We start from the raw sequence: 54,701 nt of genomic DNA on the forward strand, positions 1-54,701 counted from the left end.
CCGAGACGGAGCGAGCGCAGCGAGTGCGGTGCACCTGACACCTCCCCGCCCGCCCCAAGGGGCGGACGACGCTACTTCGGAATGACTCGTCCAGACACGTAAGTCCCGTACGGGGCCTACAGCGCCTGTGGGAAGTCGAAGAGCCGGTCCGGGTCGTAGCGGCTCTTCAGCCGGGTCAGCCGGTCCGCCGCCGTTCCGTAGTACGCCGAGCGCCAGTCGGTCAGCGTCGGGTCGGCGTAGTTCTGGTAGGCCGCGCCCGACGCGTGGCGGCGCATCGCTCCGCGGGCGTTCTTCAGCCAGGCGCGCTGCTCCGTACCCGGAGTTCCGGGGCGCCACGCGCCGATGTACTGCGCCAGCAGCCGCGAGCGCCGGTGGACGAAGGCCGTCGCCGCCGGATCGACGCGGTTGACCGCCCCGCCGAGCGCGGTGAGCGCGATCGTCCCGCCGCCGGCCTGCGAGACCGGGAGCCGTGTGAACCCCTCGACCGCGCCGGTCAGGGCGCGCCGGCCCGCGGCGGAGAGCGAGCGGTCGAAGAAGTCGGAGGCCCCGGCGTATGTCTCGCGCCCGAGCGCGCCCCCGGGGTCGCGGCCGGGGAGCGTACCGGGCAGGCCGCACTGTTCCTCGGTGTAGCCGGCGCAGCCCGCGTACCCGAGCATGGCCTCCTCGTAGCCGCGGCGGCGTACGGAGACGGAGCGCGCCGAGCCGGGGCCGCCGGGGCCGTCGGCGAGCCGGTCGATGGCGTTCTTGAGGTCCTGCTCGGTGCCGAGGGAGAGGACGGAGAGGGAGACGGTGGGCGTCACGCCGCCGGGGCCCGCCGAGAGATGGAGGGCGGACCAGATCTCGTCCGGCTGCTCGGGCCCCCATGTCTGCCAGGCGGCGAGCAGCGTGTCCGCCTTCGCCCATGGCCAGCTCGCGTTCGCGACGACGACGCCGGGCGCCGGGTGGGTACGGAAGCGCAGCTCGGTGACGATGCCGAAGTTGCCGTTCCCGGCGCCGCGCAGCGCCCAGAAGAGGTCTTCGTTCCGCTGGGCGTCGGCGGTCAGGCGCTTGCCGTCGGCCGTGAGGAGGGTCGCGGAGAGGAGACTGTCGCAGGTGAGGCCGTAGGCGCGGGAGGTGACGCCGTGGCCGCCGCCCAGGGTGAGCCCGGCGACGCCGACCGTGGGACAGGATCCGGCGGGGATCGTCCGGCCGTGGGCGGCGAGCGCGCGGTAGACGCCGGAGAGCCGGGCGCCCGCGCCGATCGTGGTCTCCGTGGCCGCGTATGTGAGCGAGTCGAGCCGGCTCACGTCGATGACGAGCCGGCCGTCGCCGCTGGAGAAGCCCGCGTACGAGTGGCCGCCGCCGCGGATCGAGACGGGCGTACGGTGCGTCCGCGCGAAGGCGAGGCATTCGCGGATGTCGTCCTCGCCGGAGACATAGGCGACGGCGGCGGGCCTCAGGTCGTCGTAGCGGGTGTTGTAGAGCTGCCGGGCCGTGGCGTACGAGGCGTCCCCGGGCCGTACGAGACCGCCGTCGAGCCCCCGCGCGAGCGCGGCCCAGCTCGGGCCGGCCGCGGTGGCGGCCACGGAAGCGGGCCGGGACGGTGACGGCTCGGAGCGGCCCGGCGTCTTCCCGGACCCGGCCCCGGCGTCGTCCGTACCGCTTCCGGTACCGCCTTCCGTACCGCTTCCAGTGCCCGAACAGCCCGTCGTCATGGCCGCCAGGCCGGCCGCGGCGGTGAGCAGTGTGCGCCGTTCCATGTACGCCCCCTCCCGATGACCGCGTCCCCATGGCGATCCGTCGGAGTACAGGACGGGGCACGGGGTGTGGCGGGTTCCACCGGGTGGCGGGAGTCTCAGCGCGGGGCGTCCGCGGGGTGGCCGCCGGCTCAGGGGTGGCCGCTGTCCCCGGCGTGGGCGGCGGCGTCCGTACGGGCACGGTCGCGGGCTCTTCGGGCCGGGCCCGACCAGCCGCAGGTGCAGCGGGCCAGACAGAACGACCCGCGTTCGACGGTCGACGCCGTATGCACCGCGGTGGGGGACGCGGAGGGTGGGGCGGAGAGGGCGGTGGGGGGTTCGGAGACGTCGTGCTCGCTCACCTCTCCACCGTACCGGTGAGTCCGCGCTCCGTGACCCGGTGCGGCGTGACGGGGAACGGGGCACGTCGTTAATCCGGAACGGGTGGGCTTCGGAACAATCGGCGGTCACGCGTTGGGGGTTGGCAGGCGATGGTGGTGCGGCAGCACGGACACAGAGGAGCGGCGTTCGCCGCGCTGGCCGTGGCGGGGGTCGTGGCCGGCGGCGGCTGTTCCGCGAGCGGTGGCGTGGCGGCCGACGACCGGCCGGGCAGCGACCCGGGAGCGGTGCGGAAGGCGGCCGACGCGCTGCGGGTCGCGGGCAGTTCGAAGGCCCGTACGTCCATGGAGATGGCGGCCGGCGGGACCCGTGTGACCATCAGGGGCGAGGGCGGCTACGACTTCGGCCGCAGGAGGGGGCGGCTCCAGGTCGTCCTGCCCCGGGACCCCGCGGGCGCGAGCGAGCACCGACCGATCACCGAACTGCTCTCGCCGGGCGTCCTCTACATGAAGAACCGCGGCGCCGGGGTGCCTTCCGACAAGTGGGTCAGGGTCGATGCGACGGCCCTGGAGGACGGGAATCTCGTCACCGGCGGGGTGACGGATCCCCTCACCTCGGCGGAACTGCTGCGAGCTGCCCGGGACATCACCTTTGTCGGGGAGCAGGATCTGGCCGGGGTGCGGGTCTGGCACTACCGGGGGGTCTCCGATCTGGGCCGTGCCGCGAAGGCGGCGTCGGCGGACGCGCGCGGGGCGCTGGCCGCCGCGGCGAGAGGGTTCGGCGCGGACGCGGTGCCGTTCGACGCGTATCTCGACGAGGCGGGGCGGCTGCGCAAGGTGCGGCACCGCTTCAGCTATCTCAACCAGGGGCAGCCGGTCGAGGTCGCCTCGACGACGCTGCTGTACGCGTTCGGGGAGCGGGTCACGGTCACGCTGCCCCCGGAGGACGACATCTTCAGCGGAGAGATCAAGACCTGAGCGGTGCGGGGGCGGCAAGATCAGATCAAGCCGTAACCGAGGAGGACCAAGACGGAAATGGTCCGGACGTGCCATGCGCGGTGTGTATCACCCTCCCTACGCTAGGAAGCCGAGACCGGCGGGACCGGACGGACCGGCAGGAAGAGGTGAGAGCACGTGGCTCTGGTGCGTACGCCGACCGTTCACGACCATGTGGCCCTCGCCGAGATCGAGTGGTGCGGCGAGCTGATGATCGCGGCGTCCGCGACGGACGGGGAGCGGCTCAGCCCGGACCGGATCGACGAGGTGCTGAACGTACGGGCCGAGCGCCCGGCGCCGCCGCGCCACCCGCAGCCGGCGCGGGGCCCCCGCCGGCGGGAGCCCTGCTCCGAGTGAGCCGCGTACCCGGCCGGGAGGTACGTGACCGGGAGGTGCCTGGCCAGGAGGTGCCTGACCAGGGCGTTCCTGATCAGGGCGTATCCGTAACCCCCGCGCGTATCCGACCAGGGTCTGTGTCGGGCCAGGGCCAGGGCGCCGGTCAGGTGCGGAGCAGCCGGGCGATCGCCTTCGTCGCCTCCTCCACCTTCGCGTCGATCTCGTCGCCGCCCTTGACCGCGGCGTCGGCCACACAGTGCCGCAGATGCTCCTCCAGGAGCTGGAGGGCGAAGGACTGGAGCGCCTTCGTCGACGCGGAGACCTGGGTGAGTATGTCGATGCAGTAGACGTCCTCGTCGACCAGGCGCTGGAGGCCGCGGATCTGGCCCTCGATCCGGCGCAGTCGTTTGAGGTGCTCGCCCTTCTGGTGGTGGTAGCCGTGCACCCCGCGGTCGTGATCGGTTTCGGTCACCGGCGTCGCGTCCGGGGCGCTCGCCGCGGACGTCGTGTTCGTCACGGAGGGCGCGCCGCCCGTCGCCGCGCCGGCCGCCTCTGTGGTCGTCATCGCGTCCTCCTGCTGGTGTTCTGTGCGCTCCGTGTGCGCCGCCCGAAAAGGGTGATATACCCCACGTGGGTATATGGTACCCGTCTGTGAGCCTTGGGGCAGGGCCCTGTGCTCATCTCCTTGACCCATGAGTGACACTGGGGTGCCGGTTAGCTGTGGCCGGATGATGCGCCTAGCATCACCTCTGACCGAATCCATGTAACCCGAGGACCCCACGTGCGATTTCGTCTGACCCCCAGGGAGACGAGCTTCTACGACATGTTCGCCGCGTCCGCGGACAACATCGTCACGGGCTCCAAGCTCCTGATGGAACTCCTCGGTGCGGATTCCTCCGCCCGGGCCGAGATCGCGGAGCGGATGAGGGCAGCGGAGCACGCGGGCGACGACGCCACTCACGCGATCTTCCATCAGCTCAACTCCTCCTTCATCACGCCGTTCGACCGCGAGGACATCTACAACCTGGCGTCCCAGCTCGACGACATCATGGATTACATGGAGGAGGCCGTCGACCTGGTCGTCCTCTACAACGTCGAAGAGCTTCCCAAGGGTGTCGAGCAGCAGATCGAGGTCCTCGCGCGCGCCGCCGAGCTGACCGCCGAGGCCATGCCGCACCTGCGGACGATGAACAACCTCACCGAGTACTGGATCGAGGTCAACCGGTTGGAGAACCAGGCCGACCAGATCCACCGCAAGCTGCTCGCCCATCTCTTCAACGGCAAGTACGACGCGATGGAAGTACTCAAGCTCAAGCAGATCGTCGACGTGCTCGAAGAGGCCGCCGACGCGTTCGAGCACGTCGCGAACACGGTGGAGACCATCGCCGTCAAGGAGTCCTGAACCACGTGGACACCTTTGCGCTGATCGTGACCATCGGTGTCGCGCTCGGCTTCACGTACACCAACGGCTTCCACGACTCCGCGAACGCGATCGCGACCTCGGTCTCCACCCGGGCCCTGACACCGCGTGCCGCGCTCGCGATGGCCGCCGTCATGAACCTCGCGGGCGCGTTCCTGGGGCAGGGCGTCGCCAAGACCGTCAGTGAAGGGCTGATCGCCACCCCGCACGGCTCGCGGGGGATGGGCATCCTCTTCGCGGCGCTGGTCGGCGCGATCGTCTGGAACCTGGTCACCTGGTACTTCGGGCTGCCGTCCTCCTCCTCGCACGCGCTGTTCGGCGGCATGGTGGGCGCGGCGCTCGCCGGCGGTACGGAGGTGATCTGGAGCGGTGTCCTGGAGAAGATCGTCATCCCGATGTTCGTCTCGCCGGTCATCGGTCTGGTCGTGGGCTACCTGGTGATGGTCGGGATCATGTGGATGTTCCGCAGGACCAACCCGCACAAGGCCAAGCGCGGCTTCCGGATAGCCCAGACCGTCTCGGCGGCGGGCATGGCGCTCGGGCACGGCCTCCAGGACGCGCAGAAGACGATGGGCATCGTGGTGATGGCCCTGGTCATCGCCGATGTCGAGGGCTCCGGCGACGAGATCCCGGTCTGGGTGAAGATCGTCTGCGCGCTGATGCTCTCCCTCGGTACGTACGCGGGCGGCTGGCGCATCATGCGGACGCTCGGCCGGAAGATCATCGAGCTGGACCCGCCGCAGGGCTTCGCGGCGGAGACGACGGGGGCGTCGATCATGTTCGGCTCGGCGTTCCTGTTCCACGCGCCGATCTCGACGACGCATGTCATCACCTCGGCGATCATGGGTGTGGGGGCGACGAAGCGGGTGAACGCGGTCCGCTGGGGTGTCGCCAAGAACATCATCCTTGGCTGGTTCATCACGATGCCCGCGGCGGCGCTGGTGGCGGCCGTCAGCTTCTGGCTGGTCAACCTCGCCTTCGGCTGACGCCCGGTCCGTACCGCCGCCGCGGTTCCGTACGGTCGGTGCGCGGCGCGGTCGCGTACCACGTGATGGGGCCCGCCCCCTGGGAGAGGGGGCGGGCCCTTCGTCTTGCGGTGGCACCGCCATGCAGCACCGCAGGACGTCTGTGTCGCCAGGCCGGTCCGTCCGGAACGTGTCCGTCCGGAACGTTCCGGAACGTGTCCGTCCGGAACGGCCGTCCGGGGCCTATCCGAAGCGGCCGGAGATGTAGTCCTCCGTCGCCTGCACGGACGGGTTGGCGAAGATCCGCTCGGTCTCGTCTATCTCGATGAGCTTGCCGGGCTGGCCGACGGCCGCCAGGTTGAAGAAGGCCGTACGGTCCGAGACCCGCGCCGCCTGCTGCATGTTGTGCGTCACGATGACGATCGTGAAGCGCTCCTTCAGCTCACCGATCAGGTCCTCGATCGCGAGCGTCGAGATCGGGTCCAGCGCCGAGCACGGCTCGTCCATCAGCAGCACCTCCGGCTCGACCGCGATCGCGCGGGCGATGCACAGCCGCTGCTGCTGGCCGCCGGAGAGTCCGGAGCCGGGCTTGTTCAGGCGGTCCTTGACCTCGTTCCAGAGGTTCGCGCCCTTGAGGGACTTCTCCACGACGTCCGCCAGCTCGTTCTTGCGGACGGTGCCGTTCAGCCGGAGCCCGGCCGCGACATTGTCGAAGATCGACATGGTCGGGAAGGGGTTCGGGCGCTGGAAGACCATGCCGACGGTACGGCGTACCGCGACCGGGTCGACGTTGGTCCCGTACAGGTTCTCGTCGTCCAGGAGCACCTTGCCCTCGACGCGGCCACCCGGGGTGACCTCGTGCATCCGGTTCAGGGTGCGCAGGAAGGTGGACTTGCCGCAGCCGGACGGGCCGATGAAGGCCGTCACGGAGCGGGGCTCGACGGTCATCGAGATGTCGTCGATGGCCCGGTGGGAGCCGTAGAAGGCGGTCAGTCCGCTGACGTCGATGCGCTTGGCCATTACAACCACTGCTTCTTTCGTGGCTCCGCGCGGCGGAGCCGGGTCTCGGGCCTCAGCGGCCGGTCTTCGGGGCCTTCCAGCGGGCGATACCGCGCGCCACCAGGTTGAGGATCATCACGAACGCGATCAGCACCAGCGCTGCCGCCCACGCACGGTCGACCGACGCCACTTCACCGAGCTTGTACTGCTCGTAGATGTAGAAGGGCAGCGACGACTGGGCACCCTCGAAGGGGTTGTTGTTGATGAGCTGGCTGCCGAAGACGAGAAGGATGATCGGCGCGGTCTCACCCGCGATACGCGCGATCGCGAGCATCACACCGGTGGTGATGCCGCCGATCGCGGTCGGCAGGACCACCTTGAGGATCACCCGCCACTTCGGTACGCCGAGGGCGAGCGCGGCCTCGCGCAGCTCGTTCGGTACGAGCTTGAGCATCTCCTCGGTGGAGCGGACCACGACGGGGAGCATCAGGATCGTCAGCGCGAACGAGCCCATCAGGCCGGACGGCTCGGTCTTGGTCATCAGCATCAGCGAGAGGATGAACAGACCGGCGACGATCGACGGGATGCCGGTCATGACGTCCACGAAGAACGTCACCGCCTTGGCGAGCCCTCCCTTGCCGTACTCCACCAGGTAGACGGCGGTGAGCAGGCCGATCGGGGTGGCGATCACCGTGGCGATGCCGACCTGCTCCAGCGTGCCGATCAGCGCGTGGTAGACGCCGCCGTTCGCCTCGGAGCCCAGGACCCCGGCCATGGAGTGCGTCAGGAAGTTGATGTCGAGGACCTTCGCGCCGCGCACGATCGTGGTCCACAGCAGCGAGAACAGCGGGATGATCGCGAGGACGAAGCACACCCAGACGACGCTGGTGGCGAGCCGGTCCTTGGCCTGGCGCTGGTTCTCGACGGCCGTCGTGACGGTGTACGAGATGACGAGGAAGGCGACGACGGCGATCAGGCCCCACTGGACCTTGCTGTTCAGGCCCGCGCCCGCGCCGATGCCGGCGCCGATGAGCACGCCGATCGCGGCGAAGCCGGCCGGGGCCCAGCGCGGCAGGCTCCGCTGGCTGAGGCTGCCGCGCCGGCCGCCGGACGGCGGCAGCGGGGTCGGCGTGTCCTGGATGGTCGCGTGGCTCATGCGTTGGCCCCCGAGTACTCCTTGCGGCGCGCGATGATCAGCCGGGCCGCACCGTTCACCAGCAGGGTGAGGACGAAGAGGACCAGACCGGAGGCGATCAGGGCGTCGCGCCCCAGCTCGTCGGCCTCGTCGAACTTCGCCGCGATGTTCTGGGCGAACGTGCCGCCGCCCGGGTCGAGCAGGTGGAGCGAGATCAGGTAGTTCGGGGAGAGGACCGTGGCGACGGCCATCGTCTCGCCGAGCGCGCGGCCGAGCCCCAGCATGGAGGCGGAGATGACACCGGAGCGCCCGAAGGGCAGCACCGAGAGCCGGATGACCTCCCAGCGGGTGGCGCCGAGCGCGAGCGCGGCCTCCTCGTTCATCCGCGGGACCTGGAGGAAGACCTCCCGGCTGACGCTGGTCACGATCGGCAGGATCATGATCGCCAGCAGGATGCCGACGGTGAGCATGTTCCTGGCGACGCCGGGCTGCGTCTGGTCGAAGATGTACGTCCACGCGAAGTACTCGTCGAGCCAGCTGTTGAGGCCGCCGAGATACGGCACGAGCACCACGGCACCCCAGATGCCGTAGATGATGCTCGGCACGGCGGCCAGCAGGTCCACCACGTACGCGAGGGGAGAGGCCACCTTGCGCGGCGCGTAGTGCGAGATGAACAGGGCGATGCCGACAGCGATCGGAACCGCGATGACCATCGCGATGATCGAGCTGACGATCGTGCCGAAGAGCAGGACCGCGATACCGAAGACCGGCGGGCTCGCGGAGGGGTTCCAGTCGAAGGTGGTGAGGAAGTTGCCCTCGTCCTGCGAGATGGCGATGACCGAGCGGTAGGTGAGGAACCCGGCGATCGACGCCATGAGGACGAGCAGCAGAATGCCCGAGCCCCTGGAGAGGCCCGAGAAGATCTTGTCGCCCGCACGGCCCGTGGAGGGGCGGGACGGGGGGTCGGCCGGCGGGGCCGGCGGAACGTCTATCGGTGTGGTGGAAGCCATGTCTTTCCGGTCTGTGTGGGGGAGCGCCGGCTCCCCTGGCGGCGGTGCACCGGATGGGGTGGGCGACGGCCACCGGCCCGGAGGAGTGCGCCGGGCCGGCTGCCGTCACCGTGGAGCTGAGGTACGTGGCCCTCCCGCACGAGGTACGGGGAGGCCGGTCCGGCTAGGAGAGCGAGGCGACGGTCTCGCGGACCTTGGCGTTGATCTCGGCCGGGATCGGGGCGTAACCCGCCTCGGAGAGCAGCTTCTGGCCGTCCTCGCTGGAGGTGTAGGTCAGGAAGGACTTCATCGTGGCGAGCGTGGCCGGCTTGTTGCCCTTGTCGCAGGCGATCTCGTACGTCACCAGGACGATCGGGTAGGCGCCGTCGGCCTTGGTGGCGTAGTCGAGGTCGAGTGCCAGGTCCTTGCCGGTGCCCTTGACCTTGGCGGCGGCGATGGCCTTGGAGGCGTTCTCCGAGGTCGCCTCGACGGGGGCGCTGGCGCCCGTGTCGATCTTGACCGTGGAGATCTTCTGCGAGGTGGCGTACGAGAGCTCGAAGTAACCGATCGCGCCGTCCACCTGCTTCACCTGAGTGGCGACACCGGCGGAGCCGGAAGCGGCCTGGCCACCGGGGGCGGGCCACTTCTTCTCGGCCTCGTACTTCCAGTCGGAGGAGGCCGTGGCGCCGAGGTACTTGCCGAGGTTCTGCGTGGTGCCGGAGTCCTCGGAGCGGTGGAACGCCTGGATCGGCTTGTTCGGCAGCTTGGCGTCCGGGTTGAGCGCCTTGATCGCCGGGTCGTTCCAGGTCTTTATCTTGCTGTCGAAGATCTTGGCGAGGGTGGGCGCGTCGAGGACGAGGCTGTCCACACCCTCCAGGTGGTAACCGATCGCGATCGGTCCGCCGACCATCGGCAGGTTGATGCCCTGGCCGCCGTCCGTGCACATCTTCTTCGAGTCGGCGACCTCTTCGGGCTTGAGCGCGGAGTCGGAACCGGCGAAGCCGACCGAGCCCTGGTTGAACGCGACGATGCCCTCGCCGGAGGAGGAGGACTTGTAGTTGACCTCCACACCGGAGCAGGTCGCCATGTAGTTCTTCACCCAGAGGTCCATGGCGTTCTTCTGCGCGCTGGAGCCGGACGCGAGCAACTGGCCCTTGGCGTCCTTGCACACCGCGCTGGAGGCGGCGCTGGACTTCGTGCCGCTGCCGCCGGTGGTGCTCTCGCTGTTGTTGTCCGAACCGCACGCCGTGAGAACCAGGGCGCCGGAGACGGCGAGGGCACCGAGCGCGGTGGCGCGCAGCCCGTTCTTGCGCTGAAGCTTCACTTTTCGGGTGTTCCTTCCAGAAGCCGCCGGTCTGACCTGTTGTACGGCGGCGTGCGACGAGGTGGCCGGTGCGGCGCTTGAACCGTCACCGTGTAAGGCCGAAATTAGGCAGATCAGGTGAAGCCGCCGACGGAAGGGAGTGAACGGAAGGTGAACCTCGTCGGACACCCTGGGGTGCGATTTCCGGCCGACTTGTGCGGAGGTGGGGGCCCGTCCGTTCTCGGTGTCCGAATGCCGCCGGCGTGCCGGGAAAGGGGGTGCACGTACGGGCCGTGGAGTACGGCTGCTTCCACTTCGAGGTGCGGCGGCCGTAGCGGCCTCCGGGTCAGGTCGCGTGCAGGGCGTCGAGCAGCGCGTCCACCAGGGCTCGGTCGCGTGGCTGGGTCAGCCGCGTGCGGGCGGCCTCCGGGGTCAGCCAGAGCACCTGGTCCACCTCGCTGTTGGGCACGAAGACGCCGGCCGTCGCCTCGGCCGCCCAGTAGCTGACCTCCTTGGGGCGCCCCTGGGCCAGGTAGTGGACGGTGTCCAGGCGGACGCCCGGCGCGCAGTGGTGGCCCGTCTCCTCCAGGACCTCGCGGACCGCACCGGCCAGGGCGCTCTCGCCGCGCTTGAGCTTGCCCTTGGGGTGCGACCAGTCGTCGTACTTGGGCCGGTGCACGAGGCAGATCTCGACGCCGTCGTCCTTGGACGGGGCGCGGCGCCACAGCACGCACCCCGCCGCCAGGACCGTTCCCCGGCCCTTCGGCCCGCCAGTTCCGCTCGTCCCGCCAGTCCTGCTCGTCCCGCCCGTCCCGCCCGTCCCGTTCGTACCGTCGGTCGCCTGGGTCATCGGGTCCCCCCGGTCATCGTGTCACCGCCGCCTTCTGCCAGAGCTGCTGGAACGCGAAGCGCGCCGCCTCGACCTCGTGGCGCTGGTCGGCGTGGAGCACGCCCAGCGCGTACGCCGTCGTCGGGGCGATCCGGGGAGTACGGGCCGCGTTCGCCGCCGCCGCTGCCGCCTCGGCCGCGTCGCGGTGCCGGTCCAGGGCCTGGCCCGCCGCGAGCAGCGCCGGATCGGGGGCGCCGCCCGCGCACCACACCTCCTGGGTGTAGCGGTGCAGCCGCAGCAGCCGCCGTACCTGGTGCCAGGGCGCGTCCTGCGTCTCCCCCTCGGACGTGGTGGCCAGGCCATGGACCAGGGCCTCCGCGTTGTACGGATGGGCCGCCCGGGCCAGGGGCAGCGCGGCCACGGCGTCGAGGAGCTGGGCCTCGGTCGCCTCGCCGGGGCCCGCCAGCACCTCGACGGCGGGCGCGCCCGCCAGCGGCACCAGCGGCACCTCGGAGGCGAGTACGGCCACCGCGTCCGCCACCGCGTGGAAGCGGGACGAGCCCAGTGCCTGGAGCGCCGACGAGTGGGCGCGTGTCCTGGCCAGGGTGAGCTGGCGCTCCAGCAGCGCGCCCGCCCGGGACGCCCCGACCGTCAGCGTGCCCACGGCCAAGGTGCCGGTCCTCCCCGCGCCCGCAGTGACCGGGCCCGCCGATGACGGGCCGGCCTGCGGCACCACCGCACCCGAGAGCCGGGCCAGCGCCCCCAGCAGCCGGTGCAGCCGGCTCGTGCAGGCGTGCTCCTGGGCGAGGGTGCCGGAGAGCCAGCCCAGTTCCGTACGGAGCTGATCCGCCGAGGCCTGGTCGAGCAGCGGCCGGTAGGTGTGCAGCGCGCCGCTGATCCGGCGCGCCGCGCCGCGCAGCGTCCGGGCCGCCTCCTCGGCGGCGGCCGTGTCCGCGCCGCTCTCGCCGTACAGCCGCAGCCCGCGCAGGAAGTCACCCGCGCGTGCGTGCAGATACCCGGCCAGGATCTCGCCCGCCGTCAGCCGCGCGGAGTCGGCGGGATGGGAGGGATGGGCGGGATCGGCGGGGGCTCCGGTCCCGGCCGGAGCGACACGGCCGGCCGGTGCCGCCGGGTCCGGTGGTGCGGCCGGGTCCAGTGGTGCGGATGGCACCGTTCCGGATGCCGTGCCCCGGTCGGTGTCCACTTCATGGTGCTGCACGCCGGCGCCTCCGGGCGTCTATGAGCATTTCCTGTACGTGCCGCAGCGGCTGGCCCTCCGCGTCCGTGGAGTGCCGGGTCCAGTTGCCGTCCGCGCCCAGGTGCCAGGAGGACGTCGTGTCGGACATCCCGGTCTCCAGGAGCCGGGTGATCGCCGCGCGGTGGGCCGGGTCGGTGATCCGGACCAGCGCCTCGATGCGGCGGTCGAGGTTGCGGTGCATCATGTCGGCGCTGCCGAGCCAGACCTCCGGCTCGCCGCCGTTGCCGAACGCGAAGATCCGGGAGTGCTCCAGGAAGCGCCCCAGGATCGACCGCACCCGGATGTTCTCCGACAGGCCCGCCACTCCGGGCCGTACGGCACAGATCCCGCGCACCCAGATGTCCACCGGGACACCCGCCTGCGCCGCCCGGTAACAGGCGTCGATGGTCGCTTCGTCCACCATCGAGTTGACCTTGATACGGACGTACGCGGGCCGCCCGGCGCGGTGGTGCGCCACTTCCTTGTTGATCCGGGAGATGAGCCCGTCGCGCAGGGACTTCGGGGCGACCAGCAGCCGCCGGTAGGTCTCCCGGCGCGAGTAGCCGGACAGCCGGTTGAAGAGGTCGGAGAGGTCCGCGCCGACCTGCGGGTCCGCGGTGAGCAGCCCCAGATCCTCGTAGAGCCTGGCCGTCTTCGGGTGGTAGTTGCCCGTGCCGACATGGCTGTAGCGGCGCAGGGTCTCGCCCTCCTGCCGTACCACCAGCGAGAGCTTGCAGTGCGTCTTCAGCCCGACCAGCCCGTACACCACATGGCAGCCGGACTCCTCCAGCTTCCGCGCCCACTTGATGTTGGCCTGTTCGTCGAAGCGCGCCTTGATCTCGACGAGGACGAGGACCTGCTTGCCCGACTCCGCCGCGTCTATCAGCGCGTCCACGATCGGGGAGTCGCCGGACGTCCGGTACAGCGTCTGCTTGATGGCCAGCACATCGGGGTCGGCCGCCGCCTGCTCCAGGAACGCCTGGACGGAGGTGGAGAACGAGTCGTACGGGTGGTGCAGCAGGACGTCACGCTCGCGCAGCGCCGCGAATATGTCGGGCGCGGAGGCGGACTCCACCTCGGCGAGATCGCGGTGCGTGCCCGCGATGAACTTGGGGAACTTCAGCTCCGGCCGGTCCAGCGACGAGATCCGGAAGAGCGCCGTCAGATCCAGCGGCCCCGGCAGCGGATAGACCTCGGCGTCGGACACCTTCAGCTCGCGGACCAGCAGGTCGAGGACGTACGGGTCGATGGACTCCTCGACCTCCAGGCGCACCGGCGGCCCGAAGCGGCGCCGCATCAGCTCCTTCTCCAGCGCCTTGAGGAGGTTCTCGGCGTCGTCCTCCTCGACCTCCAGGTCCTCGTTGCGCGTGACCCGGAACATGTGGTGCGCGAGCACCTCCATGCCGGGGAACAGCTCCTCCAGATGTGCGGCGATCACGTCTTCGAGGGGGACGTAGCGCTGCGGCGACGCCTCCAGGAAGCGGGCCAGCAGCGGCGGCACCTTCACCCGCGCGAAGTGGCGGTGGCCGCTGACCGGGTTGCGTACGACGACCGCCAGGTTGAGCGAGAGCCCCGAGATGTACGGGAACGGGTGGGCCGGGTCCACCGCGAGCGGTGTGAGGACCGGGAAGATCTGCTGGCGGAAGAGGGTGAAGAGGCGCGCCTGCTCCTTCTCGGTCAGCTCGGGCCAGCGGATGATGTGGATGCCCTCGTCGGCCAGCGCGGGGGCGATGTCCTGCTGGTAGCAGGCGGCGTGCCGGGCCATGAGCTCGCGCGAGCGGGTCCAGATCAGGTCCAGCACCTCGCGCGGCTGGAGGCCGGAGGCGGAGCGGGTGGCGACCCCGGTCGCGATGCGCCGCTTCAGGCCCGCGACCCTGACCATGAAGAACTCGTCCAGGTTGGACGCGAAGATCGCGAGGAAGTTCGCCCGTTCGAGGAGCGGCGTCGCCGGGTCCTCGGCCAGCTCCAGCACCCGCTCGTTGAACGCGAGCCAGCTTCGCTCACGGTCCAGGAACCGGCCCTGCGGCAGCTCGGCGCCGCCGTGGTCGCGGTCTTCCTCGTACGCGTCGAGGTCGGAGTCGAGATCGGGTTCGAGATCGCCCGCCGACCCGGTCGTGGCGACCGTATGGGGCCGGTGCGCGGCTATGAAGCCCACGGACGGCTGCTGAGGGGGCTGGGAATGCTGGACCGGAACCTCGGCGGGCTGGTGGTTCATGTCCCTATTCTTCCGCGCGGAGGCTACGACAGGCGCGTCGGAGAGAGCGGGGGTGAGGCGGATCCTGCCGTTCGCGGCGGTCCTGGCGTCGGGAGTGCCGTTCGGGGTGCGGTTCGGGGTGCCGTTCGGAGTGGGGGGTACAGCGGGCTCGGGCTGCATTCACCGAGGGTCGCAAGGGCTTCTGAATGGCCGGTAACGGCGACATGACATGCAGGGAAGCGCGGCGGGTCTCCCCGGGGCCGACGGGTACGGTACGCCGTTCGGGTGGCCCGGGGAGCCCCGGGGGTGGCCCGCCGCGCGCTCAGGTCTCCGTGCGGTACATCAGGTCCACCTCGTGGGTGGCGAAGCCCAGCCGTTCGTACACCGTCACCGCCGCCGTGTTGTCCGCGTCCACGTACAGCATCGCGGTCGGCAGCGCCTGCGACGCGAGGTGCCGCAGCCCGATCGCGGTGAGCGCCTTGCCGAGGCCGCCGCCCTGCGCGTCCGGCCTGATGCCGACGACGTACACCTCACCGAGCTGCTCCTCGGCGTGCACCTTCGTCCAGTGGAACCCGATCAGCTCCCCGTCCCGCTCGGCCAGGAAGAAACCCTTCGCGTCGAACCACGGCTCCGCGATCCGGTCGTCCAGGTCCCGCTGGGTCAGCGCGCCCTGCTCCGGGTGGTGGGCGAACGCGGCGGCGTTGACCGCGAGCCAGGCCGCGTCGTCCTGCCCGGGGACGAAGGTACGGACGGTGACCCCGGACGGCAGCGCCGGCTCCGCGATGTCCGGCGGGGCCAGCGGGCGGCGGAGCTGGCGCAGCTCGCGGAAGAGTGTCAGCCCGAGCACCTGCGCGAGATGGCGGGCGGCCGACTTCCCGCCGTGCGCCCAGGCCCGCAGCCGCTTCCCGGAGGCGCCCAGCAGCGCGTTGCCCAGCGCCCGGCCGTGGCCCCGGCCGCGCCGCCCGGGACGTACGACCAGTTCGACGGCGGGCGCCTCGACGGGGTCGGTGTCCTCCAACTGCCCGTATCCGACCAGCTCCCGCGTTCCGCCGTCTCCCTCACCGCCTCCCGTGTCGCCGCCCTCCCGGTCCGCGGTGACCAGGAAGTGCCGTACGCCCTCGCGGTGTCCGCCGCGCAACTGGAGCCGCCCCTGTTCCGAGACGGCCTGCACCCCGTCCGTGGCGGCTGCTTCGGCGAGCAGGCCGAGGACGTCCTCGGCCTGCTCGGGGGTGAGCGCGTCGAGGGTCTGGATCTGCCGGCCGGACTCGCGGGCTACTGCGTCTGTCATGCGTCGAGGGTACGGCGGCGGCGCGGCCCGGGAGAGGTGCGGGAGGGGCATGGGGCGGAGTGGTGCGCGCGGTACCGACCGGTGACGTACGCGCAAAGGCAACCCACTCGTAACCCGCCGACCCTGTCCGAGCTACGCGCGTTGACTCTAGGCTGCCGCTCGCAGGCTCCAGACTTTTGAGTTCATAAGGGGATCGATGTCAGCGACACCGCAGAAGAACCGCGCGGCACGGCGGGTGCTCGCCGCTGCCGCCGGTCTGGCCACCGCAGGCGCCCTCGTCGCCGCGATGCCGGCCACCGCACAGACCCCCGCCCACGGCGGCGGGCACGGCTTCAGCCACTCCAAGCCGAAGCCCACCACGGTCGATGTACAACTCCTCTCCTTCAACGACCTCCACGGCAACCTGGAGCCGCCGGCCGGTTCCGCCGGAACCGTCACCGAGCAGCAGGCCGACGGTACGACCAAGGCGATCCCCGCCGGTGGTGTCGAGTACCTGGCGACCTCGCTGCGCACCGCGCGCAAGGGCAACCCGTACTCCATCACCGCCGCGGGCGGCGACATGGTCGGCGCGAGCCCGCTGCTGTCCGGTCTCTTCCACGACGAGCCGACCATCGAGGCGCTCAACAAGATCGACCTCGATGTGACGGCCGTCGGCAACCACGAGTTCGACGAGGGCGCCATCGAGCTGGCCCGTCTCCAGAACGGCGGTTGCCACCCGACCGGGGGCTGTTACGAGAAGGGCAAGAAGTTCAAGGGTGCCGACTTCCCGTACCTCGCCGCCAATGTGACGTCGGAGAAGACCGGCAAGCCGGTCCTCAAGCCGTACACGGTGTGGAAGAAGAACGGCGTCAAGATCGGCTTCATCGGGGTGACCCTGGAGGGCACGCCGAACATCGTGACCTCCGAGGGCGTCAAGGGCCTCAAGTTCCACGACGAGATCGAGACGGTCAACAAGTACGCCAAGGAGCTGGACAAGCAGGGCGTCAAGTCGATCGTCGCGCTGATCCACGAGGGCGGGGCGCCGGCCTCCACCGCGTACAACTACGACTGCGACAGCCCCGGCGCCGGTGACGGTATCTCCGGGCCGATCGTCGACATCGCCAAGGGCATCTCGCCGAAGGTCGACGCGCTGGTGACGGGTCACACGCACCAGGCGTACGCGTGCACGATCCCGGACCCGTCGGGCAACCCTCGCCTGGTCACGTCCGCTTCGTCGTTCGGCAAGCTCTACACGGACACCACGCTCACCTACGACCTCCGTACGAAGGACATCGTGCGGGCGGGCGTGAAGTCGGCCAACCACATCGTCAGCCGTGACCAGGCCAAGGCCAAGGACATGACCGACCTGATCACGCGCTGGAACAAGCTGGCCGCGCCGATCGCGGGCACCCCGCAGGGCTACATCTCGGCGGACATCAACGGGCGCGGCGCCACGACGCCCGAGTCCCCGCTCGGCGATGTGATCGCGGACGCGCAGCTCGCGGGCATGGCCCCGGCGGACAAGGGCGGTGCGCAGATCGCCTTCATGAACCCGGGCGGGATCCGCTCCGACCTGGTGTACAAGGCGTCGGGCAGTGAGGGCGACGGGGTCGTCACCTACGGCGAGGCGTTCACCGTGCAGCCGTTCACCAACATGATGAACGCCGTCGACCTGACCGGTGCGCAGCTCATCACCGCGCTCCAGCAGCAGGTCAGCGGCTCGAACGAGGCGTCGCCGAAGATCCTTCAGGTCTCGAAGGGCCTTACGTACACCCTGGACATGACGAAGTCGGGCGCGGCCCGGGTCGTCACGGACACGGTGAAGCTGAACGGTGCGGCGATCGACCCGGCGAAGACGTACCGCGTCGCGATGAACGAATTCCTCGCGGGCGGCGGCGACGGCTTCGCGGTCCTGGGCCAGGGGAAGAACAAGCTGGTCGGCGCGTCGGACCTGGACATGTTCAACGCGTACCTGGCGGCGAACTCCACGGCGCAGGCGCCGCTGACGCCTCCGGCGGCGGACCGCGTCACGATCATCAAGTAGCAGCGGTAGCGGTCGACACCGACCGCAGTCCCACGAAGGGCGGCGGGCCCCTGGCCCGCCGCCCTTCGGCGGGTACGGACACGGTGGCCCGCCCGGCCCGTACGGCCCGGCCCGTACGGCAGCGGTCACGCGACCCGGAAGATCCGGTCCAGATGGTGGTGCAGCACGGCGGTGGCGGACTCCGGGGTGCGGTGCCCGGCCAGGATGCTCGTACCGAGCCCGGCGGTCAGAGCGAGCAGGGTGATCGCCTCCGTGCGCGGCTCCGTACCCGGCCGGGTGAGCCCGGCCTCCCGCGCCTGCCGGAGCAGGCCCGCCACGGCGTCCTCGGCGGCGGCCGGGTTGGCGGTGAAGGGCTGGGCGGCGAGCGTCCGGTCGGTCATGGCCAGCACGGCGTACGAGGTGTAGACGAGGTGGAAGACCCGGCTCTCCTCGTCGGTCGGCAGGGACACCAGCAGGACCGCCTCGACGGTCGCGCGCGGCCCGGGGGCGTCCCCGGCGGCGGCGAGCCGGGCGGTGACGCGCTCGGTGAACCGCCCGGCCAGCCGCTCCAGCCCGTAGAGCAGCAGCTTCTCCTTGGTCTGGAAGTAGTACTGCACCAGGCGCAGCGACACCCTGGCCTCCGCCGCCACGTCACGCATCCCCACGGCGTGCAGGCCCTGCCGCCCGGCCACCCGGACGAGCGCGTCGGCGATCTCGGTACGCCGTTCCTCGTGATCCACCCGCTTGGGCATCGGCCGCGTCTCCACTCGCTGGTTCGTCATCGGTTGTCCGGCCGTCGTCCCGGGCCGCCGACCGCTTTGATGGTACAGCCGTACCATCATCGTGGTACGTTCGTACCATAAAGAAGCTTGCCTCCGGAGGTGTCCCGCCGTGCCCGAGACGACGACCCGCGCCCGCCCCGACGTCGGCCGCTATGTGAACGACGCCCTGCGGGACCGCTACTTCGCGGCCTGCGACGCGCTCTACGCGCTGGGGGCGCCGGCCGTTGCCGAGACCGACCTGGAGACCGGCTTCGGCACCACCCACGTCTACCGGTACGGCCCCACGGATCCCGCCGCCGAATCCCGCACCCCGGTCGTCCTGGTGCACGGGGCGGGCAGTTGCTCCGCCATGTGGTACCCCAACACCCCCGCGCTCAGCGCCGAGCGCCCGGTCTACGCGATCGACACCCCGGGCGACCCCGGCCGCAGCGTGCACCGGGAACCCCTACACCAGCCCGAACGGGCCGCACAGTGGCTGGACCAGACGCTCGCGGGGCTCGGCCTCGACCGCGTTCACCTCGTCGGCAGTTCGTACGGAGGATGGCTCACCCTCAACCAGGCGCACCGCAGCCCCGGCCGCCTCGCCTCGGCCACCCTCCTCGACCCCGGCGGACTGGAGAAGGTGGGCCTGCGCTTCTTCGCCTGGATCTTCGCCGGCCTCATCGCGACCTCGGCCCCGAAGCGGCTGCGCCCCCGCCTGGCCGCCTGGCTGGAACAGCCGGTCCTCGTCGTGCCGGAGCTGCGCGCCATGATCAGGGCCAGTGTCCGCGCGTACCGTATCCGCCGCCCGGCCCCGCTCCCCCTGGCCGAGGACGAACTGCGCACGATCCGCACCCCGCTCCACCTCGTCCTCGGCAGGCGAAGCCTCCTGGTCCACCCCGAACGCCAGGCGGAACGCGTCCCACGCCTGATCCCAGGAGCCCGCGCCGACATCGTCTTGGGTACGGGCCACGGCCCCCAGATCGACCACGCGGACGAGGTCAACAAGCGGATGCTGAACTTCCTGGCCACCCACGACTGAGGGCGGTCACTGTCGGGTGGTGGGTGCGGGTTCGGGCGGGGGCCTGTCGGGGCGGGCCGGGGGTGTGTTGTGTCGGACGGCCGGAGGGACGGGCACCCTGGGGAACAGCTCTGTTCCGTCGGTGGGTTGCAGCCTGGCGGGCCGGTTCGCCCTGCGGGGCGCGCGGCAGTGGAGTGGGGTGGTGACGGCTTTCGTCAAGCGGCTCCCCACCGGATGGGGGTTGGGCTTCATGCCCCGCTGGTCACTGTCCGGTGTTGGCTGCGGGTTCGGGCGGTGCCTGTCGGGGCGGGCCGGGGGTGTTTCATGGCGGGCGGCCCGCCCCCTCCAGCTCCGATGATCGCGGCTCCAGGGTGCGCGTCAAGGGCGCTCCTCCGTCGCGTCGGCTTCGCCGATGTCGCTGCGCTCCACCCTTGACCCGCCCCCTTGCGCCGCTGGGAGAGCTTTTTCGGGAGGGGGCGGGGGGGGAAGGGTCCACTGGGAAACACCGGTGCACTTGCGGTGGGTTGCAGGCTGGCGGGCCGGTTCGCCCTGCGGGGCACGCGGTCGTGGAGTGGTGCGGTGACGGCTTTCGTCAAGCGTCCGTCGACCGGATGGGGGTTGGGCTTCATGCCCCGCTGGTCACTGTTCGTGGGTGGGGCCGGTGGTGAATGCAGCTTGGCCGGGACCGGCTCGACCTGACCTGATGGAGCTGGGTGCCTTGACGGAGCTCGGGCCGTGGGACGCCGCGAGGCCCGATCAGACGCTCCCCCACCCAAAAGCATGCCCTATGCCCCACTTTGCCCCACCTGGCAGGGGGTTGGGCGCCCGTCGTTCCACTCGTGCGGACCGAAAGCTCCCCTATCCGGGACTCTCGGTCCACGCACCCCCCTCTGAGCACCACCCCCGCCCCACATGCCACACCCGCCCCGAAGTCACCTGGCCCCTCCACCCACGGCGAGTGACCAGCGGGGCATGAGCCCCGGCCAGCATCCGGTCGCCGGACGCTTGACGAAAGCCGGGCCACCCCACACCACTGCCGCGTGCCCCGCAGGGCGAACCGGCCCGCAGCCTGCAATCCACCGACGGAACAGACGTGTTTCCCAGTGGACCCTTCCCCCCCGCCCCCTCCCCCCTGCCTTTTCCAGCGGTGCAGGGACGGGGGTCAAGGGTGGAGCGCAGCGGAATCGGCGAAGCCGACGCGACGGAGGAGCGCCCTTGACGCCCGGCCCGGAACCGCGACCATCGGATCAGGGAGGGGGCGGACCGCCCGCCATAACGCACCCCCGGCCCGCCCCGACAGGCACCGCCCGAACCCGCACCCGCCCCCCCATCAGTGGTCCTCGCGCCGGGGTTCCCTCGGTGCGGGAGCGAAGACCAGTGCTCCTGCCGCCAGGGCCAGCGCGATCCCGGCCACCACGAAGTCCCATAGCGGAGCGCCGGTCGCGGGCTGCGTCACGTCCCCGTGGCCGCGCTTCTGGCGAGCGTGAACCAGACCGCTTTCGCCCGGGGTGAGCAGGCTCCGTAGATCGTCGCGCCCCACGCGTGGGCGAGCGTGTTCACGAGGTGCAGCCCCTGACCGTCCTCGAACTCCTGGCCCGCGCAACGGCTCTGCGGCATCGGCAGGGCCCAGGGTTTGTCGTCCGTGACGGAGACGGTGACCTGCTTCCTGTTGACGGTCACGTCGATACGGATCTGCCGTGTGCGGGTGTGCCGATGCGCGTTGGTGACGATCTCGGTGACGCACAGGCGGGCGTCGTCCACGAGCGTGGAGTGCCTGCCGACACGCAGAAGTGATCCGACGAAATCCCTTGCGATTCTGGGGGCGTTCACCGTGTTCGGTACGGCGAGCCGAAAGATCTCGCCGCCCTGCGGCGCCGGTGGTGGCGCCGGAAGGGCGGGAGGTGCGGGAAAGGCGGTAACGGTGGTCATGTCGTCGTCTCCCAACGCGGTCTGAGCTGGTTGCGCTGCTCGCCATGCGTGGCATCGGCCGTACCTGCGCAGGGGTCAGGGCGCGCTGGGGCGGCTGCACTTCGGTCTTACTGACGTGCGACGCGGTGCGTTGAGTACGTTAGCGGCTAAGTATCAGTTTTGGTACCTGAATGGATACGCTCTGCGACAACGAGTCGTCGATGACGCACGAGCCGCACTGAGATCTGACGAAGGAGAAGGCGATGCCACCCAGGAAGTCACCCACGGCACGGCAGCGCAGGCTGGGCACCGAACTGCGCAAGATGCGTGAGCATGCCGGCCTCGCGCCTGCCGCAGCCGCAGCGTTGCTCGGCACGGATCGCACCACCATCAGCAACACCGAATCAGGGCGGTTCGGTGTGAGTGGCGAGCGGGTACGTACGTGGGCCGGACACTACGAGTGTCCCGACGCGGCATACATCGAAGCGCTCGCGGGAATGGCTTCGGAGCGCATAAACGGGTGGTGGGAGGACTATCGGGGCGACCTCTCCACAGACGCAATCGACCTGGCCGAGTTGGAGCACCACGCCGCAGGCTTCCGTTCGGTGCAGATCATGTATATGCCGGGCCTGTTGCAAACCGAGGACTATGCCCGTGCGGTCTTCGCGGAGAGCGTCCCGCCGCCCCGGCCTGCGCGTCAGCGTCGCCAGCTCTCCCATCGGCTGAGGCGTCGGGATGTGCTCGACCGGGCGGATCCGCCTGCCTGCACCTTCCTGATTCACGAAGCGGCGCTGCGGATGACGTACGGCGGCGCTGCCGTCGCGCGTAGCCAGCTTGAACACCTGTTGAAGCAGTCGGACCGTGACAACGTCACGGTCCGGGCGATCCCGTTCGCGGCGGGCGGTTTCCCGTTTGCCAGCAGTTCGGCACACTACGTCTACGGTCCTGTTCCGCAGCTCGACACCGTGCAGACGGACACCGCGACCGGTTCTGGATTTCTGGATTCCGAAACGAGTCTAGAGAACTGGAGAGTCGCGCTGGATCGGACGGAGGAGAAGTCGCTCGATCCTGAGGGCTCGCGGGACTTCATCCGTAAGATCGCAAAACAGGTTTGAATATGAAGGCGTGAAATCATGGAAGTTCAGTGGCGTAAGTCCTCCAAGTCTTCGAACGCCGAGGGTTCCGATTGTCTGGAACTGGCCGTGCACGAAGGCGAGATCCTGATGCGAGAGAGCGACAACCCCAACGTCGTCATCCGTACGACCCGTGCCAAGCTCCGTGCCTTCCTCGGCGGCGCCAAGGAAGGGGAGTTCGACGACTTGGCCTGAGGTGCCAAGTGGTTGACGCGGGCGGTCCCCATCGGCGCAGGTGGGGGCCGCCCGGTCTGCTGTCGTAGCAGGTGTGGCTATGTATCGACTCACACGTTAGACGTCAAACACTTGATACGCACCTCTGGGTGACACTATGGTCGCCCTGTGTCGCCGATCTGCTGATCTGCCGGTCGGCGTAACTCTCCTCGCGACTGCGCCAGTTGGGAGAGCACCGATGGGCCCGTCCCCGCTCGCCGCTCGTCACGCCGGCCAAGAGCGAGGGCGGGCGTCGTCGCCCCGAGGGGGACGTTCAGGTCAGCAGGTCGACCATGCCCGCGAAGCCCTCCCGTCCGCCCCCGGTCTCCGCCCGGCGCCGCATCAGGTCGAAGACCGGGGTCAGCAGTTCGGGGCTGACGTTCTGGTCCTGTGCCGTGGCCAGGAAGGTCTGGGCGCCCGCGACCTGCATCGCCAGGCTCGACGTGACGCCCGACTCGTAGTCGCCGCTCTCCAACTGCTGGCCGATCTGCGGGATCACCGCGGACATCGCCCCCACCCACCCCGCCAGCAGCGGCGCGAACTCTGCCGGGGAGATGTCCTTCTCCCCGCGTACCAGCGCGAACGCGTGCGCGGCGCCCGCGATCATTCCGTACATCCCGCTGAGCAGCGCCACGTCCTGGAGCGCGGCATGGCCGGGGTTCCCGCCGACGAAACGGGTGCCCGCAGGGGCCGCCAGAGTGGTGCGGTGCGTCTCGAAGAGGTCCTGGGATCCGCTGTAGAGGACGTAACCGCCTGCCTCGGGTACTCCGATCATCGGCGGTACGGCCATGATCCCGCCGCTGAGGAAACGCGCGCCGCGTGCCTCGGCCCACGCGGCGCGGGCGCGGGCCTGCGACAGGGTTCCCGTGGTGAGGTCCACCAGGTCCTTGCCGACCAGGTCGGTGTCCGCCAGTGCCCCGCCGACCGAGGCGTCGTCCAGCAGGCACGTCACGACCAGCGGGCTCGCGGCCACCGCCTCGGCGGCGCTCGCGGCGGGCCTGGCGCCTGCGGCGATCAGGGCCTCCGCTCGGCCCGGTGTGCGGTTCCAGACGGTCAGGGAGTATCCGGCCGCGAGCCAGGCGCGGGCGAACGCCGCGCCCATCGCGCCGAGTCCGAGGAGGGTGAGGGAGGGGGAAGTCGAAGGGCTGGTGGGAAGGGATACAGCGTCAGAAGCGGTGTCGGTCATGGCACTTAAGCTGGTCGACGACGCGGGGGGCCAACAAGTACCCACTTCGAAGTGCGCACTTTCCCCGAGGTATGTATCCAGTGCGTATCCCAGGTGATCCATGGGTGCGTGCGGTACGGGCGGGGGAGGGGCGAGCGCGATGGCGACCGTGGGCAGGCCGGGCGCGCCCGACGCGTACCACTGCGGGATCGACGCGGCCATGGACGTGATCGGCGGGAAGTGGAAGGTCCTGATCCTGTGGGCGCTTGAGGGGGGCCCGCGCCGCTTCGGCGCGCTCCGCCGGATGCTCCCCGGCGTCACCGAGAAGGTCCTCACCGCTCAACTGCGTGAGCTGGAGGCGCACGGCATCGTGTCCCGCGCGGTGTACGACGAGGTGCCGCCGCGTGTCGAGTACGCGCTGACCGTGTCCGGTGTCGCCCTGGAGCTGGCGCTCCGTCCGCTCGGGCTGTGGGGGCGGGAGCACGTCCTCGGGAACGTTGCGCAGGCGCCCTCCGCCGAGATCCCGTAGTCCGCCGCGCGGGTCCGGGGGGCGGCTCCCGCCGCGTTGCCCCGTTACTCCATCCGGCCATCAGTAAGGGCGAGCGCTCAAGCCGCGCCGGGGGCCGGGACGAAAGAGAGGTGTTCGGACATTGTCGGATGTGTCCTGCCCGGGACGTGTCCGGCGGTCAGTCATCTGCAAGGAGTACACATATGCGCCTGCGCGCACGCTGGGCATCGGCCGCCCTTCTGCTGCTCGTTCCCCTGCTCGCCGGTACCGGTACCGAGGCCATGGCGGCAGACCCCGACCGGGGCCTGGTTCCGGTGGAACGTTCCGCCCAGGCGGTTCCGGGGCAGTACATCGTCTCCCTGAAGCCCACGTTCTCGCCGTCCACCGTGGTGCGGCAGCTCCGGGTCAACCCCCTGCATACGTACGAGACGGTCTTCCCCGGATTCGCCGCCACGCTCAGCGCGTCCGAGCTGGATCTGGTCCGCCGTTTCCCGGCCGTCGCGGCCGTCGAGGAGAACGCGGTGGTCACGGCCAGTTCGGCGTCGACGAAGACCGGGGCCCTGGCGGGCCGTCAGGCGCGGGTGCCGGCGCTGAGCTGGGGGCTGGACCGGATCGACCAGCGGAATCTGCCGCTCGACGGGCAGTACGACGTGAAGGGCACCGGCAGGGGCGTCACCGCGTACATCGTCGACTCGGGGATCGAGACCGCGCACAGCGAGTTCGGCGGCCGGGCGAGCGTCGGCTTCGACTCGGTCGGTGACGGGCGGAACGGGCAGGACTGCAACTCCCACGGCACGCATGTCGCGGGCACCGTCGGCGGTTCCGACTACGGCGTGGCGCGTGAGGCCTCGCTCGTCTCCGTCCGGGTGCTCGGCTGCGACGGTCAGGGCACCTGGGCCGGGGTCATCGCCGGGTTCGACTGGGTGGCCAAGAACGCCAGGGGGCCGGCCGTCATGAACGCGTCCATCGGCGGATCCAGGTCCACGGCCGTGAACGCGGCGGTCAACTCCGTTGCCGACAGCGGTGTCCCGCCGGTCGTCGCGGCCGGCAACGAGAACCAGAACGCCTGTGACGTCTCGCCCGCCAGTGCGTCCAAGGTGATCACGGTCGGCGCCACCGACCGGGAGGACCGGCAGGCCACCTTCAGCAACTGGGGCCCGTGTCTGAAGCTGTACGGGCCCGGGGTCGACATCATCTCGGCGAAGCTCGGCGGCGGATACAAGTCGCTCAGCGGCACCTCGATGGCGAGCCCGCATGTCGCCGGGGTCGCCGCGCTGCTCAAGGAGAGGTACCCGACGGCCTCTCCCTCGGCCGTCTCCGCCTGGCTCGTCGAGGAGGCCGACAAGGACCTGGTGACGTCGATCGGGGCGGGCTCGCCCAACCGGCTCCTCTACACCGACGGTCTCTGACGACACCGACGGTCTCCGACGCCCGCCGCATCGTCCGGACCGCCGCATCGTCCGGACCGCCGCATCGTCCGGACCGCCACACCGTCCGGACCGCCACACCCGGACCGCCGCACCCCGTCGGCCTCCCGCCCCGGCTTCCGCTACGGGCGGGAGGCCGACGCCGTGAAACGGGACGGAGGCATCCCGAACGCGCGCGTGAACGCGGCCGTGGACGCGGTGGGGGAGGCGTGGTCGGTGCGCTCCCGGCCACCGCCGTGGTGACGGCCGCGATGCTGTTCGCGGCGTAGCGCGGGCAACCGGCGTGCCCCTGTCGGCGTCCGCGGGACTCTCCACCGGCGGGCCCCGGCCTGGTTGACTGGCGGCGATCTGTGCCCGCGCAGTACGAAGGAGACGGTCTGGTGCCTGCCCTTGGGGAGAAGTCGGTCATGGGGGCCGCGCCGGTACAGGGGAAACGTACGACCCCGGTCACCCCGGCCCCGGCTCCGGCCGCCGCGTCGCCGGAGGCCGCGTACGCCGGGCGGGCGGGCGACCCGAGTCAGGCGTCGATGCTCGCGTGGCAGGGCTCCGCGGGCAACCTGGCCGTCGTACAGAGGATGGGGGCCGGTCCGCACCGCCACGAGCCGTCGGGCAGGCCGCCGGAGGCGGGCAGGGGCGGTACGGGGACGGTGCAGCGCGCTCCGGCGCAGGTCCAGTTGGCGCGCCTGTCGAGCGGGAAGATCGCGTTCACCAACCTGAACCAGAAGAACGAGAAGTACCGCGAGAAGGCCACGCGCGTGCTCCAGCTCCTGTCGTCGCACGAGTCGATCCAGACGTATCTCGGCAACCGCAAGTGCGACATCGTCATCGAGCAGCGCATGAAGGAGACCCCGGCGGACGTGGTGGACCGCGGGGCGGAAGGCGTCGTGGTCACCCTCGCCGCCTACTACTTCGAGAGTTACGACATCGGCTATATCGCCGGCATGCTCGCCCATGAATTCGCGATTCACCCCATGGCGGACAACAAGCCTCAACTCGGTCAGGAGGAGGACGGTTTCAAGGGGCTTCCCTTCCCCGTGCCGGGTCTTGAGGAGAGCCGTGGCGGCGCCAAAATGATGAATTCCGACGATGCCAAGCAGTCCGACCATGTGCTCGGCGCGATTCCGGGCAGCCCCCGCTACGAGGTGTACAAGTCCGTCGCCCTCGAAATGGCGAATCTGCTCATGCAGGACGTGGAGAACAAGGAGCCGAACGCCAAGGCGCAGGACGTCACCGATCTTCTCGACTGCTTCCTGATGGATGTCGCGAGTATCGCGGCGACCAACGACGACCGGCTCAAGGGCACGCCGGAGAAGTCCGGCGCGATGCAGGTCCGCAAGGACATCGCGTCGGTCTACAACCGGTACAAGGCGCTGGTGAGCGCGGGTTTGCCGGACTCGTCCCCGATCAAGCCGTTCTTCCCGCAGGACAAGACCCATTGGGGCGTTCTGAAGGACTTCGCGACCCTCGCGACCAGGGCCGCGGGCGGGGCGGTGGGTGCGCCGAGCATCGACAAGGGTGACGACGGCTGAGGTGCGACGCCGGGCGGCCCCGGTGCGGGGCCCGGCGGCTGAGGTGCGCTGCCGGTTCGGGTGCGGCGCGCTGCCGGGCGGGTGAGGCGCGCGGCGCGAGGGCAGGAAGCGTGCCTCCGGCGATGTCCTCGGGGCCCTTCAGTCCTTCGCCCCTCCCGGGGTTCGATGGCGGGTCGGCTCCCGCTCTCCGCGGCGGCGTGTTCCTCCGAGTGTCACCCGGTGGTGTATTCCTTTAGTGACGTGTACCCGTCATAATCCGAGGGCTGTTTTCCCCTGCCCTTTACGGACGACGGAGGCACCCCCACATGAGCGCATCTCCCGGTACCCGCCGCGGCTTTCTCGCCGGCGCCCTCGCCGCATCCGCCACCGCGCTGGTGGGCGCGGGCGGCGCGACCGCCTTCGCCGCCACGTCGGCCGCACCCGCCGTACCGGCCGCCCGGACCTCGCGGGCCACCTCCCCGCGCGTCCTCGCCAGCCATGACTGGATGGGCGGCTTCGCCGACTCCACCCCCGTGCAGCGCCTGACCATCCCCGGTACGCACAACTCCGGCGCCCGCTCCGGCGGGCTCTACGTGGCCTGCCAGAACACCTCCATAGCCGACCAGTTGACCAGCGGCGTCCGCTTCCTGGACATCCGCTGCCGGCTGTTCGAGGGGGCGTTCACCATCCACCACGCCGCGTACTACCAGAACCTGAACTTCGACGACGTCCTCAACGCCTGCCGCGACTTCCTGCGGGCCAACCCCTCCGAGACCGTCCTCATGCGGGTCAAGCAGGAGTACTCCAGCGAGAGCGACGCGGAGTTCCGGCGGATCTTCGACACGTATCTCGACGGCAAGGGCTGGCGTTCCCTCTTCCGGCTCGACGGCGGGCTGCCCACGCTCGGCGAGGCGCGCGGCCGGGTCGTGCTGCTCGGGGACAACGGCGGACTGCCCGGCCTGCGGTACGGGGACGGCGGGCTCTTCGACATCCAGGACGACTACCAGGCGGAGCCGGGCGCCAAGTACCCCAAGATCGAGGCCCAGTTCCGCAAGGCCGCGACGCAGCCGGGCAAGCTGTACGTCAACTACGTCAGTACGGCGGCGCTGTTGCCGCCCCGGTGGAACTCCGACCGGCTCAACCCGCAGGTGCACACCTTCCTGGACGGGTCGGAGGCGAGCGGCTGGCGGGGCCTCGGGATCGTACCGCTGGACTTCCCCGCCACCCGGTCCGGACTGGTGGAGTCGCTGATACGGCACAACGGCTGAGCGCGGCGGGGGCGGAGCGGGGGAGCGGCAGGGGCCGGGCGCGGGTGGGCGGAATCGCGAGATCCCCCACATGAATAGCCGGATGTTACTGGGCAAAAGGTCTGATATCGCCGCCGGAACGGGTGTGCTCGATCGGCCGGGCGTGTTGGGATGAGCCGATGCGACCCCCCACCCGCATACCCGAGCACCTGTCCGCCCCCGAACCGCACGGCGAGCCCGCCCCCACCCCGCGGACCGCGCCGAACCCGTATGACGAGCTGGCCCAACTCGCCACACCCGAGGACGAGTTCACCCATGAGCCGCGCGGCCCGCGGGATCTGGGGCTGACTTCCGACCGGGACGACGAGGACTGGACCCCACCCGACCACAGGAAGAGCGGGAAGCGCGTACGGAGAGGGCGCTGGGGCCGCCGCCTCGGCTCCCTCTCCGCCGCGCTGAAACTGAGCGTCACGCTCGTCGCCTGTATGGCGTTCCTGCTGCTCGCGGACCGTGCCGCCCTGCTCTACGCGCAGGACAAGGCCGAGGAGAAGCTCCAGAAGTCGCTCGGCCTGGCGACCCCTCCGGCCGTCGACATCCACGGCTTCCCCTTCCTCACCCAGGTCATCGGCAAGCGGCTCGACCGCGTCGACGTCACCGTCCCCCATGTCGCCGCCGACCGGGTCTCGCTGGCCGAGGTACGGGCCAGCGCCAGTGACATCCGGGTCGTCGGCGATCTGCCCACCGCCGTCAAGGGCGCGGTCGTCAGCCGGATGGACGGCGACGTCCTGCTCAGCTTCGACGACCTCAACCGCGAGCTGGGCGCCTCCCAGGTCACGTTCACCGACAACGGCGCCGGCTCCGTACGGCTGGCGGGGTCGCTGCCCGTGGCCGGCTACGACCTGCGGGTACGGGCCGTGGCGCATATCAGGAACGAGGGCGGCAGGGCGGTGTCCACCACGTCGACGGCATGCGGCTCGACATCCCCGGAGTGGCCACGTACCGGCCCGGCAAGGACCGCGCCCACTCCGGGCTGCGGCTGGCGCCCGAGGCCGCCGGGCTGATCGCGAAGGAGAAGAGCCGCGCCAGGGAACTGCTGGAGGTGCCCGCCGTCGTGAGGGCGCTCGGGGTGGAGCGGACGGACGTGGACCGGGCGCTGCGCAGCGAGGAGGCCCTGAGCCGGTTCACCGGGCGGCCGGGCTTCGTCCAGGAGCTGATGCGGCTCAACCTGGTCGATGTCGTCGCGGGCGACCCCGGGCTGCTGAAGCGCGCCGGAATCGATCCTGCGCTGGTCGACGCTCTGCTCAACCTCCGCCCGCCGGAGCTGTCCGACCGGCTCTCGCTCTCCTTCAAGCTGCCGAAGACCCCTGGTGACCTGCGGTTGCAGCACATCACCGTGGAGCCGGAGGGGATCAGGGCGCGGCTGGTGGGGTCGGCGGTGCGGCTGGGCGGAGCGACGTAAGGGGAGGACGGCGGGGCGGGGTCCCGCCACGTGTGCACCGGCGGGGCTCGCCCGGCGGAGTCCGCCGAGTGGGCACCCGGCGGGTCCCGCCCGGCGGGCTCACACCCGGTGCGCGCCGCCCATGCCGTTCATGCCGCCCATGCCGTCCGGACCGCCCATGCCGTCCGGCGGTGGCGTCGGCGCGCCCGGAATGCGGATCGACGCGACCGTTCCGCCGCCCGCCGCCTGGCGCAGCGCGATGTCGCCGCCCGCCTGCTGGACCGTACGGGCCACGATCGACAGACCGAGACCCGAGCCGGGCAGCGCGCGCGCCGACGGGGAGCGCCAGAAGCGTTCGAAGACGTGCGGCAGCTCCTCGGCGGGGATGCCGGGGCCGTGGTCCCGTACGGTCAGCTCGCCGTTGCCGCCGGGGCCGCCGCTCAGCGCGACCTCGACCGAGCCGCCGGACGGGCTGAACTTCACCGCGTTGTCCAGCACGTTGACCAGCGCACGCTCCAGGCTGGCCGGTTCGGCCCGTACGTACCAGGGCCGCAGCTCAGCGGCGATCGTCAGGTCGGGGCCGCGCAGCCGCGCCCGCTCCAGCGCGCTGCCCATGATCTCGTGCAGCGCGACGACCTCGACGGGCCCGGGCCCGGCCGCGTCCGGCCGCGACAGCTCCTGGAGGTCTCCGATGAGCGAGGCCAGCTCGGTCATCTGCGCCTTGACGGACGCCATGAGGGCCCTGCGGTCGGCCGGCGGGATGGCGCGGCCCGTCTCCTCGCTGCGCGCGAGCAGTTCGACGTTGGTACGGAGCGAGGTGAGCGGTGTGCGCAGCTCGTGCCCGGCGTCCGCGATGAGCTGCGACTGCCGGTCCCGGGAGGAGGCGAGGGCCGCGGTCATGGAGTTGAAGGAGCGTGACAGCCGGGCGATCTCGTCCTCGCCCTCGACGGGGATACGGACGGTGAGGTCCTCCGTACGCGCGACGTGTTCGACCGCCCGCGTGAGCCCGTTGACCGGCCGCAGCCCCGATCTGGCGACCCAGAGGCCCGCGAGGCCCGCGCCGATCACCCCGACGCCGGCGACGAGCGCGAGGAGCACGGCGAGTTCGTTGAGGGAGGCGTCGATCTCCGCGAGCGGGCGGGAGAGGGAGACGGCGATCGGCGGGCTGCCGTCGTAGGAGACGCGCCGGGTGAAGACGCGGACCTTGGCGCCCTCCTCGGTCACGCTGTCGTGCAGCGCGGTGTGCAGGGTTCCGTTCGCGACGCCGACGTCGTCCTGCTGGACGTGTACGGGCTCGGAGCCCGGGGAGACGCAGCGCTGACCGTTGGGCAGGACCACCTGGACGTAGACGAAGCCGGGGGTGGCGCCGTTCTCGGGGTTGGTGCCCGCGTCGCAGGCGGCGAGGGCGCTCTGGACGGTGCTGCGGGGCGCGGAGGAGTTCTCCAGGGAGGAGTCCAGCTCGCTCGGAAGCTGGGTACGGGTCAGCAGCCAGCAGGCGACGGCGACGGCGGCGACGGCGAGCGCGACGGCGGAGGCGACCAGCAGGGCGAGGCGGGAGCGCAGCGGAAGCGTACGGAACCGCTGGAGGGGACCGGTCACGCCGGGCCGCCGTGACGGTCGTGGCCTCTGTCATGGCTCCCGCCGTGGCTTCCGTACGCGCCGCGTCCGTCGCTTCCGCCGTGGCTTCCGTACGCGCCGCGCCCGTCGCCGGCCGGGCCGCCGCCCGCGTCGGAGCGCAGCGCGTACCCCACGCCCCGCACCGTGTGCACCAGGCGGGGTTCGCCGCCGCTCTCGGTCTTGCGGCGCAGATACATCACGTACACGTCGAGCGAGTTGGAGCTGGGTTCGAAGTCGAAGCCCCACACCGCCTTGAGGATCTGTTCCCGGGTGAGGACCTGGCGCGGGTGCGCGAGGAACATCTCCAGCAGCGTGAACTCGGTGCGGGTCAGCTCGACGCGGCGGTCACCGCGCATGACCTCGCGGGTCGTCAGGTCCATCCGCAGATCGGCGAAGGACAGCACGTTGTCGTCGGGCACCTCGCCGGTGGCGGCCCCGTACGAGCTGCGCCGCAGCAGCGCGCGGATCCGGGCGAACAGCTCGTCCAGCTCGAACGGTTTGACCAGGTAGTCGTCCGCGCCCGCGTCCAGGCCGGTGACGCGGTCGCCGACCGTGTCGCGGGCGGTGAGCATCAGGATCGGCACCTTCGAGCCGCCCGCACGCAGCCGGCGGGCGGCGGTCAGGCCGTCCATGCGCGGCATCTGGATGTCGAGGACGATCAGGTCGGGCGCGTAGGCGGCGGCCCTGGCGAGGGCGTCGACCCCGTCGACGGCGACCTCGGTCCCGTATCCGTCGAAGGCGAGGCTCCGCTGCAGGGCCTCCCGTACGGCGGGCTCGTCGTCGACGATCAGGATGCGCTGCGGACCGCGATCGCCTTCGGCGGGACTCATGGGGCTTCCACCTTGTCAGTAGGTCGGTCTCGGGCAGCGCTGCTGCGTGTCCTCAGCCTCGCACGGCGGCCGTACGGCGGCGGCCCGCTCCACGCTTCTTCCCGGCGGTGGTGGTACGGACCTCGTCCGCGCGGCGCGTGGGCGCCGCGGCCTGGACAAGATCATGGACGAGGGCGAGCGGAAGCGCCAGATCGCTCGGTCCGGCCGGACGGGTGAGGGGTGCGTCGGTGCCGTTCACAGCTCTCTCCTGGGATGTCGGGGTGCGTGGATCAGCTCGTGCCGCCGGAGCGCAGCGCCGAGAGGTCCGCCTTGACGGTGTTGACCGGGATGGCGAAGCCCAGGCCGACGCTGCCGGCGCCGGAGTCGCTGGAGGCGGAGGACGAACTCGGCGCGTACATGGCGGAGTTGATGCCGATGATCTCGCCGTTCATGTTGATCAGGGCGCCGCCGGAGTTGCCCGGGTTGAGCGAGGCGTCGGTCTGGAGCGCCTTGTACGTGGTCTTCGAGGTGCCGGTGTCGCCGTTGAACTGCCGGCCGCCGAACTCGAACGGCCAGTTGCCGCCGTTGCCGCCGCCCTGCTGTTGCTGCTGTCCCTGGTCCTGGTCCTTGGCGACGGTGACATCGCGGTTCAGGGCCGAGATGATCCCGCTGGTGACGGTGCCGGTCAGGCCCTCGGGGGAGCCGATCGCCACGACCTGGTCGCCGACCTTCACCTGGCTGGAGTCGCCGAGCGAGGCCGTCTTCAGACCGCTCGCGCCCTCCAGCTTGATCAGCGCGAGGTCCTTGTCGGCGTCGGTGCCGATGATCCGGGCGGTGTACGTCTTGCCGGTGCTGAGCTGGACCTTCACGGAGGAAGCCCCGGAGATGACGTGGTTGTTGGTGATGATCTCGCCGTCGGACGTGATGATCACGCCGGAGCCGGTGGCCTCACCGCTGTTCGAGGCCGCGTTGATCTCGACGATCGTCGGCGACACGGACTGCGCGACCCCCGCCACGGTGCCCGCGCTGCTCTGCGAGACGGTCGTCCCGTGGATGGCGGTGTCGCCGTTGCCGACGCCGGCGTCGTTCCCCGTGTACGCGCCGACCAGCGCGGCCGACCCACCCCCCACCACAGCCGCGGCCAGCGCGACGGCGGCCAGCAACGCGACGGGCCTCTTGGCGCGCCGCGGGGTCGTCGCCGCGCCGGGAACGGCGGAATATACCGGACCGTACGGGGGCGGCGGCGGGTACGCCGGGCCCTGGAACCCCTGGGTGGGGTGCTGCTGCGTGCTGTCTGCGTCGCCGCTGCCGCGGTAGTTGTCGGTCATGTCAACGACTGTGGGCGCCGTACATGAGAACAGGCTGAGGAGGCGCTGAGAAGGGCAACAAAACCGCGTATGCCCCATATAAAGGCCCGTAGGCGAGGGCCTGGCGGAAGGCGTCGCACCAGGACGGCCGGTCGTCCGGGTACCGGTCGCGATTCTCTGGCCGGATGCGCATGTGGTCACCCCTCCGCGCTGCCCCGGTCGGCGGCTCCCTGCCCCCGAACTGCCAGCACTGGACAAGTAGTTGATGCTTCATGTAAAAAAGATGACGCATCAACTAAATAGTTGGTGCATGGCCCGCACTCCTGAGGAGATCTCTATGAGCACGTCGTCGAAGGCCGGCCTCGAAGCCCTGCTGACCCCCGAGGAGAGCATCCTGGTACTGATCGATCACCAGCCGTACCAGTTCGCCAACATCAACAGCCACGAGCCGATGATGGTCACCAACAACGTCGTGGGCTTGGCCAAGGCGGCCAAGGGCTACGGCGTCCCGACGATCCTGACCACGGTCATTGAAGATCGCGGGGGCCTGCTGATCCCGCAGCTGCAGGACGTCTTTCCTGACCAGAAGCCGATCAACAGGACCTTCATCAACACCTGGGAGGACCAGGTCGTGGTGGACGCCGTGAAGGCCACCGGACGCAAGAAGCTGATCATCGCCGGTCTGTGGACGGAGGTCTGCGTGGCCCTGCCCGCCATCCAGGCGGCGGGCGAAGGCTTCGACGTCTACGTCGTGACCGACGCCTCCGGCAGTGGGTCGGCCGAGGGTCACGACATGGCGGTACGGCGCATGGTCCAGGCTGGGGTCGTGCCGATCACCTGGCTGGCCGTGATGAGCGAGTGGCAGCGTGACTGGGCCCGGACGGACCGCATCACGCCGGAGGACCAGATGGCGGTCCTGGAGCACGCGGGTGCCACCGGGATCGTGACGGTCTGGGAGCGGCAGCTCCTGAACACCCCGGTCGCCGAGACAGCCGGGGCGTAACGGCGGGGGCGTTGGGGGCGGTCCCGGTACCGGAGTGCCGCCCCCTGGTCATCGCGCGGCCGCCCAAGAGGCTCGGCCCGTCGGCCCGTCGGCCCGTCGGCCCGTCGGCCCGTCGGCCCGTCAGCCGGTCAACCCGTCGGCCCGTCAGCCGGTCAACCCGTCAGCCCGTCAGCCGTCGGCCCGTCCGGCGTGAAGGCGTCGCCCCGGACCGCGCCGCGGCGGTGGTGCGTACACCCAGCCTCTTGGATGACGCATCGACCAGTTCACTACACTCGGCCTTGTGACTGACGGGGTGAACTGGCTGACGGCGGAGGAGCAACACGCGTGGAGAAGTTTCGTCCGGTTGCATGAGCGGCTGATCGGCCGCCTGTCGCGTCTGCTGCAGACGGAATCCCATGTGGCGGCGGCGGATTACGCGGTCCTGGTCAACCTGACGGATGTGCCGGAGGGCCGTCAGCGGTATCAGGATCTCGCGCGGGCGCTGGAGTGGGAGAAGAGCCGGATGTCCCACCACATCACGCGAATGATCGGGCGGGGGCTGGTGGTGCGGGAGGACTGTCCGGAGGACGGACGGGGTGCCTTCGCGGTGATCACGGAAGCGGGCCGCGAGGCCATCGCGGCGGCGGCCCCGCTGCACGTGGAGGCCGTCCGGTCCCTTTTCCTGGACCATCTCACCGCGGCGGAGCTCCGAACCCTCGCCGAAATCTCCGTCCGCGTGGTGGACAAACTGGGCGATGACGCCTGAACGGTGAGCGTCGGCCCGCCTGAGGAACTGGCAGCAGTTGACGGCAAAAGTCCAGCGAAGATCGAGTCGACGCTGCGCCCGGACGAGCGGCTCCAGCAGTGAGGGGCTGACAGAGCCCGAGCCGCTGCGCCCGCGAGCCCAGCAAGATCCAAACGAAAGGCTCTGAGCCAGCCCCTCCCTCCTTGTGTGATCCAGGTCTCCTTCGCGCGGTGCAGCAGATGCGGCCGCTCCGCCGTCGAGACGGGGACAGGAAGGAAGGAGCGGCGTGGATCTGGCAACCAAATGGAGTTCGCTGTTCTCCGAGGCGAGCCCGCCCGGCCTGACAGGGCGGGCCCGTCTCACCGGGCGGGCCGAGGCCGAGTGGGCGGGGACGGATCCGGGGGCGGGTTTTCATGCCTTCGTCGCCGCCCGCTCGGGGGCGCTGTTCCGGGGTGCCCTGGTGCTGACCGGAAGCCGTGAAGCGGCCGAGGATCTGGTGCAGGAGACCCTGGAACGAGCCTGCCGCCGTTGGCGCGCCATCGCCGCCAAGGACGCTCCGGACGCCTATGTGCGGCGGATCATGGTCAATCTGGCCAACGACAGGTGGCGGCGGTTCCGTCGTGTCGTACCCCAGCGGTCCCCCGGTGACGACCGGGCCGCGCCGGGGGACGAGTACGGGCGGGTCGACAGCCGGGACCAGTTGGTCCGCGCTCTGCAACGGCTGCCGGTCGGTATGCGCACGGTCGTGGTGCTGCGGTATTTCCACGACCTCTCGGATGCCGAGATCGCCGAGGACCTGCGGATCTCCCCGAGCACCGTACGGTCCCAGCTCGCCCGTGGCCTCGAACGGCTCCGGGCCCAGATACCCGCGCTCTCCGAACCTTCGTCACCGCTGCCCCGGGAAGGAACCCGATGACCGGCCACACAGCGCGGTCCTCGGACGGCCGCGGCGGTGACACCCCCTTCGAAAAGGAACTGGTAACCGCCTTGAACGACTTCGCGAACACCTCTCCCGCACCGCACTTCGACGCCGACGGCATCCAGCGCCGCGTCGGCCGCAGGCGGGTCGGGCTCATCACCGCCGTTGTCGCCGCCATCGCCGTGGCCGGCGGCGGCACCGCGCTGGCCACCGTGGCCGGCGGTGGTCCGAGCGCCCCGCCCGCCGCCGCGACCACCGCGACCGACGCGGACGCCGCCACTCTGCTGTACGGAAAGATCAAGATCGAGATGGCGGGCCTGCACCCGGATGACGCCAAGGCGCTGCTGCAGAAGGCCCAGTTGAAGCTCGGCAAGGTCGGCGAGGCGTCGTCGCCCGGCTGCAAGCCGGGTTCGGTCATCGGGGTCGACCCGCACAGCCCGAAGATCGTCGGCAACGGAGACACGGTCAACCTGACCCTCTGCGCCCGCTGACCTGAGGCGGACGTCGAGCCGCCCACCAGAAGTCCACCGGGAAAAAGGGCGGTGGCCCCGCTGTCATCGGGGCCGCCGCCCGATCTCATTCCACCACGGTCCGCCGAGGCCCCGCGGCCCCACGGCGTACGGTCTACGCGCAGCCGCAGGAGCGCCGCACGATCAGGGCCGACGGGAACTGCTTCACGCGCTCGCGGCGCGAGCCCGCCACGCGCAGGCCGTCGTCCAGGACCAGGTCCACCGCCGCCCGGGCCATCGCCGGCCGGTCGGAGGAGACCGTCGTCAGGGGCGGGTCCGTCAGGCCGGCCTCCTTGACGTCGTCGAAGCCGGCCACCGCCAGCTCGCCCGGGACGTCCAGGCGCAGCTCGCGGGCCGCGCGCAGGACGCCGATCGCCTGGTCGTCGGTGGAGCAGAAGATCGCCGGGGGCCTGTCCGGGCCCGCCAGCAGGTCCAGGGCGACCAGGTAGGCGTCGTAACGGTTGTACGGGGCCTGGAAGAGCCGGCCCTCCACCGGGAGCCCCGCCTCCAGCATCGCCCGGCGCCAGCCCTCCACGTGGTCGGCCACCGGGTCGCCGACCGCCGGGGTCGACTCGACGCCGCCGAGGCAGGCGACGTACGGGTGGCCGTGCTCCAGGAGGTGGCGGGTGGCGAGCTGTGCGCCGCCGATGTCGTCCGTGACGACCGCGACGTCGTCGATGCCCTCCGGGCGTTCGTGCAGCAGGACGACCCGGGCGTCCCACGCCTCTATCTCGGCGGCGGCGCGCTCGCTCGGGCCCTGGCTGACCAGGATCAGCCCGGAGACCCGCATGCCGAGGAAGGCCCGCAGGTAGTGGACCTCGCGCTCGTCGCGGTAGTCCGAGTTGCCGACCAGCACCATTTTCCCGCGCTCGGCCGCCGCCTGCTCCACCGCGTGCGCCATCTCCGCGAAGAAGGGCTGCCTGGCGTCGGGCACGACCATCCCTATGAGGTCGGTCCGCCGCGAGGCCATCGCCTGGGCGACCCGGTCGGGCCGGTAGCCCAGCTCCTTGATGGCGTTGACCACCCGCTCGCGCGTGGCCGGGGCGACCGGCCGGGGTCCGTTGTTGATGACATAGCTGACGACGGCGGTGGAAGTCCCCGCCAGTCGCGCCACATCGTCCCGCGTCACCTTGGCCACGCGCGGCAGTCTACGCGTGGTGACCTACCGCTGGGCAGGCCTTACGGAGGCTTCTTGGACGGCATCCTGCCCGGCGTCCGGTCCGGTGGCCTTCGCGGCGTCCTCGCCGTGCGCCCGCGCCTTCTCGTGCCGGGGCTCCGCGGCGTCCTCCGTACGGGAACTCGCGGCCTTCGCCCTGGCCTCCTCGGAGCCGCGCTCGGCCTTCTCCGGCGTGACGAAGCGGTAGCCCACGTTCCGTACGGTCCCGATGAGCGACTCGTGCTCGGGGCCGAGCTTGGCGCGCAGCCGCCGTACGTGCACGTCGACCGTGCGCGTACCGCCGAAGTAGTCGTACCCCCAGACCTCCTGGAGGAGCTGGGCGCGGGTGAAGACCCGGCCGGGGTGCTGCGCGAGGTACTTGAGCAGTTCGAACTCCTTGAAGGTCAGGTCCAGGACCCGGCCCTTGAGCTTCGCGCTGTACGTCGCCTCGTCGACCGACAGGTCCCCGTTGCGGATCTCCATCGGGGAGTCGTCGGTCTGGATCTGCTGCCGGCCCATCGCGAGCCGCAGCCGCGCCTCGACCTCGGCCGGTCCCGCGGTGTCGAGCAGGACGTCGTCGATGCCCCAGTCGGCGGTGACGGCGGCGAGACCGCCCTCCGTCACGACGAGGATCAGCGGGCAGCCGGGCCCGGTGGAGCGCAGGAGCTGGCAGAGCGACCGGACCTGCGGGAGGTCACGGCGGCCGTCGATGAGGATCACATCGGCACCGGGGGTGTCGACGAGGGCAGGCCCTTCGGCGGGGGCCACCCGCACGTTGTGGAGGAGCAGTCCGAGCGCGGGCAGCACCTCCGTGGAGGGCTGGAGAGCGTTGGTCAGGAGCAGCAGAGAACTCATCGCCGCCCACCTGCTTCGGCCGGACTCCTGTCAGGACAGTTGTCCGGACTCTTGTCGTTCACGGTTCGTTTGCCCATTACGTCGGTTCCTCCTCGGTCCCTGCGAGGACGTATGCGGCACTGCCTACTGCTTACTGCTTTTGTACTGCCGTACGGTCCGTGCTGCCCCTCGTCCACGGGGGCGCGGCCCGGATGTCCGTGTCTTCCGTCTGTGACATCTGGCTGTAACAACGGTCGGAAAACACAAAAGGACCCGGGGGCTGCATTGCCCGGATCCTCTTCGGAGCAGAATAACCCACATTCGGTCCGTGTCGGAGGGGCAATCTCGCAGATCATGCACCGACTCGGGGGCGGAGACCCTCTGGAGCGGGCCCGGGACGTGCGCGAAATGGCGGTGTACTGCCTGTGTACGGGGGGTTTCACGCGGGACTTGGACGGTAGACGAACCGGCCCCGAACGGGCGGATCGCACAGGGGGCGCACAGAGGCGTGGCCGCGCCGTCATCATGGGATCCGACGAAGGACGGTGAAGCCGGGGAACGGCGGGTACCGGAAGACGGCAGGACGACGAGAGGAGCCGCCCCATGGCGGTGGGCACGATCCGCTACTGGGCCGCGGCCAGAGCGGCCGCGGGCGTCGCGGAGGAGCCGTACACGGCGGAGAGCCTGGCCGAGGCGCTCGACGGCGCGCGGGTCAGACACCCCGGTGAACTGACCCGGGTACTCCAGAGGTGTTCGTTCATTGTCGACGGTGACCCCGTGGGCACCCGTGGGCATGAGACCGTACGCCTTGCCGAGGGCGGCACGGTCGAGGTGCTCCCGCCGTTCGCAGGAGGGTGAACCGCACAACATGAGCAACGATCCGCAGTACCCGTACGGGCAGCAGAACCCGTACGGGCAGCAGGACGGGCAGCCGGATCCGTACGCAGAGCCGGACCCGTACGGGCGGCAGGGGCAGACGCCGTACGTTCCCCAGCCCCCGCAGTCTCCCCAGCCCCCGGCGCGGGCGTGGGCCGAACCCGAGCAGGCCGCGGCGGGGCAGCCGGACGGGGGCGCCGCCCAGACGTGGGAGGGGCAGACCTGGGACACCCAGTACCAGCCCCACGTCCAGCCGCTTGTCCAGCCCCCGGTCCAGCCCCAGCCCCACGCGCCGCAGCCCTCGGCCCAGCCTCACCGCCCGGCCCACGGGCAGGCGTCGTACGGGCCGCCCCCGGCCCAGGCCCAGCCGTATCAGCAGCAGGCCGCCGCCGCTGCCGACACCGCGTACCTGCCGCCCCAGAGCGCCTACACGCCCCCGTCGCAGGCGGCGCCCGCTCCGGCGGCCGCCCCGTCTCCCGCGCCCGCGCAGGCGCCCCCGTACGCCCCCCAGCCCCCGCAGGCCGCAGGCCCCCTCGGCGCGGCCGGCTACAGCGCGCCCACCACCCTCGGCAACGCCCGCGTCACCGACGCCCAGCGCGCCCGCGCCGAGGGCCGGTCGCCGATCATCCCGCCGGGCATGCAGCCGGCCGGGCTGACGGCGGCGCTGGGGCTGCTGCTCGCCGGGGGCGCGGCCCTCGGCCCGTACGCGCTGCTCGTCCCGCTCGTGCTGCTCCAGGCCGTCACGGCGGCCGGCTGGTTCCGGCTGAACGGCATGTGGCCGGCCCGCCAGGGCATCGCGCTCGCCTTCCTCGGCGGGCTCGTCGCGGATATCGCCGTGCTCGCCGCGGGCCGGGCGAACGGGCCCGCCGCGATCATCGGCACCCTCGGGGTGTGGGTGCTGCTCGTCCTCGTCCTGCAACTGCGCAGCCGCGCGAGCGCCGACGAGCGGATGACCGGGCTGATGGCCACGGTCGTCTCCGCCGCGCTCGCCATCCTCGCCGCCGGCCATCTCGCGGGCGCCCCGGACGCGGTCGTCGTCGGCGGCGTCGCGGTCGCCGCGGCGACGGTGGCCCGCGCACTGCCGCTCCCGGGGTTCGTCTCGGTCGTGGTGGCCCTGCTGGCCGGCGCGGGCGGCGGGATCGTGGCGGGCGGGATGACGGACCCCGGCGCCGCCGGGGGCGCGCTGCTGGGGCTCGGGGCGGGCGTCTGCGCGCTGGTCGGGCTGCGTGCGGCGAGCTACGACTACCCGTCCAAGTTCGTGCACATGACGGCCGGGGTGGCGCTGCCCCTCACGGCCGCCGCGCCCGCCGTCTACCTGCTGGGCCGCGCGCTGTCCTGACACGGAGCGCGGCCGAGGCGTACGGCGGCCGGGGGCGGGAACCCGTACGCCGGGAACCGTACGTCTTCGCCGTACGTCGATCAGTCCGGCGGTCCGGCATCACCGGCAGCTCGACCGGCACGGACCTCACCAGGGGCCGGCCGGGGAACGAACCGGACCGCGGAACCGGTCCTGAACAGGGTGGGGGACACCGAACGATGCGCGCACTGCGGACACTGCTGATACTCGTCGTGGTCTTCGGCGGGCTCTTCGTCGCCGCCGACCGGGTCGCCGTGTACTTCGCCGAGGACCAGGTGGCGAGCAAGATCCGCTCCAGCCAGGGGCTCGGCTCCGACCCGAAGGTCTCCATCAACGGGTTCCCCTTCCTGACCCAGGTGGTGAACACCTCCCTGGACGACGTCGAGGTCAGCCTCGACGGGGTCAGCGCCAGCGCCGACGGACAGGCGGTCCGGGTGACCGAGGTCAGGGCGGAGCTGAAGGACGTGAAGTTCGACAGCAGCTTCTCGACCGCGACCGCCGCGACCGCCACCGGCTCGGCGCGGATCTCGTACGCGGACCTGACGGGCTCGGCGCCGCACGGCGCCACGGTCGGGTACGCGGGCGCCGAACGCGCGGCCAAGGGGCAGGTCAAGCTCTCGGGCCCGATGGGCGAGGTGCTGGACGGCGCGGGCATCGACATCCCCGCCGCCTTCAAGTCGCTGCTGGACGGCAAGGACCTCACCGCGTACAGCACGGTCTCGCTGGTCGACGGCGACACGGTCCGGCTGAAGGCGGCGACGCTGCCAGAGCTGTACGTGCCGGGTGCGGAGCAGCGGATGCGGGACGTGGTCGACTACGACCTGAAGATCGACGGGCTGCCGTCGAGCATCAGGCTCGACAAGGTCACGGCGACGGAGACGGGCCTGAGCTTCTCCGGTACGGGGACGGACGTCTCCCTGGCCGGCTAGTGCGGCCCTCGGCCGGATGGTGAGACAGCCGTGTCCGCTCCCCAGACCGCATCCGGCCGGGGCCGGAGCCGCCGCGGGCCGCCGCGCCCGGCCCGGCACCGCGTACCGCCATCCGGTCCCACATCGTGGATGATCGTGTCTTGCCATATGACACACCGGTGACATGACCGCCCGGTCGTCCCTACGATCGGACCCATGCAGTGCTTTATCGGCGGTCTCCCTCAGCGGGGACAGGCGGACCTCACGAAGCGGCGGGCAGTAGACCTGTGCCGCGTCGCCGCCATGCTCTGTCGCACTGTCTGAGCGGGACGGGACGTTCACGTTCCGGTATCCCCGACCCCGGCTTACCCGGGCCCTTCGAGCGCTCTCAGGGCCACCCGCGCGGCAGCGCGGTCGAGCCGGCCCCCTCGCATCACCTCGCAGCACACTGCCCGCCGCACACTGCCCGGAGGAGAAAAGCATGAGCCGCAGCGACGTTCTGGTCGACGCCGACTGGGTCGAGGCCCACATCGACGATCCGAAGGTTGTCATCGTCGAGGTCGACGAGGACACCTCGGCCTACGACAAGAACCACATCACGAACGCCGTCAGGATCGACTGGAAGAGCGACCTCCAGGACCCGGTCCGCCGTGACTTCGTCGACCAGGAGGGCTTCGAGAAGCTCCTGTCGGCCAAGGGCATCGCCAACGACGACACCGTCATCCTCTACGGCGGCAACAACAACTGGTTCGCTTCTTACGCGTACTGGTACTTCAAGCTGTACGGCCACGACTCCGTCAAGCTCCTCGACGGCGGCCGCAAGAAGTGGGAGCTGGACTCCCGCGACCTGGTCGAGGCCGTCCCGACCCGCGCGGCCACCACGTACAAGGCGAAGGCCCAGGACACCTCGATCCGCGCCTTCCGTGACGACGCGGTCGCCGCGATCGGCACGCAGAACCTGGTCGACGTCCGCTCGCCCGACGAGTTCAGCGGCAAGCTGCTCGCCCCGGCGCACCTGCCGCAGGAGCAGTCGCAGCGTCCGGGCCACATCCCGTCCGCGCGCAACATCCCGTGGTCGAAGAACGCCAACGACGACGGCACCTTCAAGTCGGACGACGAGCTGAAGGAGCTGTACGCGCAGGAGCAGGTCGACCTGGCGAAGGACACCATCGCGTACTGCCGTATCGGTGAGCGCTCCGCGCTCACCTGGTTCGTCCTGCACGAGCTGCTCGGTGTCGACAACGTCAAGAACTACGACGGTTCGTGGACCGAGTACGGCTCGCTCGTCGGCGTGCCGATCGAGCTCGGCGCCAACAAGTAATCACGCCCCGACCCGGAGGACTGAACAACATGTGTGGAGCACAGGCCGGCGGCCCCGACGCTTCGACGATCAAGCCCGGTGAGACCACCATCCAGGGTTCCGTGACCCGCGACGGCGAGCCCGTCACGGGTTACGTACGCCTGCTGGACTCGACCGGCGAGTTCACCGCGGAGGTCCCGACCTCGGCGACAGGACAGTTCCGCTTCTACGCGGCCGAGGGCACCTGGACGGTGCGCGCCCTCGTCCCCGGCGGCTCGGCGGACCGTACGGTCGTCGCGCAGACCGGCGGCCTCTCCGAGGTCGCGATCGCGGTCTGAGGGCCTGGGGCTCGCGCACGCGCCGAAGGGCCGCATCCCGGTGGACGGACCGGGATGCGGCCCTTCGGCGTGTGCGGCCCTTCGGCGTACGTCATGCGCGTGCTTCATCACATTCCGTTACGTTCCGGTCGGTCCGTCCGCGTCGTACGCTGAAGATATGTACGCGCGACGCCGTCGCCGGTATTTCCTGCTCATGGGCGGATGTCTGTTCCTCTTCGTCTCCGCCGGGGCCTTCGTACGCATCTGGTCGGTCCCCGCGGCCATCGCGCTCTGCGTGGTCGCCCTGCTGATCCCGCCGGTCGCCGCCATCGTGGGCAACACGCGCGACAAGGACGACCGCTGGTGGGACGAGCCGCCGGAGGGCCACGAGAACGACGAGAACGACCGGTGGCTGGAGGAACTGGAACGCCGGAACCGCCCGTAGCTCCCGGAGCACACGGCAGGTCGGCTGGAGGCGACCCTCCTTCCCGCGTCGGTGGCACGAGCCGCGCCACGAACGAGCGAGTTCAGTGGTGACGGTCGTGCCGTTCTTCATTGAAGAGGGAGCGCAACCGGGCCGGGCAGCACCGAGAACTCGTTGCCGTCGGGATCGGTCATCGTCACCGCGCCGGTCTGGTCCTGGCCGGTGCCGGTCCGGGTCGCCCCCAGGGAGACGAGACGGTCGATCTCCGATCGCTGGTCACCGCCGACGGGCGGCGCGAGGTCGAAGCGCAGCCGGCTCCTGCCGGTCCGGGGAGTCAGCGGCGGGCCGCCCCAGGTGATCTTCGGGCCGCCGTGCGGTGAGCGGATGGCGGTCTCCTGGTCCTGGTCCCAGACCAGGGGCCGGCCCAGCGCCTCGCTCCAGAAGTACCCGACCTCCTGCGAACCGTCGCACGCGAGCGCTCCGACGAATCCGCAGTCGGCGAGGAAGTTGTTGCCCGGCTCGATGACGCAGTACTCGTTGCCCTCGGGGTCGGCGAGCACGACGTGGCCCTCCTCCGGGAGCTGACCGATGTCGATGTGCCGTCCGCCGAGCCCGAGCGACCTGGCCACCGTCTCCCGCTGGTCGTCGAGCGAGGTGCTCGTCAGGTCGAAGTGCATCAGGTTCGGGCCCGACTTCGGCTCCTCGGTGGGGAGGAAGCGGATCCGGAACCCGGTGTCGTCGTTCGGCAGGAGCGTGCTGCCGCCGGAGGGGTCGCCGGATGTCTCCCAGCCCAGGACACCGGCCCAGTAGCGCGCGAGAAGGGGCGGGTCGTTCGCGTCGAAGCACAGTGCGTGGAGGTGAGACGTCATCCCTAGGGTCCCCGTTCGAGAAGGCTCGCGTCCAGGTGGTGGCTGGAGCCTGCCCAGACGGCGTCACCCGGTCAACTCATTAACGGTCCACAGGCTGTGGGACGGTCCACCGGCTGTGGCTGCCGGTAGCCGTCGGCGCCGGACGGCAGACGCCGGTCAGTAGACGAGCGCCTGGACGCCGTTCGCCATGATCTCGCTGACGAAGACCTGCGCGCCGGCGATCCGTACCCCGTCCAGTACGTCCTTCTCCGTGATGTCCCGCCGGGCCGCGCACTGCGTGCACAGCGTGATCGACCCCGCCGCCTGGATCGACTCGATCAGCTCGGGCAGCGGCGCGGCATGCGGCAGTTCGAACTCGGCGGCGCGCCCCGGCAGCGCGAACCACGCCGACTCGCCGGTCAGCCACAGCGACACCTCCACCCCACTGGCCACGGCGACCGCGGCCACCGTGAAGGCCTGGGAGCAGCGCTCGGGGGCGTCGGCCCCGGCGGTCACTTTGATCACGAGCTTCTTGGCGTTCTCGGCGGATTGCATGTGCCGAATCGTAATCCGCCGCGCTGCAACCTCCCGGCGTCCTGGCGGGTCGGATCTGTGCGCGGGTAACGGAACCCGCGCCTCAGGTCTCTTGGGGGACTCTTGTGGAAGCACAGCCGGTTTCAGCGGCTTTACCGGCCCGAAGACGCGGCCGTACGGCCCTGTTGATCGCCGTGGCGGCCGTACTCGGCCTCGTCGGCGGCACGGCCACGGGGTACGCGATCCAGGCCGACCGCCCGCCGACGCCCCTGCCGACGCTCGCCCAGCCGGGGCTCGCGTACCCGGCGAGGCCGCTGCCCGCGGGGGAGGCGGCGAAGCCGCTCTCCGCCGAGGAGGACAACCAGGTCAGGACGGACGGCGATCTGCGCGAGCTGCTGATCGACAGGCCGGCCGGGGCACGAGAGATCGCGCCGGAATGGCTCGACGACGGCTGGGTGCCGATCAGGTCCTACGCCCAGTACTTCGAGGGCGGCGGCTACGCGTTCTCCTCGGCGCTGGACAACGGCCTCCGCCGGGTCGCCGGTACGGCCTGGACCGGAAGCGGCGACCGGCAGGGGAACGTCGTTCTGGCCCAGTACCGGCCGAGCGTCGACACGCACGCCACCGCCGCCTTGGAGGTGCTGCCCTGGGGGATGATCGCGCGCTCCGGCTCCGGCAACCCCGTCGAGGGCACCGCCAAGGGCCGCTACTACGTCTACGACGCCGGTGACCGGACGCCTCTGCGGTACCGCGCGTACGCCGCCGCGCACCGGGGCGATGTGCTGGTCAAGATCCAGCTCGTCGACAGCAGGCCGATCGGCGAGAAGGACATCCGGACACTGATCGAGGACCAGGTGGAGCGCCTGTGAACGACCGTCGCACCCATCGGTTCCTCGGGACCGCACTGCCCGCTCTCCTGGTCGCCGGGGCCCTCGGCGGCGGGTTCGCGTTCATCAAAGCCACCGTCGACGGGGCGGACCGGAGCGCTTCCACCCGGGTGTGGGCGGAGAACCGGGCCAAGCCGGCCAAGGACCCCGCCGGGCCCATCGGCAGAGGCCGCGCCGACAGCGACCTGACCCGGAAGCTGCTGCCGGTGCCGCCGGGCTACGTGCTCGGACCCGACATCGGCGCGTACGGAAACGACGCCGAGCTGACCGCCGACCGGTCGACCGAGATGATGAAGGCGGCCGCGGACGACCACGACGCTCCGGCCGCCGTACGCCGGCAGGTGAACAAGGAGATCGACCGGATGAGGATGGAGGGGGTCGCGCTCCGCTCGTACACCTTCCCCGGAAGCGGGCTCACCGTTGACGTGTCCCTCATCGCGGTCAAGGACGCGTACGTCGCCCGCCGCTGGTACGAGGACGGGTCACAGCGCTCGGACGGGGAGCGCGAGGGGCCGGTCATCGAGGGCCGGAAGAACGCCTCGTGCTCCGTACAGACCGAGGAGTCCGAGAGCGAGGGGACGCCCGACATCGGGACCATGACCTGCCTGGCGTACGAAGGTGACCTGCTTGTCATCGTGGTCGCGCAGGGCATGCCGCTCCAACAGTCCACCGTCGCCGAACTGGTCAAGGGCCAGCTCGACCGCATCGCCGCCCCGGGGGAGAGCGCATGACCGAGCAGACCGCCTCTCCCGCCGAGGACGCGTCCTCCCCGGCGCCGTCCGCCCCCGCCCAGGCCCCCCGCCCGCCCCGTCGCGTGTTGCGCGCGATCGCCCGCTGGGCCGTCGCCGGGGCCGTGTTCGCCGGGGTCGGTACCGGTGCGGCGTTCGGTGTCAGCGGGATGGAGCGCACCGGTCTCCCCGGGCTCTCGACGCACGGCGACGGACGGTGGGACTACCCGGAGCTGTCGTTGCCCGCCCTGCCGGTCGGCTCACCGCGCCCCTTCAACCCGGAGAACGCGGGCGAGATCCACCACGCCGACCTGCGGGCGCTGCTGCTCCGGGCCCCTGCCGGTGCCACGCCGGACAAGACGCTGACCGGCGGCTGGGTGAGTACGGAGCGGTATCTGTCCGAGTACGCGCCCGGACAGCGCGCCGCGCTTTCGGTGCTGCTGGACGACTTCGCCGTACGGCACATCGCCGCCCGGGGCTGGACGATGCCGGACGGCACCGTCTCCAGGGTCTACCTGCTGCGGTTCCCGTCGTCCGGCCTTGTGGCCGGCTTCAAGCACGGCGCGGTGCTCGGAAGCGGTGTGGGCAGGTCGGTGGCCGCCGCGCCCGGCGCCGAGCTGGACGAGTCCTGGCCGGACCCGCCGCCCGGCTCCGAGATGTTCGTCAGTACGGACGTCTACGCCGAGCCCGAGCCGTACGGCCCGACGCAGGCCCGGCACGCGTATGTCGCGGCGGGGGACACGATCGGGCTGATCGTCCAGGAGCGGAAGGGCGGCACCCCCGCCGTGCCCTTCCACCAGACCGTGGTGCTCCAGAGCCAGCTCCTCGGCTGAGCCCGGCTGAGCCCGGCTGAGCCCGGCCGAGCACGGTCGCGTTCGGCGGGCGGCGGGCGGGCCCCGTACGCCCACCGGCGCACCTCGGCGAGAGGGCCGGTGCCCCACCCATTAGGCTGGGGCCCGGCCGTACCGCGTCATACCGTTCATCCGAGGAGCACCCCGTGCTTGAGGCTTTCTTCACTACCCTGCTGGTCCTCGTCTGTGTCGGCGTGCTCGCCTTCACCGGTCTGGCCGTGAAGAAGCTGTACCAGGGCCAGCGCTGATGATCGAGATCCCGTCCGACCTGCACCCGGACCTCGTCCCGCTCGTCTTCCTGCTCGGTGACTGGGAAGGCGTCGGCGTCTTCGACTTCCCCGGTGAGGAGAAGGCCAACTTCGGCCAGGAGGTCTCCTTCAGCCACGACGGCCGGGACTTCATCGAGTACGTGTCGCACACCTGGGCGCTCGACGCCGAGGGCAAGAAGGTCCGGCCGATCGAGTCCGAGTCCGGTTTCTGGCGCATCGACAAGGACCGCAAGGTCGAGGTCGTCATGGTGCGCGACCAGGGCGTCGTCGAGGTCTGGTACGGCGAGCTGGGCGACCAGAAGCCGCAGATCGACCTGGTGACCGACGCGGTGGCCCGTACGGCGGCCTCCGGTCCCTACAGCGGGGGCAAGCGGCTCTACGGCTACGTCAAGGGCGACCTGATGTGGGTGGGCGAGAAGTCGACGCCGGACGTGCCGCTGCGGCCGTACATGTCGGCGCACCTGAAGAAGACCGTGAGCCCGGAGCAGGTCGCCGAGTGGGCCAAGGACCTCGGTGACCTCCCGGACGACGGCATCGCCTTCTTCAAGTAGCCCCGGGCCCCCGGTCCCCGACAAGCTCCATCCGGGCCGCCGCCGCGCCTGCCTACACTGGGGGCGTGGTGAGCACCGACTGGAAGAGCGATCTGCGGCAGCGCGGCTACCGGCTGACCCCTCAGCGCCAGCTTGTCCTCGAAGCCGTCGACTCCCTCGAACACGCGACGCCCGACGACATCCTCTGCGAGGTGCGCAGGACCGCCTCCGGGGTGAACATCTCCACGGTCTACCGGACCCTGGAGCTGTTGGAGGAGCTGGGCCTCGTCTCGCACGCCCACCTCGGGCACGGCGCCCCGACGTACCACCTGGCCGACCGGCACCACCACATACACCTGGTGTGCCGGGACTGTACGGAGGTGATCGAGGCGGACACCGAGGTCGCGGCCGAGTTCACCGCGAAGCTGCGGAACGACTTCGGCTTCACGACGGACATGAAGCACTTCGCGATCTTCGGCCGCTGCCGGGAGTGCACGGCCGCCGCGGCCGCCTCCGCCGGATCCGGCACCTCCCCCGGATCCGGATCCGGCTCCGCCGCGGGAACAACGACGGGCCCGGCCGAGTCGTAGGCTTCATGACTATGCAGCGACATTCGACCACCAGCCCTCTCCTCGCCCTGCCCGGAGCCGTCGCGGCCGAAGGCCAGGACGAAGGCGTCGCCGCGCACTACGGCGATCTCTTCCGTGAGCAGCGCGCCCTCGCCGACGGCACCGGCTTCGTCGACCTCTCGCACCGCGGCGTCGTCACCGTCACCGGCGAGGACCGGCTCAGCTGGCTGCATCTGCTGATCACCCAGCACGTCACGGAGCTGCCCGCGGGCCGGGCCACCGAGGCGCTGATCCTCTCCGCGACCGGCCATGTCGAGCACGCGCTGTATCTCGTGGACGACGGCGTGACGGTCTGGGCGCATGTCGAGCCGGGGACCCAGGAGGCCCTGGTGGGCTATCTGGAGTCGATGAAGTTCTTCTACCGGGTCGAGGTCGCGGACCGTACCGACGACTTCGCACTCGTCCACCTCCCGGCCGGCTCCATCGCCCCGGTGCCGGAGGGCGTCGTCGTACGGGAGACCCCGCACGGCCGGGATCTCTTCCTGCCGCGCGCCGAGCTGACCGCGTACGCGGAGCGGCACGGCCCGCCGGCCGGGATCCTGGCGTACGAGGCGCTGCGCGTCGAGGGCCACCGGCCGCGGCTCGGCTTCGAGACCGACCACCGGACCATCCCGCACGAGCTGGGGTGGATCGGCGGCGCGGTCCACCTCGACAAGGGGTGCTACCGGGGCCAGGAGACCGTGGCCCGCGTCCAGAACCTGGGGAAGCCGCCGCGCCGGCTGGTCTTCCTGCACCTCGACGGCAGCGATGTCCACCTTCCGGGGCACGGCACTCCGGTGCGGCTCGCGGCGGACGGCCCCGAGGGGCGCCAGCTCGGGTTCATCACCACCTCGGCCCGCCACCACGAGCTGGGGCCGATCGCGCTGGCGCTGGTCAAGCGCAATGTGCCGGTGGACGCGCCGCTGCTGGCGGGGGACACGGCGGCGGCCCAGGAGGTCGTGGTCGAGCCGTAGGACGTACGGGTCCCGTAGCTACGGGTTGTTCCGTAGCCCGCCCCGTACGGGTCCCGCAACGCGTCCCGTACGGATCAGAAGTCCAGCAGCACCGTGAACGGGCCGTGGTTCGTGAGCGAGACACGCATCTCCGCTCCGAACCGGCCCGTCTCCACCTTCGCCCCCAGCTCGCGCAGGCGCGCCACCACCGCGTCGACCAGCGGTTCGGCCACCGGACCTGGCGCGGCGGCGTTCCAGGTGGGGCGGCGGCCCTTCCGGGCGTCCCCGTAGAGAGTGAACTGCGAAATCACCAGGAGCGGGGCGTTCACCTCCGAACAGGACTTCTCGCCCTCCAGCATCCGAATCGACCAGAGCTTGTCGGCGAGCCTCCGCGCCTGCTCGACCGTGTCCTCGTGGGTGACTCCCACCAGCACACACAGCCCTTCGCCGACGATCTCGCCGACGGTTTCCGTCCCGTCCCCGGTCACGGCGAGGACGCTCGCGCCGTCGACTCTCTGCACCACTGCTCGCATACGGACCAACCTATCGGGGGCCGAACGGGTGCAGAGCGCCCCCATACCCGGCGGCAGGAGTGGCACGATGCACGGAGGCGGTGAGCGGCAGGCACCCGTCGAGGGATGGGGGTTCCCAGCGGTGTGCGGGACGGGGTCTCCCCAGCGGAGTGAGGGGAAGTACGCGCGATGAGCACATCGAGCACATCGGGAGCCGGGCAGCCGCCCGGTACCGTACCGGCGACCCGTACGACCAGCGGGGTCGGCAGTGGCGGACCCGTGGCCGGCGGCGAGGGGGCGCTGCCCGCGCCCCGGCCGTACGACTTCAGCGTTCTGCGGCTGCCCGAACTGCGCGCGCTGCGCCGGGACTCGCACCGCGACGAGGGGGACCTCAGCTATCTGCGGCGGCTGCTCCAGGGCCGTATCGACATCCTGCGCGCCGAGTTGGCGCGTCGTACGGCGCCGGAGACCCCGGTGCTCGACCGGCTCTCGGAGATCCTCACCGACGCCCCGTCGCGCCATCGCAGCTCCGCCCGGCACGTCACGCTCTCCACGCCGCGCAGCCCGGAGTACCGGGCGCTGGCCGCGGAGACGCTGGCGGAGGTGGAGCTGTCGGACCTGGACGCGCGTACGGACGAGGAGTTGCACGCGGCGATGGGGCGGCTGGTCCGCAACGAGCGGCAGCTCTCGCGCCGCCGTCACCAGCTTCAGCGGACCGCGGACGATTGCAGCGCGGAGATCGCGCGCAGGTACCGTGAAGGCGAAGCACAAGTGGACGACCTGCTCATGTAGTGGAGGGGCGTCCGTTCGCGCGTGGGTGGGGCCCCTCCTGCCCTCCCGCCCTTCCGGAAGGCCGAGGATGACCTCCAGCACGCCCAGCAGCATGTCCACCGCGGTCGGTAGCGGCGCCCCCCGTACCGGTACGCGGGCGGAGTCGCCCGTTCTCGCCGAGGTCGTACGGTCCGGCTTCGTCGAGGGGCGCCACCGCGGCTCGATGGTGCTGCTCGCGGCGGACGGTACGGTCGAACTGGAGCTGGGCGACGCGGAGGCGCCGGTCTTCCCGCGCTCCAGCAACAAGCCGATGCAGGCGGCGGCCGTACTGCGGGCCGGGCTCGAACTCTCCGGCGAGCGGCTCGCGCTGGCCGCCGCGAGCCATTCCGGGGAGGGCTTCCACCTCGACCTCGTCCGGACGATGCTCACCGAGTACGGGCTGACCCCCGACGCCCTCCAGACCCCGCCGGACCTGCCGCTCGATCCGGTGGAGGCGGAGTCGTACCTCGCCGCGGGCGGGGTGCGCGAGCGGATCGTGATGAACTGCTCCGGCAAGCACACGGCGATGCTCGCCGCCTGTGCGCTCAACGGCTGGCCCACGGAGAGCTATCTCGACCCCGCCCACCCCTTGCAGCGGCTCGTGCTGACGGTGGTCGAGGAGGCGGCCGGGGAACGCGTCCCCACGGTCGGTACGGACGGCTGCGGCGCCCCGCTGATGGCTCTCAGCCTCACCGGACTCGCCCGCTCCTTCCGCCACTTCGTCCTCGCGGCGCCGGCGACGGCCGAGGGGCGCGTCGCGGAGGCGATGCGCGCGCACCCCGAGTACGTGGCGGGTACGCGCCGCTCCGACACCTGGCTGATGCGGGAGGTGCCGGGGACGCTCTCGAAGATGGGCGCGGAGGCGGTCCAGGCGGTGGCGCTGGCGGACGGCCGCGCGCTCGCCTTCAAGATCGACGACGGTGGGGCGCGGGCGCTGGGGCCGGTTCTGGCGCGGGCGCTCCAGCTCCTGGGCGTGGAGGCGGAGGTGCTGGGCCGGATCGGCCGGGCGCCGCTGCTGGGCGGGGGCGCGGAGGTCGGAGCGGTACGCGCGGCCTTCTGAGCCTCGCGGGCTGAACCGCGCGGACGGCGCGTACGGGCGGGAAATCCGGATGCGGTGGCGGGGCGGCTGCGCCTAGCGTGCGGACCATGAGTATCGAGGTCCGTACTGTCACCGAGGCCGGCTTTCCCGACTGGAACCGCGCCCTGAACACCGGTTTTCTGCGGACTCCGACCGACCCGGACGAGACGGTGGAGTGGCGGCGCGCGCGGGCCGATCTCTCCCGCACCCAGGGCGCGTTCGAGAACGGGCGGTGCGTCGCGACGTTCCGTTCCTTCACCCAGGAGCTGACGGTGACCGGCGGCGCGGTGCTGCGCGCCGACGCGGTCTCGAACGTCACCGTCTCGCCCACCCACCGCAGGCGCGGGCTGCTCTCCCGGATGATGGGCGCCGATCTGGCGCGGGCGAAGGAGCGCGGGGACACCGTCGCCACGCTGATCGCCGCCGAGTACCCGATCTACGGCCGGTACGGCTTCGGGCCCGCCGCCTCGACCACCGAGTGGGCCGTCGACGTGGCGCGTTCGGGGCTCGACCCGCGCTGGGCGGGACCGGGTGCCGAGGACGGCGGCGGCCGGATCGACCTGGTCGACGGTTCGGACGTACGGAAGCTCGGGCCCGAGCTGCACGAGCGCTTCCGGGCGCGGCAGCCGGGCGCGGTCGACCGGGACGAGCGCTGGTGGGGCGCGTTCACCGGGCAGACGGCCACCGGACTCCCGTGGACGGAGCCGTACTACGCCGTGTACCGCTCGGCGTCGGGCGAGGTGGAGGGGCTGGTCACCTACGCGGCCGACGGCGTCTGGGGCGACTCCAAGCAGCCGCTGAACACCGCGTCCGTACGGGATCTGACAGCGCTGACCCCGGCGGCAGAGCGCGCGCTGTGGCGGTTCGTCTGCTCGATCGACTGGGTCACGACGGTCCGGACGGGCCATCGCGCGGCGGACGACCTGCTGCCGCACTTCCTGCCGGACCCGCGCGCGGCGCGGATCGTCACGCAGGCGGACTTCCTGTGGGTGCGGATCCTGGATGTCGTACGGGCCCTGGAGGCGCGTACCTACGGCGTCACCGGCACGCTGGTGCTGGAGATCCACGACGCGGCGGGCCTGGCGGGCGGGCGTTTCCGGCTGGAGGCGTCGCCGGAGGGCGCGAGCTGCGTACCGACGGCGGAGCCGGCCGGTCTGGCCCTGGACGTACGGGAGCTGGGTGCGCTGTACCTGGGGGAGGAGTCGGCGCTGCGGCTCGCCGCGCTGGGGACGGTGGAGGAGGAGCGGCCGGGGGCGGCGGCGGTGGCGGAGGCGCTGTTCCGTACGCCGCGGCGGCCGTGGTGCCCGGACGTCTTCTGAGCGGGCGGCCGGTCGGGGTGGCCGGCCGGGTCAGGGCGGTCAGGCCGGCCGGAGCGGTCAGGGCGGTCAGGGCGGTCGGGCCGGTCGGGGTGGGCTCGTGCGGGTGGTCAGCCGTGGCCGAGCCGGGTGACGAGCAGCGCCAGGACGGCGGCGCCGATCCCGGCACAGGTGGCGTTCCTGGCCTTGACGCCGAGGGTGAGCAGGAGGAGCGCGACGGTCCCGGCGGTACCGAAGCGCCAGTGCACGAGCTGGTCGAGCCCGATGCCGAGTGCGGAGGTGAGGAGCGCGGACACAGGCATGGCGGTCACTCCTTACGGCAAAGTTGGCTGCCAACTCGACATCAACTAATGAAGTTGTCCCGCCAAGTTGCGATCCGTAAACAAGTTCTCCGCTACAACTGCCGCGAGATGGCAGGAAGTTGTAACGTAGGGTCGTGACCTCTGAACAGGCTGCTGTGAACGGCGCCGGAAAGCCCACGCCGGAGGATGTGGCGGAGGCCCTGCGCGCCCGTATCGCCTCGGGCGACCTCGTGGCGGGTCAGGCCCTGCCCACGCAGAAGAACCTGGTGGCCGAGTTCGGGGTGCAGCGCGGGGTGGTCCGCCAGGCCCTGCGGCGCCTCCAGGACGACGGCCTGCTCAC

At 71.1% G+C, this 54,701-nt stretch carries 59 protein-coding genes and 1 pseudogene (1 of these 60 running past the window's edge); 35 read left to right on the top strand and 25 right to left on the bottom strand.

Features of this window, described 5'->3' with window-relative positions:
* Positions 1–116: 116 nt before the first annotated feature.
* Both ACIQ7D_RS16085 and ACIQ7D_RS16090 read right to left on the bottom strand, forming a co-directional pair.
* Complete coding sequence (locus tag ACIQ7D_RS16085) at positions 117–1,739, bottom strand: FAD-binding oxidoreductase (protein ID WP_403937928.1); 1,623 nt, start codon at positions 1,737–1,739, stop codon at positions 117–119.
* Positions 1,740–1,867: 128 nt separating this feature from the next.
* Positions 1,868–2,077 carry a hypothetical protein gene (locus tag ACIQ7D_RS16090; protein ID WP_403937930.1) on the bottom strand — a complete coding sequence of 70 codons (210 nt, stop codon included), beginning with the start codon at positions 2,075–2,077 and terminating at the stop codon, positions 1,868–1,870.
* A gap of 129 nt (positions 2,078–2,206) precedes the next feature.
* Here ACIQ7D_RS16090 and ACIQ7D_RS16095 point away from each other — a divergent pair, with 129 nt between their 5' ends.
* Both ACIQ7D_RS16095 and ACIQ7D_RS16100 read left to right on the top strand, forming a co-directional pair.
* Positions 2,207–3,031, top strand: coding sequence for a hypothetical protein (locus ACIQ7D_RS16095; protein ID WP_403937931.1), 825 nt, complete (start codon positions 2,207–2,209; stop codon positions 3,029–3,031).
* A 156-nt stretch (positions 3,032–3,187) separates the two neighbouring features.
* Positions 3,188–3,406, top strand: coding sequence for a hypothetical protein (locus tag ACIQ7D_RS16100; protein WP_403937933.1), 219 nt, complete (start codon positions 3,188–3,190; stop codon positions 3,404–3,406).
* Between the two features lie 142 nt (positions 3,407–3,548).
* Here ACIQ7D_RS16100 and ACIQ7D_RS16105 read toward each other — a convergent pair whose 3' ends face one another.
* Positions 3,549–3,950 (bottom strand): metal-sensitive transcriptional regulator, encoded by a 402-nt coding sequence (locus ACIQ7D_RS16105; protein ID WP_403937935.1) that lies wholly within the window; start codon positions 3,948–3,950, stop codon positions 3,549–3,551.
* A 216-nt stretch (positions 3,951–4,166) separates the two neighbouring features.
* Between ACIQ7D_RS16105 and ACIQ7D_RS16110 the strand changes: the two genes are divergently transcribed.
* Positions 4,167–4,787: a DUF47 family protein gene (locus tag ACIQ7D_RS16110; RefSeq protein WP_329824694.1), complete on the top strand. Its 621-nt coding sequence runs from the start codon at positions 4,167–4,169 to the stop codon at positions 4,785–4,787.
* A gap of 5 nt (positions 4,788–4,792) precedes the next feature.
* Positions 4,793–5,791 (top strand): anion permease, encoded by a 999-nt coding sequence (locus tag ACIQ7D_RS16115; protein ID WP_403937937.1) that lies wholly within the window; start codon positions 4,793–4,795, stop codon positions 5,789–5,791.
* A 222-nt stretch (positions 5,792–6,013) separates the two neighbouring features.
* Here the strand turns inward: ACIQ7D_RS16115 and pstB are convergent, their stop codons facing one another.
* The 8 genes from pstB to mshD form a co-directional block, all read right to left on the bottom strand.
* The gene (pstB, locus tag ACIQ7D_RS16120) at positions 6,014–6,790 is read right to left on the bottom strand and encodes a phosphate ABC transporter ATP-binding protein PstB (protein ID WP_384923807.1); all 777 of its coding nucleotides are present in this window, start codon (positions 6,788–6,790) and stop codon (positions 6,014–6,016) included.
* A gap of 52 nt (positions 6,791–6,842) precedes the next feature.
* Positions 6,843–7,925 (bottom strand): phosphate ABC transporter permease PstA, encoded by a 1,083-nt coding sequence (pstA, locus tag ACIQ7D_RS16125; protein ID WP_403937938.1) that lies wholly within the window; start codon positions 7,923–7,925, stop codon positions 6,843–6,845.
* A complete protein-coding gene (gene pstC / locus ACIQ7D_RS16130) occupies positions 7,922–8,914 on the bottom strand; it encodes a phosphate ABC transporter permease subunit PstC (protein WP_403937940.1) in 993 nt (330 codons plus the stop codon). The genes pstA and pstC overlap by 4 nt, the downstream gene beginning before the upstream one ends.
* A gap of 163 nt (positions 8,915–9,077) precedes the next feature.
* A complete protein-coding gene (gene pstS, locus ACIQ7D_RS16135; protein ID WP_403937942.1) occupies positions 9,078–10,217 on the bottom strand; it encodes a phosphate ABC transporter substrate-binding protein PstS in 1,140 nt (379 codons plus the stop codon).
* 325 nt (positions 10,218–10,542) lie between these two features.
* Positions 10,543–11,046 carry an NUDIX hydrolase gene (locus ACIQ7D_RS16140; protein ID WP_403937944.1) on the bottom strand — a complete coding sequence of 168 codons (504 nt, stop codon included), beginning with the start codon at positions 11,044–11,046 and terminating at the stop codon, positions 10,543–10,545.
* A gap of 13 nt (positions 11,047–11,059) precedes the next feature.
* The gene (locus tag ACIQ7D_RS16145) at positions 11,060–12,244 is read right to left on the bottom strand and encodes a CHAD domain-containing protein (RefSeq protein ID WP_403937946.1); all 1,185 of its coding nucleotides are present in this window, start codon (positions 12,242–12,244) and stop codon (positions 11,060–11,062) included.
* A complete protein-coding gene (locus tag ACIQ7D_RS16150) occupies positions 12,231–14,477 on the bottom strand; it encodes an RNA degradosome polyphosphate kinase (RefSeq protein WP_403937948.1) in 2,247 nt (748 codons plus the stop codon). The genes ACIQ7D_RS16145 and ACIQ7D_RS16150 overlap by 14 nt, the downstream gene beginning before the upstream one ends.
* Before the next feature lie 301 nt (positions 14,478–14,778).
* Positions 14,779–15,744, bottom strand: a complete 966-nt coding sequence (gene mshD, locus ACIQ7D_RS16155) for a mycothiol synthase (RefSeq protein ID WP_403937950.1) — start codon at positions 15,742–15,744, stop codon at positions 14,779–14,781.
* Between the two features lie 196 nt (positions 15,745–15,940).
* On the opposite strand from mshD, the gene ACIQ7D_RS16160 reads away from it, so the two are divergent.
* Positions 15,941–17,767, top strand: coding sequence for a bifunctional metallophosphatase/5'-nucleotidase (locus tag ACIQ7D_RS16160; RefSeq protein WP_403937952.1), 1,827 nt, complete (start codon positions 15,941–15,943; stop codon positions 17,765–17,767).
* Between the two features lie 125 nt (positions 17,768–17,892).
* Here the strand turns inward: ACIQ7D_RS16160 and ACIQ7D_RS16165 are convergent, their stop codons facing one another.
* A complete protein-coding gene (locus tag ACIQ7D_RS16165) occupies positions 17,893–18,498 on the bottom strand; it encodes a TetR/AcrR family transcriptional regulator (protein WP_403938332.1) in 606 nt (201 codons plus the stop codon).
* Positions 18,499–18,637: 139 nt separating this feature from the next.
* Here ACIQ7D_RS16165 and ACIQ7D_RS16170 point away from each other — a divergent pair, with 139 nt between their 5' ends.
* Positions 18,638–19,549, top strand: coding sequence for an alpha/beta fold hydrolase (locus ACIQ7D_RS16170; RefSeq protein ID WP_403937953.1), 912 nt, complete (start codon positions 18,638–18,640; stop codon positions 19,547–19,549).
* Positions 19,550–20,858: 1,309 nt separating this feature from the next.
* Here ACIQ7D_RS16170 and ACIQ7D_RS16175 read toward each other — a convergent pair.
* Complete coding sequence (locus tag ACIQ7D_RS16175) at positions 20,859–20,984, bottom strand: hypothetical protein (RefSeq protein WP_403937956.1); 126 nt, start codon at positions 20,982–20,984, stop codon at positions 20,859–20,861.
* The gene (locus ACIQ7D_RS16180) at positions 20,981–21,457 is read right to left on the bottom strand and encodes an ATP-binding protein (RefSeq protein WP_403937957.1); all 477 of its coding nucleotides are present in this window, start codon (positions 21,455–21,457) and stop codon (positions 20,981–20,983) included. The genes ACIQ7D_RS16175 and ACIQ7D_RS16180 overlap by 4 nt, the downstream gene beginning before the upstream one ends.
* 242 nt (positions 21,458–21,699) lie before the next feature.
* On the opposite strand from ACIQ7D_RS16180, the gene ACIQ7D_RS16185 reads away from it, so the two are divergent.
* Together ACIQ7D_RS16185 and ACIQ7D_RS16190 are read left to right on the top strand one after the other, a co-directional pair.
* Positions 21,700–22,551, top strand: a complete 852-nt coding sequence (locus tag ACIQ7D_RS16185; protein WP_403937959.1) for a DUF5753 domain-containing protein — start codon at positions 21,700–21,702, stop codon at positions 22,549–22,551.
* Positions 22,552–22,569: 18 nt separating this feature from the next.
* Positions 22,570–22,764 carry a DUF397 domain-containing protein gene (locus ACIQ7D_RS16190; RefSeq protein WP_403937960.1) on the top strand — a complete coding sequence of 65 codons (195 nt, stop codon included), beginning with the start codon at positions 22,570–22,572 and terminating at the stop codon, positions 22,762–22,764.
* A 292-nt stretch (positions 22,765–23,056) separates the two neighbouring features.
* On the opposite strand, the gene ACIQ7D_RS16195 is transcribed toward ACIQ7D_RS16190, so the two are convergent.
* Positions 23,057–23,968: an NAD(P)-dependent oxidoreductase gene (locus tag ACIQ7D_RS16195; RefSeq protein WP_403937962.1), complete on the bottom strand. Its 912-nt coding sequence runs from the start codon at positions 23,966–23,968 to the stop codon at positions 23,057–23,059.
* Between the two features lie 139 nt (positions 23,969–24,107).
* Between ACIQ7D_RS16195 and ACIQ7D_RS16200 the strand changes: the two genes are divergently transcribed.
* From ACIQ7D_RS16200 to ACIQ7D_RS16225, 6 genes are all read left to right on the top strand, one after another.
* Entirely contained in the window at positions 24,108–24,476 is a 369-nt protein-coding gene (locus ACIQ7D_RS16200; RefSeq protein ID WP_403937964.1) for a winged helix-turn-helix transcriptional regulator, read from the top strand.
* A gap of 182 nt (positions 24,477–24,658) precedes the next feature.
* Positions 24,659–25,864, top strand: coding sequence for a S8 family peptidase (locus tag ACIQ7D_RS16205; RefSeq protein ID WP_403937967.1), 1,206 nt, complete (start codon positions 24,659–24,661; stop codon positions 25,862–25,864).
* A gap of 398 nt (positions 25,865–26,262) precedes the next feature.
* Positions 26,263–27,411 (top strand): hypothetical protein, encoded by a 1,149-nt coding sequence (locus ACIQ7D_RS16210; protein ID WP_403937969.1) that lies wholly within the window; start codon positions 26,263–26,265, stop codon positions 27,409–27,411.
* Positions 27,412–27,716: 305 nt separating this feature from the next.
* The gene (locus ACIQ7D_RS16215; RefSeq protein ID WP_403937971.1) at positions 27,717–28,658 is read left to right on the top strand and encodes a phosphatidylinositol-specific phospholipase C; all 942 of its coding nucleotides are present in this window, start codon (positions 27,717–27,719) and stop codon (positions 28,656–28,658) included.
* Positions 28,659–28,816: 158 nt separating this feature from the next.
* Entirely contained in the window at positions 28,817–29,698 is an 882-nt protein-coding gene (locus ACIQ7D_RS16220; RefSeq protein ID WP_403937972.1) for a DUF2993 domain-containing protein, read from the top strand.
* On the top strand, positions 29,626–30,096 hold the full coding sequence (locus tag ACIQ7D_RS16225; protein WP_403937974.1) for a hypothetical protein: 471 nt from the start codon (positions 29,626–29,628) through the stop codon (positions 30,094–30,096). Before ACIQ7D_RS16220 ends, ACIQ7D_RS16225 begins: the two co-directional genes overlap by 73 nt.
* Positions 30,097–30,195: 99 nt before the next feature.
* Here ACIQ7D_RS16225 and ACIQ7D_RS16230 read toward each other — a convergent pair whose 3' ends face one another.
* The 4 genes and pseudogenes from ACIQ7D_RS16230 to ACIQ7D_RS16245 form a co-directional block, all read right to left on the bottom strand.
* A complete protein-coding gene (locus ACIQ7D_RS16230) occupies positions 30,196–31,674 on the bottom strand; it encodes a sensor histidine kinase (RefSeq protein ID WP_403937975.1) in 1,479 nt (492 codons plus the stop codon).
* 119 nt (positions 31,675–31,793) lie between these two features.
* Positions 31,794–32,522, bottom strand: a pseudogene (locus ACIQ7D_RS16235) (response regulator transcription factor); the annotation flags it as partial.
* A gap of 52 nt (positions 32,523–32,574) precedes the next feature.
* On the bottom strand, positions 32,575–32,760 hold the full coding sequence (locus tag ACIQ7D_RS16240; protein WP_403937977.1) for a hypothetical protein: 186 nt from the start codon (positions 32,758–32,760) through the stop codon (positions 32,575–32,577).
* 31 nt (positions 32,761–32,791) lie between these two features.
* On the bottom strand, positions 32,792–33,829 hold the full coding sequence (locus ACIQ7D_RS16245; protein WP_403937979.1) for a S1C family serine protease: 1,038 nt from the start codon (positions 33,827–33,829) through the stop codon (positions 32,792–32,794).
* 316 nt (positions 33,830–34,145) lie between these two features.
* On the opposite strand from ACIQ7D_RS16245, the gene ACIQ7D_RS16250 reads away from it, so the two are divergent.
* The 4 genes from ACIQ7D_RS16250 to ACIQ7D_RS16265 all read left to right on the top strand — a co-directional run bounded on the left by ACIQ7D_RS16250 (position 34,146) and on the right by ACIQ7D_RS16265 (position 36,945).
* Positions 34,146–34,811 carry a hydrolase gene (locus tag ACIQ7D_RS16250; protein ID WP_403937981.1) on the top strand — a complete coding sequence of 222 codons (666 nt, stop codon included), beginning with the start codon at positions 34,146–34,148 and terminating at the stop codon, positions 34,809–34,811.
* Between the two features lie 280 nt (positions 34,812–35,091).
* Positions 35,092–35,556 (top strand): MarR family winged helix-turn-helix transcriptional regulator, encoded by a 465-nt coding sequence (locus ACIQ7D_RS16255; protein ID WP_403937983.1) that lies wholly within the window; start codon positions 35,092–35,094, stop codon positions 35,554–35,556.
* Positions 35,557–35,821: 265 nt separating this feature from the next.
* A complete protein-coding gene (locus ACIQ7D_RS16260; protein WP_403937985.1) occupies positions 35,822–36,451 on the top strand; it encodes a SigE family RNA polymerase sigma factor in 630 nt (209 codons plus the stop codon).
* Positions 36,448–36,945 (top strand): PASTA domain-containing protein, encoded by a 498-nt coding sequence (locus ACIQ7D_RS16265; RefSeq protein WP_403937986.1) that lies wholly within the window; start codon positions 36,448–36,450, stop codon positions 36,943–36,945. The genes ACIQ7D_RS16260 and ACIQ7D_RS16265 overlap by 4 nt, the downstream gene beginning before the upstream one ends.
* A gap of 133 nt (positions 36,946–37,078) precedes the next feature.
* Here the strand turns inward: ACIQ7D_RS16265 and ACIQ7D_RS16270 are convergent, their stop codons facing one another.
* Together ACIQ7D_RS16270 and ACIQ7D_RS16275 are read right to left on the bottom strand one after the other, a co-directional pair.
* On the bottom strand, positions 37,079–38,101 hold the full coding sequence (locus ACIQ7D_RS16270; protein ID WP_403937988.1) for a LacI family DNA-binding transcriptional regulator: 1,023 nt from the start codon (positions 38,099–38,101) through the stop codon (positions 37,079–37,081).
* Positions 38,102–38,125: 24 nt separating this feature from the next.
* On the bottom strand, positions 38,126–38,974 hold the full coding sequence (locus ACIQ7D_RS16275; protein WP_403937990.1) for a winged helix-turn-helix domain-containing protein: 849 nt from the start codon (positions 38,972–38,974) through the stop codon (positions 38,126–38,128).
* Between the two features lie 582 nt (positions 38,975–39,556).
* Between ACIQ7D_RS16275 and ACIQ7D_RS16280 the strand changes: the two genes are divergently transcribed.
* The 7 genes from ACIQ7D_RS16280 to ACIQ7D_RS16310 all read left to right on the top strand — a co-directional run bounded on the left by ACIQ7D_RS16280 (position 39,557) and on the right by ACIQ7D_RS16310 (position 44,156).
* Positions 39,557–39,811, top strand: coding sequence for a MoaD/ThiS family protein (locus ACIQ7D_RS16280; RefSeq protein ID WP_403937991.1), 255 nt, complete (start codon positions 39,557–39,559; stop codon positions 39,809–39,811).
* A 10-nt stretch (positions 39,812–39,821) separates the two neighbouring features.
* The gene (locus tag ACIQ7D_RS16285) at positions 39,822–41,168 is read left to right on the top strand and encodes a hypothetical protein (RefSeq protein ID WP_403937993.1); all 1,347 of its coding nucleotides are present in this window, start codon (positions 39,822–39,824) and stop codon (positions 41,166–41,168) included.
* Between the two features lie 197 nt (positions 41,169–41,365).
* Positions 41,366–42,115 (top strand): DUF2993 domain-containing protein, encoded by a 750-nt coding sequence (locus ACIQ7D_RS16290; protein WP_403937995.1) that lies wholly within the window; start codon positions 41,366–41,368, stop codon positions 42,113–42,115.
* Positions 42,116–42,310: 195 nt separating this feature from the next.
* Positions 42,311–42,418 carry a putative leader peptide gene (locus tag ACIQ7D_RS16295; RefSeq protein WP_384999017.1) on the top strand — a complete coding sequence of 36 codons (108 nt, stop codon included), beginning with the start codon at positions 42,311–42,313 and terminating at the stop codon, positions 42,416–42,418.
* A gap of 157 nt (positions 42,419–42,575) precedes the next feature.
* Entirely contained in the window at positions 42,576–43,415 is an 840-nt protein-coding gene (locus ACIQ7D_RS16300; protein ID WP_403937997.1) for a sulfurtransferase, read from the top strand.
* A 29-nt stretch (positions 43,416–43,444) separates the two neighbouring features.
* Positions 43,445–43,732 (top strand): DUF1416 domain-containing protein, encoded by a 288-nt coding sequence (locus ACIQ7D_RS16305; protein WP_030590573.1) that lies wholly within the window; start codon positions 43,445–43,447, stop codon positions 43,730–43,732.
* A 106-nt stretch (positions 43,733–43,838) separates the two neighbouring features.
* Positions 43,839–44,156 carry a DUF3099 domain-containing protein gene (locus ACIQ7D_RS16310; protein ID WP_403938334.1) on the top strand — a complete coding sequence of 106 codons (318 nt, stop codon included), beginning with the start codon at positions 43,839–43,841 and terminating at the stop codon, positions 44,154–44,156.
* A gap of 107 nt (positions 44,157–44,263) precedes the next feature.
* On the opposite strand, the gene ACIQ7D_RS16315 is transcribed toward ACIQ7D_RS16310, so the two are convergent.
* Positions 44,264–45,004 carry a VOC family protein gene (locus tag ACIQ7D_RS16315; RefSeq protein WP_403937999.1) on the bottom strand — a complete coding sequence of 247 codons (741 nt, stop codon included), beginning with the start codon at positions 45,002–45,004 and terminating at the stop codon, positions 44,264–44,266.
* A gap of 156 nt (positions 45,005–45,160) precedes the next feature.
* The gene (locus tag ACIQ7D_RS16320; protein WP_384999002.1) at positions 45,161–45,538 is read right to left on the bottom strand and encodes a DsrE family protein; all 378 of its coding nucleotides are present in this window, start codon (positions 45,536–45,538) and stop codon (positions 45,161–45,163) included.
* 173 nt (positions 45,539–45,711) lie between these two features.
* Between ACIQ7D_RS16320 and ACIQ7D_RS16325 the strand changes: the two genes are divergently transcribed.
* From ACIQ7D_RS16325 to ACIQ7D_RS16350, 6 genes are all read left to right on the top strand, one after another.
* Entirely contained in the window at positions 45,712–46,386 is a 675-nt protein-coding gene (locus tag ACIQ7D_RS16325; RefSeq protein ID WP_403938000.1) for a hypothetical protein, read from the top strand.
* Entirely contained in the window at positions 46,383–47,135 is a 753-nt protein-coding gene (locus ACIQ7D_RS16330; RefSeq protein WP_403938002.1) for a hypothetical protein, read from the top strand. The genes ACIQ7D_RS16325 and ACIQ7D_RS16330 overlap by 4 nt, the downstream gene beginning before the upstream one ends.
* On the top strand, positions 47,132–47,965 hold the full coding sequence (locus ACIQ7D_RS16335; protein ID WP_403938003.1) for a hypothetical protein: 834 nt from the start codon (positions 47,132–47,134) through the stop codon (positions 47,963–47,965). Before ACIQ7D_RS16330 ends, ACIQ7D_RS16335 begins: the two co-directional genes overlap by 4 nt.
* Positions 47,966–48,230: 265 nt before the next feature.
* Positions 48,231–48,803, top strand: coding sequence for an FABP family protein (locus ACIQ7D_RS16340; protein WP_403938005.1), 573 nt, complete (start codon positions 48,231–48,233; stop codon positions 48,801–48,803).
* Between the two features lie 65 nt (positions 48,804–48,868).
* Complete coding sequence (locus ACIQ7D_RS16345) at positions 48,869–49,372, top strand: Fur family transcriptional regulator (RefSeq protein ID WP_403938006.1); 504 nt, start codon at positions 48,869–48,871, stop codon at positions 49,370–49,372.
* 11 nt (positions 49,373–49,383) lie between these two features.
* The gene (locus tag ACIQ7D_RS16350; protein ID WP_403938007.1) at positions 49,384–50,364 is read left to right on the top strand and encodes a YgfZ/GcvT domain-containing protein; all 981 of its coding nucleotides are present in this window, start codon (positions 49,384–49,386) and stop codon (positions 50,362–50,364) included.
* Between the two features lie 74 nt (positions 50,365–50,438).
* On the opposite strand, the gene dtd is transcribed toward ACIQ7D_RS16350, so the two are convergent.
* Entirely contained in the window at positions 50,439–50,876 is a 438-nt protein-coding gene (gene dtd / locus ACIQ7D_RS16355; protein ID WP_403938009.1) for a D-aminoacyl-tRNA deacylase, read from the bottom strand.
* Positions 50,877–51,044: 168 nt separating this feature from the next.
* Here dtd and ACIQ7D_RS16360 point away from each other — a divergent pair, with 168 nt between their 5' ends.
* The 3 genes from ACIQ7D_RS16360 to ACIQ7D_RS16370 all read left to right on the top strand — a co-directional run bounded on the left by ACIQ7D_RS16360 (position 51,045) and on the right by ACIQ7D_RS16370 (position 54,062).
* On the top strand, positions 51,045–51,647 hold the full coding sequence (locus ACIQ7D_RS16360) for an ABC transporter substrate-binding protein (RefSeq protein WP_403938011.1): 603 nt from the start codon (positions 51,045–51,047) through the stop codon (positions 51,645–51,647).
* A 67-nt stretch (positions 51,648–51,714) separates the two neighbouring features.
* Positions 51,715–52,725, top strand: a complete 1,011-nt coding sequence (locus ACIQ7D_RS16365) for an asparaginase (protein ID WP_403938013.1) — start codon at positions 51,715–51,717, stop codon at positions 52,723–52,725.
* Positions 52,726–52,811: 86 nt separating this feature from the next.
* A complete protein-coding gene (locus ACIQ7D_RS16370; RefSeq protein WP_403938015.1) occupies positions 52,812–54,062 on the top strand; it encodes a GNAT family N-acetyltransferase in 1,251 nt (416 codons plus the stop codon).
* Between the two features lie 107 nt (positions 54,063–54,169).
* Here ACIQ7D_RS16370 and ACIQ7D_RS16375 read toward each other — a convergent pair whose 3' ends face one another.
* Complete coding sequence (locus ACIQ7D_RS16375; RefSeq protein ID WP_385073907.1) at positions 54,170–54,361, bottom strand: hypothetical protein; 192 nt, start codon at positions 54,359–54,361, stop codon at positions 54,170–54,172.
* A gap of 134 nt (positions 54,362–54,495) precedes the next feature.
* Between ACIQ7D_RS16375 and ACIQ7D_RS16380 the strand changes: the two genes are divergently transcribed.
* Positions 54,496–54,701, top strand: partial view of a winged helix-turn-helix domain-containing protein gene (locus ACIQ7D_RS16380; RefSeq protein WP_403938017.1) — the 5' end (the start) only. It continues 757 nt past the right edge of the window; only the first 206 of its 963 coding nucleotides appear in the window; it begins with the start codon at positions 54,496–54,498; its stop codon lies beyond the right edge, outside the window.

This window comes from Streptomyces sp. NPDC096310 (genome assembly GCF_044763125.1).
Classification (GTDB): domain Bacteria; phylum Actinomycetota; class Actinomycetes; order Streptomycetales; family Streptomycetaceae; genus Streptomyces.

Coding starts and splice junctions, on each gene's coding strand:
- ACIQ7D_RS16195 (WP_403937962.1), bottom strand. CDS start 23,968: ATGACCGACACCGCTTCTGACGCTGTATCCCTTCCCACCAGCCCTTCG.
- ACIQ7D_RS16320 (WP_384999002.1), bottom strand. CDS start 45,538: ATGCAATCCGCCGAGAACGCCAAGAAGCTCGTGATCAAAGTGACCGCC.
- ACIQ7D_RS16150 (WP_403937948.1), bottom strand. CDS start 14,477: ATGAACCACCAGCCCGCCGAGGTTCCGGTCCAGCATTCCCAGCCCCCT.
- ACIQ7D_RS16085 (WP_403937928.1), bottom strand. CDS start 1,739: ATGGAACGGCGCACACTGCTCACCGCCGCGGCCGGCCTGGCGGCCATG.
- pstC (WP_403937940.1), bottom strand. CDS start 8,914: ATGGCTTCCACCACACCGATAGACGTTCCGCCGGCCCCGCCGGCCGAC.
- dtd (WP_403938009.1), bottom strand. CDS start 50,876: ATGCGAGCAGTGGTGCAGAGAGTCGACGGCGCGAGCGTCCTCGCCGTG.
- ACIQ7D_RS16285 (WP_403937993.1), top strand. CDS start 39,822: ATGAGCAACGATCCGCAGTACCCGTACGGGCAGCAGAACCCGTACGGG.
- ACIQ7D_RS16290 (WP_403937995.1), top strand. CDS start 41,366: ATGCGCGCACTGCGGACACTGCTGATACTCGTCGTGGTCTTCGGCGGG.
- ACIQ7D_RS16370 (WP_403938015.1), top strand. CDS start 52,812: ATGAGTATCGAGGTCCGTACTGTCACCGAGGCCGGCTTTCCCGACTGG.
- ACIQ7D_RS16095 (WP_403937931.1), top strand. CDS start 2,207: ATGGTGGTGCGGCAGCACGGACACAGAGGAGCGGCGTTCGCCGCGCTG.
- ACIQ7D_RS16335 (WP_403938003.1), top strand. CDS start 47,132: ATGACCGAGCAGACCGCCTCTCCCGCCGAGGACGCGTCCTCCCCGGCG.
- ACIQ7D_RS16305 (WP_030590573.1), top strand. CDS start 43,445: ATGTGTGGAGCACAGGCCGGCGGCCCCGACGCTTCGACGATCAAGCCC.
- ACIQ7D_RS16185 (WP_403937959.1), top strand. CDS start 21,700: ATGCCACCCAGGAAGTCACCCACGGCACGGCAGCGCAGGCTGGGCACC.
- ACIQ7D_RS16365 (WP_403938013.1), top strand. CDS start 51,715: ATGACCTCCAGCACGCCCAGCAGCATGTCCACCGCGGTCGGTAGCGGC.
- ACIQ7D_RS16200 (WP_403937964.1), top strand. CDS start 24,108: ATGGCGACCGTGGGCAGGCCGGGCGCGCCCGACGCGTACCACTGCGGG.
- ACIQ7D_RS16245 (WP_403937979.1), bottom strand. CDS start 33,829: ATGACCGACAACTACCGCGGCAGCGGCGACGCAGACAGCACGCAGCAG.
- ACIQ7D_RS16105 (WP_403937935.1), bottom strand. CDS start 3,950: ATGACGACCACAGAGGCGGCCGGCGCGGCGACGGGCGGCGCGCCCTCC.
- ACIQ7D_RS16315 (WP_403937999.1), bottom strand. CDS start 45,004: ATGACGTCTCACCTCCACGCACTGTGCTTCGACGCGAACGACCCGCCC.
- ACIQ7D_RS16300 (WP_403937997.1), top strand. CDS start 42,576: ATGAGCCGCAGCGACGTTCTGGTCGACGCCGACTGGGTCGAGGCCCAC.
- ACIQ7D_RS16295 (WP_384999017.1), top strand. CDS start 42,311: ATGCAGTGCTTTATCGGCGGTCTCCCTCAGCGGGGACAGGCGGACCTC.
- pstB (WP_384923807.1), bottom strand. CDS start 6,790: ATGGCCAAGCGCATCGACGTCAGCGGACTGACCGCCTTCTACGGCTCC.
- ACIQ7D_RS16250 (WP_403937981.1), top strand. CDS start 34,146: ATGAGCACGTCGTCGAAGGCCGGCCTCGAAGCCCTGCTGACCCCCGAG.
- ACIQ7D_RS16205 (WP_403937967.1), top strand. CDS start 24,659: ATGCGCCTGCGCGCACGCTGGGCATCGGCCGCCCTTCTGCTGCTCGTT.
- ACIQ7D_RS16340 (WP_403938005.1), top strand. CDS start 48,231: ATGATCGAGATCCCGTCCGACCTGCACCCGGACCTCGTCCCGCTCGTC.
- ACIQ7D_RS16180 (WP_403937957.1), bottom strand. CDS start 21,457: ATGACCACCGTTACCGCCTTTCCCGCACCTCCCGCCCTTCCGGCGCCA.
- mshD (WP_403937950.1), bottom strand. CDS start 15,744: ATGACAGACGCAGTAGCCCGCGAGTCCGGCCGGCAGATCCAGACCCTC.
- ACIQ7D_RS16160 (WP_403937952.1), top strand. CDS start 15,941: ATGTCAGCGACACCGCAGAAGAACCGCGCGGCACGGCGGGTGCTCGCC.
- ACIQ7D_RS16350 (WP_403938007.1), top strand. CDS start 49,384: ATGCAGCGACATTCGACCACCAGCCCTCTCCTCGCCCTGCCCGGAGCC.
- ACIQ7D_RS16140 (WP_403937944.1), bottom strand. CDS start 11,046: ATGACCCAGGCGACCGACGGTACGAACGGGACGGGCGGGACGGGCGGG.
- ACIQ7D_RS16220 (WP_403937972.1), top strand. CDS start 28,817: ATGCGACCCCCCACCCGCATACCCGAGCACCTGTCCGCCCCCGAACCG.
- ACIQ7D_RS16265 (WP_403937986.1), top strand. CDS start 36,448: ATGACCGGCCACACAGCGCGGTCCTCGGACGGCCGCGGCGGTGACACC.
- ACIQ7D_RS16165 (WP_403938332.1), bottom strand. CDS start 18,498: ATGCCCAAGCGGGTGGATCACGAGGAACGGCGTACCGAGATCGCCGAC.
- pstA (WP_403937938.1), bottom strand. CDS start 7,925: ATGAGCCACGCGACCATCCAGGACACGCCGACCCCGCTGCCGCCGTCC.
- ACIQ7D_RS16360 (WP_403938011.1), top strand. CDS start 51,045: ATGAGCACATCGAGCACATCGGGAGCCGGGCAGCCGCCCGGTACCGTA.
- ACIQ7D_RS16190 (WP_403937960.1), top strand. CDS start 22,570: ATGGAAGTTCAGTGGCGTAAGTCCTCCAAGTCTTCGAACGCCGAGGGT.
- ACIQ7D_RS16215 (WP_403937971.1), top strand. CDS start 27,717: ATGAGCGCATCTCCCGGTACCCGCCGCGGCTTTCTCGCCGGCGCCCTC.
- ACIQ7D_RS16275 (WP_403937990.1), bottom strand. CDS start 38,974: ATGAGTTCTCTGCTGCTCCTGACCAACGCTCTCCAGCCCTCCACGGAG.
- ACIQ7D_RS16375 (WP_385073907.1), bottom strand. CDS start 54,361: ATGCCTGTGTCCGCGCTCCTCACCTCCGCACTCGGCATCGGGCTCGAC.
- ACIQ7D_RS16280 (WP_403937991.1), top strand. CDS start 39,557: ATGGCGGTGGGCACGATCCGCTACTGGGCCGCGGCCAGAGCGGCCGCG.